49 protein-coding genes and 4 pseudogenes (1 of these 53 running past the window's edge) are annotated in these 56647 nt (G+C 59.4%); 31 read left to right on the top strand and 22 right to left on the bottom strand.

Annotation, left to right across the window (positions count from 1 at the left end):
- The 5 genes from ACDZ94_RS23540 to ACDZ94_RS23520 form a co-directional block, all read right to left on the bottom strand.
- A protein-coding gene (locus ACDZ94_RS23540; protein WP_432751593.1) for a fimbria/pilus outer membrane usher protein crosses the window boundary here: on the bottom strand, positions 1-1952 show its 5' portion. It extends 505 nt beyond the left edge of the window; only the first 1952 of its 2457 coding nucleotides appear in the window; the start codon lies at positions 1950-1952; the stop codon falls past the left edge of the window.
- Between the two features lie 56 nt (positions 1953-2008).
- Positions 2009-2758: a fimbria/pilus chaperone family protein gene (locus ACDZ94_RS23535; RefSeq protein ID WP_432751592.1), complete on the bottom strand. Its 750-nt coding sequence runs from the start codon at positions 2756-2758 to the stop codon at positions 2009-2011.
- A 2-nt stretch (positions 2759-2760) separates the two neighbouring features.
- The gene (locus tag ACDZ94_RS23530) at positions 2761-3390 is read right to left on the bottom strand and encodes a DUF1120 domain-containing protein (protein WP_221293997.1); all 630 of its coding nucleotides are present in this window, start codon (positions 3388-3390) and stop codon (positions 2761-2763) included.
- Positions 3391-3477: 87 nt separating this feature from the next.
- Entirely contained in the window at positions 3478-4101 is a 624-nt protein-coding gene (locus ACDZ94_RS23525; RefSeq protein WP_407017810.1) for a DUF1120 domain-containing protein, read from the bottom strand.
- A 37-nt stretch (positions 4102-4138) separates the two neighbouring features.
- Positions 4139-4762, bottom strand: coding sequence for a DUF1120 domain-containing protein (locus ACDZ94_RS23520; RefSeq protein ID WP_407017809.1), 624 nt, complete (start codon positions 4760-4762; stop codon positions 4139-4141).
- A gap of 554 nt (positions 4763-5316) precedes the next feature.
- On the opposite strand from ACDZ94_RS23520, the gene ACDZ94_RS23515 reads away from it, so the two are divergent.
- The 10 genes from ACDZ94_RS23515 (at position 5317) to dacB (ending at position 15197) form a co-directional block, all read left to right on the top strand.
- Positions 5317-6051: a response regulator gene (locus tag ACDZ94_RS23515; RefSeq protein ID WP_082895827.1), complete on the top strand. Its 735-nt coding sequence runs from the start codon at positions 5317-5319 to the stop codon at positions 6049-6051.
- A gap of 208 nt (positions 6052-6259) precedes the next feature.
- Entirely contained in the window at positions 6260-6895 is a 636-nt protein-coding gene (locus ACDZ94_RS23510) for a response regulator transcription factor (RefSeq protein ID WP_064450822.1), read from the top strand.
- Between the two features lie 231 nt (positions 6896-7126).
- The gene (locus ACDZ94_RS23505; RefSeq protein WP_432751591.1) at positions 7127-7750 is read left to right on the top strand and encodes a DUF1120 domain-containing protein; all 624 of its coding nucleotides are present in this window, start codon (positions 7127-7129) and stop codon (positions 7748-7750) included.
- Positions 7751-7845: 95 nt separating this feature from the next.
- Positions 7846-8475: a DUF1120 domain-containing protein gene (locus ACDZ94_RS23500; protein ID WP_262667075.1), complete on the top strand. Its 630-nt coding sequence runs from the start codon at positions 7846-7848 to the stop codon at positions 8473-8475.
- 95 nt (positions 8476-8570) lie between these two features.
- Complete coding sequence (locus ACDZ94_RS23495; RefSeq protein ID WP_432751590.1) at positions 8571-9200, top strand: DUF1120 domain-containing protein; 630 nt, start codon at positions 8571-8573, stop codon at positions 9198-9200.
- 100 nt (positions 9201-9300) lie between these two features.
- The gene (locus tag ACDZ94_RS23490) at positions 9301-9771 is read left to right on the top strand and encodes a nuclear transport factor 2 family protein (RefSeq protein ID WP_064454859.1); all 471 of its coding nucleotides are present in this window, start codon (positions 9301-9303) and stop codon (positions 9769-9771) included.
- A gap of 36 nt (positions 9772-9807) precedes the next feature.
- Entirely contained in the window at positions 9808-10083 is a 276-nt protein-coding gene (locus tag ACDZ94_RS23485) for a GIY-YIG nuclease family protein (RefSeq protein ID WP_025855645.1), read from the top strand.
- A 75-nt stretch (positions 10084-10158) separates the two neighbouring features.
- The gene (locus ACDZ94_RS23480; protein WP_432751589.1) at positions 10159-11094 is read left to right on the top strand and encodes a glutathione S-transferase family protein; all 936 of its coding nucleotides are present in this window, start codon (positions 10159-10161) and stop codon (positions 11092-11094) included.
- A gap of 109 nt (positions 11095-11203) precedes the next feature.
- Positions 11204-13624 carry a TonB-dependent siderophore receptor gene (locus ACDZ94_RS23475; protein WP_432751588.1) on the top strand — a complete coding sequence of 807 codons (2421 nt, stop codon included), beginning with the start codon at positions 11204-11206 and terminating at the stop codon, positions 13622-13624.
- Between the two features lie 115 nt (positions 13625-13739).
- The gene (gene dacB, locus ACDZ94_RS23470; protein WP_432751587.1) at positions 13740-15197 is read left to right on the top strand and encodes a D-alanyl-D-alanine carboxypeptidase/D-alanyl-D-alanine endopeptidase; all 1458 of its coding nucleotides are present in this window, start codon (positions 13740-13742) and stop codon (positions 15195-15197) included.
- A 1-nt stretch (position 15198) separates the two neighbouring features.
- On the opposite strand, the gene ACDZ94_RS23465 is transcribed toward dacB, so the two are convergent.
- Positions 15199-15978, bottom strand: coding sequence for an IclR family transcriptional regulator (locus tag ACDZ94_RS23465; protein WP_432751586.1), 780 nt, complete (start codon positions 15976-15978; stop codon positions 15199-15201).
- Positions 15979-16098: 120 nt separating this feature from the next.
- Between ACDZ94_RS23465 and hmgA the strand changes: the two genes are divergently transcribed.
- The 4 genes from hmgA (at position 16099) to ACDZ94_RS23445 (ending at position 20833) form a co-directional block, all read left to right on the top strand.
- The gene (gene hmgA / locus ACDZ94_RS23460) at positions 16099-17382 is read left to right on the top strand and encodes a homogentisate 1,2-dioxygenase (RefSeq protein ID WP_432751585.1); all 1284 of its coding nucleotides are present in this window, start codon (positions 16099-16101) and stop codon (positions 17380-17382) included.
- 3 nt (positions 17383-17385) lie between these two features.
- On the top strand, positions 17386-18672 hold the full coding sequence (gene fahA, locus ACDZ94_RS23455; protein WP_064450831.1) for a fumarylacetoacetase: 1287 nt from the start codon (positions 17386-17388) through the stop codon (positions 18670-18672).
- 12 nt (positions 18673-18684) lie between these two features.
- Positions 18685-19329, top strand: coding sequence for a maleylacetoacetate isomerase (gene maiA / locus ACDZ94_RS23450; RefSeq protein WP_221294004.1), 645 nt, complete (start codon positions 18685-18687; stop codon positions 19327-19329).
- Between the two features lie 133 nt (positions 19330-19462).
- Complete coding sequence (locus tag ACDZ94_RS23445) at positions 19463-20833, top strand: MFS transporter (RefSeq protein WP_262667081.1); 1371 nt, start codon at positions 19463-19465, stop codon at positions 20831-20833.
- A 54-nt stretch (positions 20834-20887) separates the two neighbouring features.
- Here ACDZ94_RS23445 and ACDZ94_RS23440 read toward each other — a convergent pair whose 3' ends face one another.
- On the bottom strand, positions 20888-21691 hold the full coding sequence (locus tag ACDZ94_RS23440) for a SirB1 family protein (RefSeq protein ID WP_221294005.1): 804 nt from the start codon (positions 21689-21691) through the stop codon (positions 20888-20890).
- A gap of 187 nt (positions 21692-21878) precedes the next feature.
- Between ACDZ94_RS23440 and ACDZ94_RS23435 the strand changes: the two genes are divergently transcribed.
- On the top strand, positions 21879-22898 hold the full coding sequence (locus ACDZ94_RS23435; protein ID WP_064450835.1) for a Glu/Leu/Phe/Val dehydrogenase family protein: 1020 nt from the start codon (positions 21879-21881) through the stop codon (positions 22896-22898).
- Positions 22899-22953: 55 nt separating this feature from the next.
- Here ACDZ94_RS23435 and ACDZ94_RS23430 read toward each other — a convergent pair whose 3' ends face one another.
- Complete coding sequence (locus ACDZ94_RS23430; RefSeq protein ID WP_016974596.1) at positions 22954-23214, bottom strand: YebG family protein; 261 nt, start codon at positions 23212-23214, stop codon at positions 22954-22956.
- Positions 23215-23487: 273 nt separating this feature from the next.
- Between ACDZ94_RS23430 and ACDZ94_RS23425 the strand changes: the two genes are divergently transcribed.
- From ACDZ94_RS23425 to ACDZ94_RS23410, 4 genes are all read left to right on the top strand, one after another.
- Complete coding sequence (locus ACDZ94_RS23425; protein ID WP_432751584.1) at positions 23488-23748, top strand: DUF6124 family protein; 261 nt, start codon at positions 23488-23490, stop codon at positions 23746-23748.
- Between the two features lie 152 nt (positions 23749-23900).
- Positions 23901-24089, top strand: coding sequence for a type II toxin-antitoxin system RelB family antitoxin (relB, locus tag ACDZ94_RS23420; RefSeq protein WP_064450837.1), 189 nt, complete (start codon positions 23901-23903; stop codon positions 24087-24089).
- On the top strand, positions 24079-24351 hold the full coding sequence (locus tag ACDZ94_RS23415) for a type II toxin-antitoxin system RelE/ParE family toxin (RefSeq protein ID WP_082895828.1): 273 nt from the start codon (positions 24079-24081) through the stop codon (positions 24349-24351). Before relB ends, ACDZ94_RS23415 begins: the two co-directional genes overlap by 11 nt.
- A gap of 165 nt (positions 24352-24516) precedes the next feature.
- The gene (locus tag ACDZ94_RS23410) at positions 24517-25005 is read left to right on the top strand and encodes a phosphate-starvation-inducible protein PsiE (RefSeq protein WP_064450838.1); all 489 of its coding nucleotides are present in this window, start codon (positions 24517-24519) and stop codon (positions 25003-25005) included.
- Here the strand turns inward: ACDZ94_RS23410 and ACDZ94_RS23405 are convergent.
- The 3 genes from ACDZ94_RS23405 to ACDZ94_RS23395 all read right to left on the bottom strand — a co-directional run bounded on the left by ACDZ94_RS23405 (position 25002) and on the right by ACDZ94_RS23395 (position 28344).
- Positions 25002-25319: a DUF3509 domain-containing protein gene (locus ACDZ94_RS23405; protein ID WP_064450839.1), complete on the bottom strand. Its 318-nt coding sequence runs from the start codon at positions 25317-25319 to the stop codon at positions 25002-25004. The genes ACDZ94_RS23410 and ACDZ94_RS23405 overlap by 4 nt on opposite strands.
- A 299-nt stretch (positions 25320-25618) precedes the next feature.
- Entirely contained in the window at positions 25619-26905 is a 1287-nt protein-coding gene (locus ACDZ94_RS23400; protein WP_432751583.1) for a serine/threonine transporter, read from the bottom strand.
- Positions 26906-26967: 62 nt separating this feature from the next.
- Positions 26968-28344, bottom strand: coding sequence for an L-serine ammonia-lyase (locus tag ACDZ94_RS23395; protein WP_407017801.1), 1377 nt, complete (start codon positions 28342-28344; stop codon positions 26968-26970).
- A gap of 137 nt (positions 28345-28481) precedes the next feature.
- On the opposite strand from ACDZ94_RS23395, the gene ACDZ94_RS23390 reads away from it, so the two are divergent.
- Complete coding sequence (locus tag ACDZ94_RS23390; RefSeq protein WP_053254551.1) at positions 28482-29429, top strand: LysR substrate-binding domain-containing protein; 948 nt, start codon at positions 28482-28484, stop codon at positions 29427-29429.
- 213 nt (positions 29430-29642) lie between these two features.
- Positions 29643-30053 (top strand): HPF/RaiA family ribosome-associated protein, encoded by a 411-nt coding sequence (locus tag ACDZ94_RS23385; RefSeq protein WP_064450842.1) that lies wholly within the window; start codon positions 29643-29645, stop codon positions 30051-30053.
- Between the two features lie 58 nt (positions 30054-30111).
- On the opposite strand, the gene ACDZ94_RS23380 is transcribed toward ACDZ94_RS23385, so the two are convergent.
- The gene (locus ACDZ94_RS23380) at positions 30112-31623 is read right to left on the bottom strand and encodes an MFS transporter (RefSeq protein WP_432751582.1); all 1512 of its coding nucleotides are present in this window, start codon (positions 31621-31623) and stop codon (positions 30112-30114) included.
- 106 nt (positions 31624-31729) lie between these two features.
- Between ACDZ94_RS23380 and ACDZ94_RS23375 the strand changes: the two genes are divergently transcribed.
- Positions 31730-32602, top strand: coding sequence for a LysR family transcriptional regulator (locus ACDZ94_RS23375; RefSeq protein WP_432751581.1), 873 nt, complete (start codon positions 31730-31732; stop codon positions 32600-32602).
- A 191-nt stretch (positions 32603-32793) separates the two neighbouring features.
- Here the strand turns inward: ACDZ94_RS23375 and fecA are convergent, their stop codons facing one another.
- The 3 genes and pseudogenes from fecA to ACDZ94_RS23360 all read right to left on the bottom strand — a co-directional run bounded on the left by fecA (position 32794) and on the right by ACDZ94_RS23360 (position 36663).
- The gene (fecA, locus tag ACDZ94_RS23370; protein WP_432751580.1) at positions 32794-35130 is read right to left on the bottom strand and encodes a TonB-dependent Fe(3+) dicitrate receptor FecA; all 2337 of its coding nucleotides are present in this window, start codon (positions 35128-35130) and stop codon (positions 32794-32796) included.
- A gap of 102 nt (positions 35131-35232) precedes the next feature.
- A pseudogene (locus ACDZ94_RS23365) lies at positions 35233-36178 on the bottom strand (FecR domain-containing protein).
- Positions 36175-36663 (bottom strand): sigma-70 family RNA polymerase sigma factor, encoded by a 489-nt coding sequence (locus ACDZ94_RS23360; RefSeq protein WP_064454860.1) that lies wholly within the window; start codon positions 36661-36663, stop codon positions 36175-36177. The pseudogene ACDZ94_RS23365 and the gene ACDZ94_RS23360 overlap by 4 nt, the downstream one beginning before the upstream one ends.
- Before the next feature lie 170 nt (positions 36664-36833).
- Here ACDZ94_RS23360 and ACDZ94_RS23355 point away from each other — a divergent pair, with 170 nt between their 5' ends.
- From ACDZ94_RS23355 to ACDZ94_RS23330, 6 genes and pseudogenes are all read left to right on the top strand, one after another.
- Positions 36834-37136, top strand: a complete 303-nt coding sequence (locus ACDZ94_RS23355; RefSeq protein WP_064450846.1) for a DUF3649 domain-containing protein — start codon at positions 36834-36836, stop codon at positions 37134-37136.
- Entirely contained in the window at positions 37133-38707 is a 1575-nt protein-coding gene (locus ACDZ94_RS23350) for a PepSY-associated TM helix domain-containing protein (protein WP_432751579.1), read from the top strand. The genes ACDZ94_RS23355 and ACDZ94_RS23350 overlap by 4 nt, the downstream gene beginning before the upstream one ends.
- Positions 38708-39034 (top strand): DUF3325 domain-containing protein, encoded by a 327-nt coding sequence (locus tag ACDZ94_RS23345; RefSeq protein WP_064450848.1) that lies wholly within the window; start codon positions 38708-38710, stop codon positions 39032-39034.
- A 7-nt stretch (positions 39035-39041) separates the two neighbouring features.
- Positions 39042-39620 carry an RNA polymerase sigma factor gene (locus tag ACDZ94_RS23340; protein ID WP_064450849.1) on the top strand — a complete coding sequence of 193 codons (579 nt, stop codon included), beginning with the start codon at positions 39042-39044 and terminating at the stop codon, positions 39618-39620.
- Positions 39617-40594, top strand: coding sequence for a FecR family protein (locus tag ACDZ94_RS23335; RefSeq protein ID WP_221294014.1), 978 nt, complete (start codon positions 39617-39619; stop codon positions 40592-40594). The genes ACDZ94_RS23340 and ACDZ94_RS23335 overlap by 4 nt, the downstream gene beginning before the upstream one ends.
- A gap of 286 nt (positions 40595-40880) precedes the next feature.
- Positions 40881-43131, top strand: a pseudogene (locus ACDZ94_RS23330) (TonB-dependent receptor).
- 139 nt (positions 43132-43270) lie between these two features.
- Here ACDZ94_RS23330 and ACDZ94_RS23325 read toward each other — a convergent pair.
- A complete protein-coding gene (locus tag ACDZ94_RS23325) occupies positions 43271-43621 on the bottom strand; it encodes a glutaredoxin family protein (protein WP_221294016.1) in 351 nt (116 codons plus the stop codon).
- Positions 43621-44625, bottom strand: a complete 1005-nt coding sequence (gene yejK, locus ACDZ94_RS23320; RefSeq protein WP_064450853.1) for a nucleoid-associated protein YejK — start codon at positions 44623-44625, stop codon at positions 43621-43623. The genes ACDZ94_RS23325 and yejK overlap by 1 nt, the downstream gene beginning before the upstream one ends.
- Before the next feature lie 395 nt (positions 44626-45020).
- Here yejK and ACDZ94_RS23315 point away from each other — a divergent pair, with 395 nt between their 5' ends.
- On the top strand, positions 45021-45302 hold the full coding sequence (locus ACDZ94_RS23315) for an HU family DNA-binding protein (protein ID WP_003188840.1): 282 nt from the start codon (positions 45021-45023) through the stop codon (positions 45300-45302).
- A gap of 78 nt (positions 45303-45380) precedes the next feature.
- Here ACDZ94_RS23315 and rlmF read toward each other — a convergent pair whose 3' ends face one another.
- Entirely contained in the window at positions 45381-46400 is a 1020-nt protein-coding gene (gene rlmF, locus ACDZ94_RS23310) for a 23S rRNA (adenine(1618)-N(6))-methyltransferase RlmF (RefSeq protein ID WP_432751578.1), read from the bottom strand.
- A 240-nt stretch (positions 46401-46640) separates the two neighbouring features.
- On the opposite strand from rlmF, the gene ACDZ94_RS23305 reads away from it, so the two are divergent.
- Positions 46641-47066, top strand: a complete 426-nt coding sequence (locus ACDZ94_RS23305; protein ID WP_221294017.1) for a hypothetical protein — start codon at positions 46641-46643, stop codon at positions 47064-47066.
- A gap of 112 nt (positions 47067-47178) precedes the next feature.
- Here the strand turns inward: ACDZ94_RS23305 and ACDZ94_RS23300 are convergent.
- Positions 47179-47327 (bottom strand): annotated as a pseudogene (locus ACDZ94_RS23300) (hypothetical protein); the annotation flags it as partial.
- On the opposite strand from ACDZ94_RS23300, the pseudogene ACDZ94_RS23295 reads away from it, so the two are divergent.
- Positions 47318-47581: pseudogene (locus ACDZ94_RS23295) on the top strand (transposase); the annotation flags it as partial. The pseudogenes ACDZ94_RS23300 and ACDZ94_RS23295 overlap by 10 nt on opposite strands.
- Before the next feature lie 261 nt (positions 47582-47842).
- Here the strand turns inward: ACDZ94_RS23295 and ACDZ94_RS23290 are convergent.
- From ACDZ94_RS23290 to ACDZ94_RS23280, 3 genes are all read right to left on the bottom strand, one after another.
- Positions 47843-52999, bottom strand: coding sequence for an RHS repeat domain-containing protein (locus ACDZ94_RS23290; protein WP_432751577.1), 5157 nt, complete (start codon positions 52997-52999; stop codon positions 47843-47845).
- Positions 53000-53215: 216 nt separating this feature from the next.
- Positions 53216-56062, bottom strand: a complete 2847-nt coding sequence (locus tag ACDZ94_RS23285; RefSeq protein WP_073637252.1) for a valine--tRNA ligase — start codon at positions 56060-56062, stop codon at positions 53216-53218.
- Between the two features lie 302 nt (positions 56063-56364).
- The coding region (locus ACDZ94_RS23280; protein WP_432751576.1) for a hypothetical protein at positions 56365-56647 on the bottom strand (283 nt) is incomplete at its 5' end.

The raw sequence follows: 56647 nt of genomic DNA, 5'->3' as shown, positions 1-56647 counted from the left end.
ACCGGATACGGCGAGAAGGTCACGCCGTCGCCATGTACCACCACCCCACCGCGAGCGCCCCCTTGATAACTGGTACGCTCGTCGTCGCTGCGGGTGTAGTTGAAATCCAGCTGGCTGTACCACGGCAGCGCCGACACGCCGAACGACGACTCCACTTCACGGTCACGGCTGTCGCGTTCCACGCCTACCCGGTAGCTCAGTTGGTCGTTGATTTGCTCACTCACGCCTGCACCGAGGCGATGTTCACCGCCGGTGTTACGTGCCCAGGCACGACCGCGTCGGCTTTCACCCAGCGGCACACTGATGTTCAGGTAAAGGCTGTCGTCATGTTGCTGGCGACCGCCCACTTGCCATTCGGCACTGGCTGATACCGAGACACGGCCAAAGCTGGTGCCCCAGGACGCCAGCGCGCGGCTGCTGCTTTCACCGTTATACGAGGCCGTGCGCGAGACGCCGGCGCTGAACGCACCCAACGCCGGATGTGTCCAGGATGCGGTCAGGCTTTGCTGGTCGCGGTAGCGCGTACGTTGTTGATCCTGGCTATTGCCGACGTAGGTTGAGTCCTCAAGGTCGCGGTAACCCTGGGAGCGCCACGACCCTGCGGTGCCAACCGACCAGCTGTCATTCAAACGCTGGGACCAGGACAGGTCGGTCTGCACCCCGCGCTCTGTGCCCTCGCGCTTGGGGCTGGCTTGTGCCGCCTGCGCCGAGAACTGCAATTGGCTGTCTTGCCAGGGCAACCACCCCAGGCTCGCACCCGCCGAGCGATAGGCATCCGCCACCAGCCCGCCGGCGCTGACGCTGAGTTGCGGGTGCAGCGGGCCGCTCCAACCCGCACTGATTACCCAGGGTTCGCGGCCGTCGCTGTCACCGATCTGGCGCACGCGCCCGGCGGCCACCGAATAGCCCGGCGCCGGCAAGCCCAGGCCGAGCATGGCAGCGGGCACGGTAAAGCGGCGCTCTTCGCCGGTGGTTTCCTTGACCGTGACTTCCACGTCGGAGCGGCTGTTCAAACGTCGTACATCGGTGAGGGCAAACGGCCCGGCCGGCACCACGGTGGAGTGGATCAACGCGCCGTTCTGACGGATCTCCACTTGGGCCGGGCTGTTGGCGATACCGGTGATGGTCGCGCCCTGGTTCTGGTCTTGCAGCGCGGTTTCGGTCAGCACTTGGGCGCCGGTGATCTGCGTACCGGCCAGTACCGGGTTGTAGAGGCTGATTTGCCCTGCCTGCAACACCGCCTGTTGCTCGGCAAACGTGCGCTGGGCGTAGGCGTCCAGGTGGGTGGTGCGCGAACTGCTGTCCTGCCAGGTCTTCACCTGCCGACTGCGCACGATCCAGTCGCCGGCGTTGAAGCCGACCTCGGTGTTGGCCGAACCGAAGCGACTGCTGTTATCGCCAAACTCGTTGTAGAGGCCGGTCAGGTCGTAATTGAGCAGGAAGGCGTTGCCGCCGGTCTGGTAGCCAGAGATGTCCTGCTGGGCGGGGCGCAGTGCATCGGTCGGCACCACCAGGGCCAGGCCCAGGCCTGCCGGGTCTTGCTCGATCACGGTTTGCGGGTAGCGTTCGATAAAACGCTGGCAGGTGGGCGCGCCATCGTCATCGGGCACGGTGAGGTTGCCCGCATCCAGCAGGGCACGGTTGAAGCAAAGGCCGCCCTGGCGGTCGAACTCCACATCCACTCGCCCACGGCGCTGGCCGTTGATACTCAGGTTGACGGCATGCCGTCCTGCTGCAAAACGCGGGGCTTGCAGCAACAGGTTGGCCAGCTCCGGGTCGATGCCGCGCCGGGACAGCGTCTGGGGGTCGAAGGAACCGGCGATCAGCATCTCATCCGCCAGCACCGCCTCGCACGGCAGTGCGCCACCCAGGGTCAGCGCCAGCCCCGTCAGTAGTTTGCGTGCGCGGTGGGGTGAAACGCCAGGCGCGGCGCTGCCGTCGCGATCAGTCATTGCTGTGCTCACAAGGTCGTACTCAAGTGTTGGTGGCTTTGGCAAGCCACTCTTTTTTATAGGGTGATCGGTGCTTCGTAAGGCGCCACGGCAAAGCCGTACACCGTGGCCGGTTGCATCTGCACGCGGTTGGCGTCGGTGCCCGTGCCGGTAACCGTCACGTTCAGGGTTTCACCCGGCAGCACATAGGTGCGCGGCAACAAGGCCGAACCGCTGCCGGGCAGCAGCCGCAGTTCCTGGGCCATGCGAACCACATAAGGGGTCGGGTTGTGCACGCTCAATTGGTGGCTGTTCAGGCGCCACTCCAATCCGGTCCAGGGTGTGCGGTTGGGCGCCAGGCCCTTGGGGTGCAGGATCACTGGCAGGTTCTGGCGCACCGTCACGCCCACCTGTGCGTGCCCGGCCTGGGCCGTCGAGCGGCCTTGGGGCATGCCTTCGAATATCGCCCGTTTCAAGCGTTGGGTGGTCAACGGCTCGGGCGATTGCAGGATGAAGCGGATGAGCTGGCTCTTGCCCGGTTCGACCCTGGCCAAAGGCGGGGTGACAAACAGCAGCGTCGCCGTGTCTTCGGGAATGTCTTCCAGCGTTACGTGCAGCAGGGCCAGCTTGTCGTCGGTGTTGGTCACGGTAACCGAGGCTTCGCCATCGGCCTCGTTGACGATGACCACCGAGGTGTCGGGCACCATGCCGTCGGCGAGTACCCACTCAGGGGCGCTGATCGCCAGCGCCAGCGCCAGCGCAGCGAAGTACAAACCTGCAAGGCGAGCGAAGGTGAAGGCTCGGGTGAAAAAGGGCAGGGCAGTCATGGTCACAAATACCTCAGGTCAAGCACGATGGAACCGTCCAGCGGCACTTCCTGATCGAGGGTCAAATAGGCGGCGGCATTGATGGACGTATTGATTTGCAGGGTGGCGTTCACCAGGCGATGGGGCTCCGGCACCAGCGTGCCTGGGCGGGCGAACCCCATATAGTTGTTCGGGAAGGCATTGGACTCGGGGAACCAGGTCTCGCCTTTGTTGCTGGAAGCCAGTACGAGTACGCGCTCGCCGTCACCCATGGCCTCGCGAAAGGCCAGGGCAATAGTGCCCAGCCGTTCGGTGGGCGCATGCATATTGGTGCCCAGGCCGTAATAAAACCCCGGCCCCAGGGAAGAGTCGGCGCGATTGTCCACGCCGACCAACACGAACAGCACGGCTTCGTTGCAGCTCACATTCAGGTCGAGTTCTTGAGTGGGCAGGACGCTGAACTCGTACTGGTTGAGGCTTCGCGCCGGCACCCTGCCGTGGTCGACGATACCGTCGGCCGACAAGGTCGTGTTGCAGGCACTGGGGGTAATCAGGCCGCTGACGTTCAGCTCGGTGCTGGACGATGCCAATACCAGCGAGCTGGCGCCGAGCAGGTAAAACAGGGCAAGAAGGCGTGAAGAGAAGTGCTTCATGGGGGAGGTTCACCGGTTGCCTGGTTCAGTGTTGAGTACACGACAAGGGCAGGCGTGAAGGCCTGCCGTTGTGCGATCTGGAGGCCGTTACAAGTAGCGCACGGTGATAGTCACCGAGCCGTCGATGGCGACTTCGTTGGTGAGGGTCAGGCCGCTAGAGGGGGCAATTCTCGACTGCACGACCAACTCTGCGGTGAGGTTCTGTACCGGGATGGGAGCCGAACTGCCGGTGAGCGCGACTGAGTTAATGACGTCGCGGCCCATGTTTTCCCAGCCGATCCAGTTGTTACCCTCGTCTTGGGAACCGATGACGTCGACCGATACACCGTCGGCCAGCGCCGACACCAGCCATAGCTCCATGGCTCCGAGCTTTTCGGTACCGTTGATCAGGCCCAGGCCGAAAAACATCTTGTCGTTCGTGTAGTCCGAACCTTCGCGGTTGTCCTTGGCCTCCAGGGCTATCTGAGTGGTGGCGTCACAGGTGACGACGAGTTGCACGGATTGGCGGGGCAGATAGAACGGCGTGTCGATGTTCAGGTCCTGGGCCGAAATCTTGCCGTAGTCCACGGCCCCGCCGTTGGACAGCGCCGGGGTGCAGGCACTTGGGGTAATCAGGCCCTTGACCGTCAGGTCGACACTGGATGCGGCCAATGCGTTGGCACTGCCGAGCAGCAACAGGGCGGTAATTGCGGATTTGAATGCGGTGTTCATGGTGTGGGTTCCTGAATAGGGAGACGAGAAAAAGGGCTTACCAATACTTGAGTTGCATCACGGCCAGGCCGTCGATGGGCACCTCGTCGAGCAAGGTCAGGCCGGAGGCGGGCGCGATCGTGGTGAACGCCCGCAGCCGTGCGCTCAGGGTTTGCAGGGCCATCGGTGCGTAGGGGCCGCTCGCGGGGGCGAACGAGCTCAAGGCGGTGTGGCCCAGGTACGAAGAGGGGTACCAGCTCGCGCCGCCGTCGCGCGACAAAATGGCCTGCACCGGCACGCTGTCGGCCACCGGGTCGAACAGCCCGAACGCCACATTGCCGAGTTTCTGGTCATCGTTGACCATGCCCAGCCCTTGGTGCGCGGGGTTGAGCGCTGCGCTGCCGGCGCGGCTGTCCACGGTGGTCAGGGTAAAAAATGTCGGCCCTTCGCACTGCACCTGCAGGCTCATTTCCGCGACTGGCAGGCTGGTGGGCGTGTCCGCGTTCAGGTCCCTGGCCGTCAGCTTGCCGTGGTCGACGATGCCGCCGTCGGACAAGGTCGGCGTGCAGGACGCGGGGGTGATGATCCCGCTGACGCTCAAGTCCGTATTACTGGCGGCCAATACCGGGCCGGCGCCGATAATCAGCAGTGTCGCGGCGAGAGTAGAGAGGGGTCGAACCATAGCTTCACATCCTGTGGGTTAGAGGGGGTTTACCCGTCGTTCAAGTACGCGCCGGCCTGTTGAGTCACGCCGTGGTGGCACCCGCTTAAGGTGTCGACGCAGGCAAGGCGGCTTTCATATGTTTCAGGACTGCTCGCGGGCGGCGAACCGTCCCTGGCAAGAGTGGGCAGTAATCTAGCGACGGGCTGGCGCCGGTGACATGCAACTATTACGACAATGGTGTCGGGGAGGGAAAAAGGACTGATTTATGTCAGATAAATGAACAGACAAATGTAGGTAAACAGTCAGTTTCGTAGTTGTTGTATCGCCAAGCACACATTTGAAGAGATAGGTTCTCTTTGCGATGGCGGTCATTTGTGCGTCAGAAGGGCGCTGCAAAAGTGCTCTGCCTTTGATTGTCGCGTCAGCGCTCCTCACCCCGTCCCATGCGATGTTCCTGGACCACGGGCGCTGCACCACCGACAACCACAACGAGGTGAGCGAGAGTGCTTTCGAGCGATGTCTCTTCGCAGCACGTTCCTTTGCATTTGTGCCCCCCGGATCACTGGAAACACATGGCGGTACTGGTGGCGGAAGATCACCCGGCCTATCGGGCGCTGTTGGGCTGGTTTCTGGAAAAGCTCGGGCTGGGCCACGAGGTGGTCGGGGATGGCTGTGAAGGTTTGGCCGCCATCACGCGCACACGCTTTGACCTGGTGATTACCGACTGCCATATGCCGCTCATGGACGGCTATGCCCTGGCCCGCGCGATACGCCTTCATGAGCAGGCGAACGGCCACCGACGGGTTCCGATCATCGCGCTTACCGCCAGCCTGCGGCTCGATGATCCCCGGCGTTGCCGCGATGCCGGAATGGACGCCTGGCTGCTCAAACCTCTGACATTTGCACACCTGTACGAGGTGCTTGGGTGTTGGCTGCCCGGGCCGCCTTGCAACATGTCGCCGCCCGAGTCCGGCAGCTCAAGGGGCTGGCCAACTCGAGCGGACATGATCCAGACCTTCGGCAGCGAACACGTGGTGAACCTGATGCTCGGCAGCCTGCTGCGCGAAGCTCGCAAGGACTGTGCGGCCCTGGCCCAAGCGCGCATTGCATCTGACACCCAGGTCGCGGCTGAGCGGCTGCACCGTCTGTTGGGAAGCCTGGCGTTTTTAGGCTGCGACGATCTGGAGGCGCGGGGGGGTGTGCTGATTGAGCGGGTCCGCACACAGGGCGTGGGGGCGAACCTGTCCAGGCTGGAGGCGTTTGAACATGACCTCAAACGTTACTTCGCTTATGTGAGCACGCTATGACGCTTCACTGGGTGGGCTGCGCTGTAGGAATTAATACCGTTGAACTGTAGTTTTTGGATGTGGGTAGTTTCCTTTTATTTTGTAAGTTTAAAGTCGTCCGCTATCTGGCATTGGGCGCGGCTGAAAAGTGCCTCCGCCGGGCGGTTGTTGATGAGCGCCGGTGGGGGTATTTTGCGCGAATTCAATTTGCCATCATCCGTGGGTAGCTATGCTTCGTGTAATTATTGCTGACGATCATCCCCTCGTGCGTATCGGGCAAAGGGTGGTGATTGAGGCGGGCGGTAAATGCAAAGTGGTCGGTGAGGCCGGCGGTCCCGATGAGCTGCTCAGCTTGTTGGCTGAGATCCCTTGCGACGTACTCGTGACTGACTTCGCCATGCCCGGCGGTCAGCAGCCCGACGGTTACTCGTTGCTGAGCCTGTTGCATCGCCAGTACCCGGAGTTGCCGGTGATTCTGGTGACGATGTTTGCCAATATCGCCACCTTGCGCGCTTCTTTTGCTCATGGCGCCCGAGCCATCGTGGCTAAAAAAGCCTCGGCCAAGGAGTTACCCCTCGCCATCAAGGCGGTGTGTGCGGGCCAGTCCTTTGCCAGTGAGTGCCTGCGCGAGCAACTGGTGGAAGCGGGTGCAGGCGATCAGTCGCAACAGCCGCAGTTGTCCGGTAAGGAGCGCGAGGTGGTGCGCATGCTGGCCAGCGGCATGACCGTCAGCCAGATCGCGGCACGGGTCAATCGCAGTATTTCCACAATCAGCAAGCAGAAAAGCACGGCCATGCAACGGCTGTGCATCTCGACGGATGTGGACTTGTTCGCGTATGCGCGTGCGGCGGGGATGGTGCCGTAGAAAGTTGCAGTTTTATGACGACTCATCACGTAAAAGCGCAGCGACCAGGATTCGTATTACTTGTATGTAGTTTGAACTAACAATTCTTTAACTTGTCACGGTCGCCCTGCCATGAGTGTGGTGGGGGGTATAACATTCCTGGTTTATTAGTTGAGTCGAACTTACAGGTTGGCGGCGTGCCTCTGTGCGTGTGTTTAACCTGCTAATAATCGACCGAAAGTGAGCATTGATATGCAACCCTCTCGTGTACTTATAACGGCTGCGCTTTTGTTGGCGGGTGTTTCCAATGTGATGGCCGCGTCCAGTGTGGACCTCGGTGTAGTGGGAGTGATAACGCCGTCGGCGTGTACGCCAACCTTGTCCAATAATGGGGTGGTGGACCATGGGAAAGTCTCGGTTCTGGACTTTCCCGAGTCGGGCAACAAGGCGTTGCCAAAGGTGACGCTGCAGTTGGTGGTGACCTGTGATGCGCCGATATTGATGGCCGTCAAACCTACGGATAACCGCGCCGGTACAGCACCTTATAGTTGGCCGGAATATTTTGGTTTGGGCCTGGCAAGCGGCGGTGAAAAGATCGGTTGGTACCAACTGGTAACATACAATGCTAGCGCTGACGACACACCGGGTGCCTTTATCGACTCCGATGATGGTAAGTACTGGTGGGAGGCCGATAATACGTATTGGGCGGCTGGCATGATGCGCACAGTCAAAGGCGCGGGCTGGGCTCCCTTGCCGTTGACCACCTTCAAGGCAGATCTGGAGGTGCAGACCACCCTCGTGGACAAGAACAATCTGCCAATTTCCGAGGAAATCCAGATAGACGGCAGCGCCACGCTGGACGTCGTCTACCTCTAACCCCGCCGGTATCCAATTAGTTGCGTCGAACTGACAGGCCGGCAGCGCGCTCCTGTGCGCCTGTTTAACCTGTAAATAATCGACCGAAAGTGAGCATGACTATGCAACCCTCTCGTGTATTTATAACTGCTGCGTTGTTATTGGCGGGTATTTCCAATGTGGTGGCCGCGTCCAGCGTGGACCTCGGTGTTGTCGGGGTGATAACACCGTCGGCGTGTACGCCAACCTTGTCCAATAACGGTGTGGTGGATCACGGCAAAATCTCCGTTCAGGACTTTCCAGATTCAGGTAACAAGCAACTGCCCACGGTCACGCTGCAGTTGGTGGTGACCTGCAATGCGCCGATGTTGATGGCTGTCAAGCCTACGGATAACCGTGCCGGCTCAGTGCATGTGAATCCTTATGGGGACTTTTTTGGTTTGGGCCAGGCGAGCGGTAATAAAAATATCGGTTGGTACCACCTGCTAGTGGCCAATGCTACCGCTGACGATACGCCTGCTGCCTTGATCGACTTCGTTCAAGGCCAGTGGATGGATGCAGAGAATACGTGGTGGGGGGTAGGTGTGATGCGTACGGTCAAAGGCGCGAGCTGGGCGCCGTTGCCGTTGACGACCTTCAAGGCAGATGTGTCTGTAGAGACAACCCTCTTGGACAAAAACACTCTGCCAATTAGCGAAGAAATCCAGATAGACGGCAGCGCCACGCTGGACGTCGTCTACCTCTAACCCCGCCGGCATCCAATTAGTTGCGTCGAACTGACAGGCCGGCAGCGCGCTTCTGCGCGTCTGTTTGGCCAGTTAATTATCGACCGAAAGTGAGCATGACTATGCAACCCTCTCGTGTACTTATAACGGCTGCTTTTTTGCTGGCAGGTATTTCCAATGTGATGGCCGCGTCCAGCGTGGACCTCGGTGTTGTCGGGGTGATAACGCCGTCGGCGTGTACGCCAACCTTGTCCAATAACGGTATGGTGGATCACGGCAAAATCTCGGCTCAGGACTTTCCTGATGCAGGTAACAAGCACCTGCCAAAGGTGACGCTGCAGTTGGTGGTTAGCTGTAATGCGGCGATGTTGATGGCTGTCAAACCGACGGATAACCGGGCGGGCTCTACCTTTTATGATTATCCGGAATATTTTGGTTTGGGCCTGGCGAGTGGCGGTGAAAAGATCGGTTGGTACATGCTGGTAACGCGCAATGCTATCGCTGACGATATAACGCGCTCCGTTATCGAATCCGATGATGGTGAGTCCTGGAGGTTTGCGGATAATACGTACTGGGGAGTGGGCCGGATGCGCACTGCCCAGGGCACGGGTTGGAACCCCATGCCGTTGACGACCCTCAAGGTCGATCTGGAGGTTTACACCACCCTCATGGACAAGAACACTCTGCCGATTACCGAAGAAATCCAGATAGACGGCAGCGCCACAATCGACGTCGTCTACCTCTAACCCCACCGGGCATCACTCATTCCCAAGGCGAATAGCCATGGCTTTCCACCGCCGCGCGGACTATCGTTCAGCACCCCTGACCACCGTGCGAAACCTGCCCATGAGTGATGCCCACAACGCCCTGATCACCGAGTTCTACAGTGCCTTCCAACGCCTGGACGCCGACGCCATGGCCGCCTGTTACACCGACGACGTGGTGTTCAGCGACCCGGCCTTCGGCGAGCTGCGTGGCCGTGATGCCGGGGACATGTGGCGCATGCTCACTACGCGGGCCAAGGACTTTTCCCTGACGTTCGACCATGTACGCAGTGACGAAACCACCGGCAGCGCGCATTGGGTGGCGACGTACCTGTTCAGCGCCACCGGCAATACGGTGGTCAACGATATCGGCGCACGCTTTGTATTCCGTGATGGCAAGATCTGCGAGCACCATGACCATTTCGATCTGTGGCGTTGGTCGCGCCAGGCGTTGGGCCTCAAGGGGCTGTTGCTGGGCTGGTCGCCTGCGCTGAAAAACGCCGTGCGTGCCCAGGCGCTTAAAGGCTTGAAGGCATTCCAGGCTGGTCGTTGATAAGATTGGCGCTCTTCTGGTTTGCCGAATAGACCCGTGACTGATCTTCCTGAACCCAAACCCTGGTTCGTCTACCTGGTGCGCGCCGCCAACGGCTCGCTGTATTGCGGCATCAGCAACGACCCGGTGCGCCGTTTTGCTTCTCATCAGAGCGGCAAGGGCGCGCGGTTCTTTTTGTCCAGCCCGGCGGTTGCGCTGGTGTACACCGAGCAATGTGCGAGCAAGGGCGAGGCGTTGCGCCAGGAACGGCTGATCAAAAAATTGAAGAAAAGCGCCAAGGAGTGCCTGGCGGCGAGCGGCTCATTGATTTGACTGATGGGTTCCCATCGCCCCCGCGCGTGTTTTTGCAGGCTAAGCTAGTGGCTCACTTATTGGGCGGAGCCTGGCATGTCTGAGTTGATCCTTCACCACTACCCGCAATCACCCTTCGCTGAAAAAGCCCGGCTGATGCTTGGGTTAAAGGGCTTGTCCTGGCACTCCGTACGCATCTCGCCAGTGATGCCAAAACCCGACTTGACGGCCCTGACCGGCGGCTATCGCAAGACGCCCGTGCTGCAAGTCGGCGCCGATATCTACTGTGACACTGCCTTGATCGCCCGCCGCCTGGAACAGGAAAAAGCCGCCCCGGCGCTGTTTCCCCAAGGCCTGGAACTGGTCACCCAAGGGTTTGCCGCCTGGGCGGACTCCGTGGTGTTTTCCCATGCCGTGGCGCTGGTGTTCCAGCCGGAATCCCTGGCCGTGAAATTTGCCAACGTGCCCGCGCAAATGCTCCAGGTGCTGGTGGCCGACCGCAGCAAGTTGTTCAGCGGCGGCACCGCAGCCCGCTTGCAGTTGGACCAGGCCAGGCATCAATGGCCGGCGATCATCAGCCGCATCGATCAGCAATTGCAGCACCAGGCTGGGGATTTCCTGTTCGGTGAACCGTCGATTGCCGACTTTGCCCTGGCCCATCCGCTGTGGTTCCTCAAAGGCTCTTCGGTGACGGCGCCGTTGGTGGATGCGTATCCGACCGTTGCCGCCTGGCTGGACCGGGTGCTGGGCTTTGGCCATGGCACCGCCAGTGAGATGACTGCCGAACACGCGCTGGAAGTGGCGCGCAACGCCACGCCTGCCGTCTTGCCTGACGAACGGTTCGAGGACTTGAACGGCTTCAAGCCCGGGCAACAGGTGACTATTTCGGCCACCGACTACGGCACCGATCCGGTGGCCGGAGAGCTGCTGTTTGCCGGGCGTGAAGAGCTGATCCTGCGTCGTACCGACGAGCGCGCGGGCACCGTGCACGTGCATTTCCCGCGCCTGGGTTTTCGCATCCAAGCGCAATAAGTAAAAATATTTGCAAACAAAGGTGAGGTAAATCCACCGCTCAACCGTGTAGTGCTTGAAACTGCGATTAATTCGCATTAACAGCGTTTTCTACACGGGTTCTCACAGCATGAAGTCGACGGCGGGCGGTTGGGTAAAACAGTGGCTGGGAGCCTCGGTATTGACGGTGTCGGGGCTGGCGTTGCTGCCCCTGGCCGTGGCGCAGGCGCAGGAACAGCAAAGCGCCCAATTCAACTTTGCGCTGGCAGCCAAACCGCTGCCCCAGGCCCTGAGCGAGTTCAGCCGGGTGACCGGCATCAGCGTGATCTACACCGACGAAGCGCCCTACGGCCTCAGCGCCCCGGCGGTCAGCGGGCAGATGAGCGCGACCCAGGCCCTGCAACGCCTGCTCGGTCATTCAGGCTTTACCTTCCGCCAGATCGACGCCCGCACGCTGGTCCTCGAGCCCGCGCCCACTGACGGCGCGGTTAACCTCGGCGCCACCACCATCAGCGGCGCCAGCCCGGCCCAGGACAGCACCAGCTACCAGCCACCGCCCACCAGCTCAGTGATGCGTTCCCATGGCCTGCTGTTGGAAACCCCGCAAACCGTCAACGTGGTGCCTGCCCAAGTGCTGCGCGACCAGACCCCGCGCAACCTCGATGACGCCCTCGCCAATATCAGCGGCATCACCCAGGCCAACACCTTGGCCAGCACCCAGGACGCGGTGATGCTGCGCGGTTTCGGCGACAACCGTAACGGCTCAATCATGCAGGACGGCATGCCGGTGGTGCAGGGCCGTGCGTTGAACGCCACCGCCGAGCGTGTTGAAGTGCTCAAGGGCCCGTCATCGCTGCTGTACGGCATCCAGGACCCGGGCGGCGTGGTGAATATCGTCAGCAAAAAGCCCGAGTTGGTGCAATCCACCTCCCTGACCGCGCGTGGCTCGACGTTCGGCAACGGCAAAAACGGCAGCGGCGGCAGCCTCGACACCACCGGGCCCATCGGTGACAGCGGCCTGGCCTATCGCTTGATCGTCGACCATGAAGACGAAGATTACTGGCGCAATTTCGGTACCCACCGCGAGACGTTGGTGGCGCCGTCCCTGGCCTGGTACGGCGACACAACGAAGGTGGTCTTCGCCTATGAACACCGCGAATTCCTCTCGCCGTTCGACCGTGGCACCGCCATCGACCCCAAGACCAACCATCCGCTGAACATCCCCACGACGCGTCGCCTGGACGAGCCGTTCAACAATATGGAAGGCCGCTCCGACCTGTACCGCCTGGAAGTCGACCACGATTTGAACGACGACTGGAAAGCGCACTTCGGCTACAGCTGGAACCGCGAAACCTACGACGCCAGCCAAGTGCGCATTGTGTCGGTTAACCCTAACGGCACGCTGACCCGCAGCATGGACGGCACGCGGGGCGCGTTGACCACCGATCGTTTCGCCACGATGAGCCTGGAAGGCAAGGTGAACGTCGGTGGCATGCAGCATGATCTGGTGTTCGGCCTGGACGATGAGTACCGCAAGATCTATCGCGCCGACCTGATTCGCCAGGCGCAACGCAGCGCATTCAGCTACCTCAATCCGGTCTACGGCAAAGATGTGGAAGGCACCACCGTCAGCGCCAAGGACAGCGCCCAGACTGACCTGCTGCGCAGCGACTCGCTGTTCTTCCAGGACGCTATTCACCTGACCGACCAATGGATTCTGGTGGGCGGTGTGCGCTATCAGATGTACGACCAGTACGCCGGCAAGGGCGTGCCGTTTACGGCCAATACCAACGGCAATGGCCAGGCCTGGGTGCCGCGTGCCGGCCTGGTGTACCGCTACACGGATGAGTTGTCGTTCTACGGCAGCTACACCGAGTCGTTCAAGCCCAACTCCACCATCGCCGCCTTGGCCGATGGCAGCACCTTGACCGGCGACCTCACGCCTGAGGAGTCCAAGTCCTGGGAGCTGGGGGCCAAGCTCGACATCCCCGGGCGTATTACCGCCAGCGCAGCGTTGTTCAATATCGACAAACGCAACGTGCTGGTGTCGGTGGGTTCCGGCGCGAACACGGTCTACAGCATTGCCGGCCAAGTGCGTTCGCGTGGCCTGGAGTTGGACGCCAGCGGCCAGTTGACCGACCAGTGGAGCATGATCGGCAGCTATGCCTACACCGACGCCTTGGACACCAAGGACAAAGACCCGACCCTTGAGGGCAACCGCCTGCAAAACGTGGCCAAGCACACAGGCTCACTCTCGGCGGTCTACGACTTCGGCAATATTTTCGGTGGCGATCAACTGCGGGTGGGCGCAGGTGCGCGTTATGTCGGTGAGCGCGCTGGCGATGCCGCCAACGATTTCAACCTGCCTGGCTACACCGTCGCGGATGCGTTTGCCACCTACGACACCAAAATCGAAGGGCAGAAGGTCAAGTTCCAGCTCAATGTGAAGAACCTGTTCGACCGCACGTACTACGCGTCGGCCGCGAGCCGGGTGTTTGTCTCGCTTGGCGATGCGCGGCAGGTGTCGGTGTCCAGTACCCTCCAGTTTTAATCGGTCAAGCGGGCTTTATGGCGCGAGCGGGGCGTTTGTGGCAAGCCCGCTCGCCACAAAGTTAAGGAGCTGGTAGCGTTGCCGCCACTGAAGACTTTGCGGGAAAACGGTACTGATGCAGTTGGGCAGATGGATACACACCAGCGCGATGCTGGTCGGCTTGAGTTTTTTGCTGGGCGGCTGTGCGAGTGTCTCGCCGACGTCCACCCCGGCGACCCTGAATCAACTGCTGGCCGACCCGGCGCTGCACGGCGCCACGGTGTCGCTGCTGGTGCGTGACGCCCGCAGCGGCACCACGCTCTACGAGCACAACCCACGCACACGGCTGGTGCCGGCCTCCAACCTCAAGCTGTTGACCACCGCTGCGGCCATGGACGTGCTGGGGCCGCAATACCGCTTCGCGACGCAACTGCTGAGCAATGGCATCCGCCAGGGCGACCGCCTGACCGGCAACTTGTACCTGCGTGGCCTGGGCGACCCGACCATTCAGTTCGCCGACTACCAGGCTCTTGCGGCGCAATTGGCCAGCCAGGGCGTGCGCCAGGTGCAGGGCGACCTGGTGTTCGACGACACCTGGTTTGACGCCGAGCGGCTGGGTGTCGATTGGTCCCATGATGACGAAACCACCTACTACGGCGCGCAGATTTCGGCGCTGACCGTGTCACCTAACGCGGATTTTGATGCGGGCAGCGTACTGGTCACGGCCAAAGCGCCGGCGCGCGTGGGCCAGCCGGTGAATGTCGATATCTTCCCGCCGACCGACTACCTGCAATTGAGCAACCGCGCCGTCAGCGGGCCAGGCAATACCTATGGCATCAACCGCCGCCATGGCACCAATCTGCTGCAGCTCAGTGGCGCCGTAGCACCGGGGCGGCAAAGCGAACAATTGGTCAGTGTGTGGGAGCCGACGCAACTGGTGGCCAATCTGTTTGAACAGGCGTTGGCGCAGCAGGGCATTACGGTGCTGGGGCGTCGAGTGATGGGCGGCGCCAGCCCGGCCACGGCGACGGTGTTGGCCGAGCACCAGTCGGCGCCGTTGCAGGAACTGATCACGCCGCTGCTCAAACTCTCGAACAACAACATGTCCGAAGCCCTGCTCAAGGCCATGGGCCGCAAGACCGCCAATAGCGGCACGGCGGCGGCGGGTGTGGTGGCGGTGGCCGGGTTTCTCAAGCGCCAGGGGCTGGACACGGCAACGCTGAGCCAGGTCGACGGTTCCGGCCTGTCACGGCGTAACCTGGTGTCGTCGCAAAACCTCACCGACCTGCTGCTGGCTGCGAGCAAACAGCCGTGGTTCAACGCCTGGTACAACGCGCTGCCGATTGCCGGCAACACCGACCGCATGACCGGCGGCAGCCTGAGTTATCGCTTGCGCGGCACAACGGCTGAAAACAACCTGCACGCCAAGACCGGCTCCATGGGCGGCGTGTCGTCATTGAGCGGTTACATCACCGATGCTCACGGGCGCCAGTTGGTGTTCTCGATGCTGACCAATAACTACGTGGTGGCCGGCGCGCAGGTGAAGGGCCTGGAGAACCGCGTGGCGCTGGCCCTGTCACGTTGGGACGATTGATTCAGGGTTGATAGCCCATCCGCCAACTCACGGCCCGGGTCGCGGCCAGCAAGCGCTGCGCCGCCGGGCCATCTTCATCGGCGTGGAACAGCGAGGTGGGGCCGACCACGGTCATCACCGCCGCCACGTGCCCGATTGCGTTGAACACCGGCGCCGACAATGCATCGACGCCGGGCATCAGCAAGCCATGCACAAAGTGCAGGCCACGGCTGCGGATCTGTTCACACGCGCTGGCGTAGGCCTGATCATCCGCCAGGGCATGGGCGATACCGGCCTGGATCTCACGCTCGCGCAATTCGACGGTCTCCCGCGAGGGTAAATAAGCGCTGAACACCAACCCGGTGGACGAGCTGAGCAGCGGCAAGACCGAACCCAACTGCGTCACCACCGTGATAGCGCGCACCGCCGGCTCGATGTGCACCACGGTCGCGCCCTGGTTTCCCCATACCGCCAAAAAGCAGGTCTCATTCAGATCATCGCGCAGCTCCGCCAGGGGCAGGGCGCCGACTTTCAACACATCCATGCTGCCCAGCGCCGCCAGGCCCACGCGCAAGGCTTCACGGCCCAGGCCATAGTGGTTGGTGGCGGTGTTCTGTTCGGCAAACCCCGAGGCGATCAGTGCCTGCAAATAGCGGTGGACCTTGCTCGCCGGCATCTGCACGTGCTCGGCCAGGCGCGACAGCGAGGTGGCCGGGGACAGTTCGGCGAGGGCCTTGAGGATATCGGTGCCCACTTCGGCCGAGCGGACTTTCTGTTTACCGGTGTCGCGGGGCTTTTCCATGGGGGAGCGAGAATCCGAGAGATGAATGGGCGTCTTTATAGCTTGACGGTCGATAGTGATCAAATTACGTTATGCGTAACTGGATTACGATAAAAACAACTTCCGTACTGAGGATGATCCATGAACCTCGATTACCTGTCGGGCTTCGGCAATGAATTCGCCAGCGAAGCCCTGCCCGGCGCGCTGCCCGTCGGCCAGAATTCCCCGCAAAAAGCGCCCTATGGCCTGTACACCGAACTGTTTTCCGGTACCGCCTTCACCATGGTGCGCAGCGAAGCCCGGCGCACGTGGCTGTACCGCATTCAGCCATCGGCCAATCACCCGGCTTTCGTGAAGCTCGAACGGCAACTGGCTGGTGGGCCGTTGGGCGCTGTGACGCCGAATCGCCTGCGTTGGAACCCGTTGGATATGCCCGCCGAGCCGACGGACTTTATCGACGGGCTCGTAGGCATGGTGGCCAACTCAGGGTCTGCAAACCCCTCAGGCATCAGCATCTATAACTACCGCGCCAACCGTTCCATGGAGCGGGTGTTCTTCAACGCCGACGGCGAACTGTTGATCGTCCCCGAGCAGGGCCGGCTGCGCATCGCCACCGAGTTGGGCGTACTGGACCTCGAGCCGCTGGAAATCGTCGTGCTGCCGCGCGGCCTTAAATTCCGTGTCGAACTGCTGGACGCCCAAGCGCGCGGCTACGTCGCCGAAAACCACGGCGCGCCGCTGCGCCTGCCGGACCTGGGGCCTATCGGCAGCAACGGCCTGGCCAACCCGCGTGATTTCCTGACGCCGGTCGCGCACTACGAAGGCCTCAAAAAACCGACCACGCTGGTACAGAAGTTCCTCGGCGAGTTGTGGGCCTGTGAGCTGGACCATTCGCCCCTGAACGTGGTCGCCTGGCACGGCAATAACGTGCCGTACAAATACGACCTGCGCCGCTTCAATACCATTGGCACCGTCAGTTTCGATCACCCGGACCCGTCGATCTTCACCGTGTTGACCTCGCCCACCAGCGTGCATGGCCTGGCCAACCTCGACTTCGTGATTTTCCCGCCGCGCTGGATGGTGGCCGAGAACACCTTCCGGCCGCCGTGGTTCCACCGCAACCTGATGAACGAATACATGGGCCTGATCCAGGGCGCCTACGACGCCAAGGCCGAAGGTTTCCTGCCCGGTGGTGCGTCGCTGCACAGTTGCATGAGCGCCCATGGCCCGGACGGCGAGACGTGCACCAAGGCCATCAATGTGGAACTGGCGCCGCACAAGATTGATAACACCATGGCCTTCATGTTCGAGACCAGCCAAGTGCTGCGCCCCACACAGTTCGCCCTGGAATGCCCGCAACTGCAAAACACTTACGACGCGTGCTGGGCCTCGCTGCCCGCCACCTTCAACCCGAACCGGAGATAACCCATGACTCAACCAACGCTAACCCGCAGCTGGGTGGACTCCGCCAACGGTCACCGTGATTTCCCGTTGCAGAACCTGCCGTTGGGTGTGTTCAGCATCAACGGCTCGGCACCGCGCAGCGGCGTGGCCATTGGCGACGCGATCCTCGACCTGCATGCCGCGCTGGACGAATTTGACGGTGAAGCCCGTCGCGCAGTTGAAGCGACGGTGGGTGGCCAGCTGAACGCCTTTTTCGAGCTGGGCCGTGGCCCGCGCGTGGCCTTGCGCGAGCGGCTGCTGGAGCTGCTCGCCGAAGGCAGCAAGCTGCAAACCCGTGAAGCGCAGGTGCTGCACCGCGCCGCCGATTGCCAGATGCACCTGCCGGCGAAAATCAGCGATTACACCGACTTCTATGTCGGCATTGAACACGCGCAAAACGTCGGCAAACTGTTCCGTCCCGACAACCCATTGCTGCCGAACTACAAGTACGTGCCGATCGGTTATCACGGCCGCGCCTCGACCATTCGCCCGTCGGGCACGGATGTACGCCGGCCCAAAGGCCAGACGCTGCCCGCCGGCCAGACCGAGCCAACCTTCGGCCCCTGCGCACGCCTGGATTACGAATTGGAGCTGGGCATCTGGATCGGCCAGGGCAATGCCATGGGCGACTCGATTGCGATTGGTGACGCCGCAGAGCATATCGCCGGTTTCTGCCTGCTCAACGACTGGTCGGCGCGGGATATCCAGGCTTGGGAATACCAGCCACTGGGCCCGTTCCTGTCCAAAAGCTTTATCACCAGCATCTCGCCGTGGGTGGTGACGGCCGAAGCGCTGGCGCCGTTCCGCAAAGCCCAACCGGCACGCCCCGAAGGCGATCCGCAACCGCTGCCGTACCTGCTGGACACGCGTGACCAGGCCGCGGGCGGCTTTGACATCGAACTGGAAGTGCTGCTGACCACCGCCTCGATGCGCGAGCAAAACCTGCCGGCCCATCGCCTGACGTTGAGTAACACCCAGCACATGTACTGGACCGTGGCACAAATGGTTGCACACCACAGCGTCAACGGCTGCCAGTTGCAGGCCGGTGATCTGTTCGGTTCGGGCACCTTGTCCGGCCCGCAGCCGGGGCAATTCGGCAGCCTGCTGGAAATTACCGAAGGCGGCAAAAAGCCGATTGAACTGGCCTCCGGCGAGGTGCGCAAGTTCCTCGAAGACGGCGACGAAATCATCCTGCGCGCCCGGTGCAGCCGCGAAGGGTTTGCCTCCATCGGCTTCGGCGAGTGCCGTGGCACTGTGGTCGCGGCGCGCTAAGAGGGCAGGGCGATGGAACTCTATACCTACTACCGTTCTACGTCGTCGTACCGGGTGCGTATCGCCCTGGCGCTCAAGGGGTTGGACTTCAGCGCCGTGCCGGTCAACCTGCTGGTGCCGCCCGGCGGGGCCAATCGCCAACCGGCGTACCTGGCGATCAACCCGCAAGGCCGGGTGCCGGCGCTGCGTACCGACGAGGGCGAGTTGTTGATTCAGTCGCCAGCGATCATCGAGTACCTGGACGAACGTTATCCACAGGCGCCGCTGCTTTCCAAAGACCTCGCAACCCGTGCCCATGAGCGCGCGGTGGCGTCGATCATCGGCTGCGATATTCACCCGTTGCACAACTCCAGCACCCAGAACCTGCTGCGCCAGTGGGGGCATGACGAGGCGCAATTGCTGGAGTGGATCGGGCACTGGATCAGCCAGGGCCTGGGTGCAGTCGAGCAATTGATTGGCGATAAAGGCTTTTGCTTTGGCGAGCAGCCGGGGATGGCGGATGCGTTTCTGATTCCGCAGCTGTATGCGGCCGAACGCTTCAAGGTGCCGTTGGCGGCGTACCCGCGCATTGGGCGCGTGGCGGCGTTGGCGGCGCAGCATCCGGCGTTTGTGCAGGCGCATCCGGCTAATCAACCGGATACCCCAGAAGCACCCTGAATCAATGTAGGAGCTTGCTCGCGAATGCGTCGGATCAGTCGAAACATTTGTCGCTGACACATCGCTTTCGCGAGCAAGCCCGCTCCCACATTTTGATCGGCGACATCCTCATAAAAATAACAGGTACCTTGCGATGCACAATCAGATTGCCAGCTTTCGCGCGGCACTCGACGCCCGTCCGGTGTCGCGCTATCAGTGGTTGATTCTCCTGTTGCTGGCGTTGCTGCTGGTAACCGATGGCTACGACGCGCAGGTGCTGGGCTATGTGGTTCCAGCATTGGCGAAGGATTGGGGCCTGGAAAAAGCGGCATTCGGCCCGGTATTCAGTGCCAACCTGCTGGGCCTGACGCTGGGCTCGTTGCTGGTGACGCCACTGGCTGACCGCTTTGGCGTGCGGCGCATCCTGCTCGGCTGCGTACTGATCTACGCCAGCCTCACGGTGTTGATGGTGTTTGCCAATTCGCTGACCACGCTGATGGCCGCACGGTTTATCTGCGGTATTGGCATGGGCGGCGCAATGCCGAGTGCCATGGCGTTGATGTCGGACTATTCGCCGCCCCGGATGCGCACCTTGATGGTGACCCTGGCCGCGTGCGGTTTCTCGTTCGGCGGCGCGGCGGGTGGTTTCGTGGCCGCAGGGTTTATCGATGGTTTCGGTTGGCAGGCGGTATTCCTCGCCGGCGGCGTGACGCCGTTGCTGCTGTTTCCTTTTCTGATGTGGCTGTTGCCGGAATCCCTGCCGCGCCTGCTGCGGGATGCGCCGCCGTATGCGCGCTTGCGCAAAGTCACTGGTCGCATGCTGCCCGACTGGCAACCGCCGTTGGCGAGCGAAGCCGAAAACCTTCAGGAGCGGGGCAGCAAACTCACGGTGGTCGAGCTGTTCCGAAATGGTTACGCGCGCCCGACCGTGTTGATCTGGGCGACCTTTTTCGTCAGCCTGATCCTGCTGTATTTCATGATCAGTTGGCTGCCGTCGTTGTTGCTGGAAAGTGGCCTGGCGCTGAACGAAGCCAACCTGGTGACCTCGATGTTCCTGTTCGCCGGCACGTTGGGCGCCATCGGCATGGCCTGGTTCGCCGACCGCCTGAAAAGCAAGGTACGGCTGCTGTCCGGCGTGTTGGCAGCGGCGGCGGTATGCACCATTTTGCTGGGCCTGAACCACGATAATCCGCGCTATCTGGTGGCCTGTGTATTCGCCGCCGGATTTTGCATCATCGGTGGGCAACTGACCCTCAATGCCTTCGCCAGTAACTTCTACCCGGCGCATGTGCGCGCCACCGGCACTGGCTGGGCGTTGGGCGTGGGGCGATTCGGGTCAATCCTGGGGCCGCTCTTTGGCAGCATGTTGCTGGCGATGCATATTCCGGTGGAGCAGATTTTCTTCTTCTGTGCGATTCCGGCGGTGATTGCGGCGCTGTTGATCATCCAGGTGCGCTCGCCTGTACCGACTGCGCCGAAGAGCCCGCTGTATAGCGATATTCTCAAGGCGCCGGCCAATCACTGATTGACCGGTTGACGCGGTTTATGTGGCGAGCCGGCTCGCCACACAGCACGTATTTCAGTGCACCACTGAGTTGGGCGGCAGGTGCCCCAGCCGCTCCGTCAGGCGCAGGCGCTGGATCGGGTCCTCGCTGAGCAACAAGGCGTGCTCGAGGTCAAAACGTTCGGCGCTCGGGCAATCCAGGCGCTGGTACAAACTGGCCCGCGCCAGGTAGTCGGCGGCGCTGGCGTTGCCCAGTTCCAGCACGCGTTCGGCGTCGACCAGCGCGGCCAGCGGGTTGTCGTTGGAGAGGTGCAGTTGGCGCAGGTTGCGTGACAACCGTTGCAGGATCGAGCGCGGGTCGGCGGTCAGCAGGTGGTCGGCGTGTAACTTGAGATTCGGCCCGTACTGGCGATGCAGCAATTCTCGGCAGTCATTGGGGTACAGGCGCCGCCCGCCGCAGGGGTCCAGCAGGTGATCGGCGCCGGGCACCCGCAGCAGGAAATGGCCCGGGAAGTTCACGCCCACCATGGGGATATCCAGGCGCCGCGCCAACTCAAGCGCGATCAGGCCCATGGCCAGGGGTTGCCCGCGTTTGCGTTGCAATACCTTGTCGAGCAAGGCCGCCGCCGGGCGCAGCGGGGTGAAGTCATCCTGGGCGAACCCCAAGTCATTCATGCGCCGCAGCAGCGGCTGGCCGAGTTCATCCGCCGGCAACATGGGCATGCCAACGCTGACCTGTTGCTGCAGCACAATGAGCTCTTGCAGGATCAGCAAGGGCTGCACGGCGGGGTCGTGTTCGGCAGCAATCCACAGCGCAGCTTCAAACAGCGCAGGGGGTGAACGGTCCAGGCAGGCGAAAAAGGCTTTGCGGGGATTCATTGCGTTCTCCGGCGGATGCCCCCGTTTTAGCCTTGCTGTGAATTTTCGTCCAGTGACTTAAGCAATAACCGACGTGCTTATGTCGCAGACCCCACGAAATCCGGCGGCTTATTCCAGCGCACTTCGGCAGTTTTCTACCGCAAGCCTATACTTGGGCCTCTACCAGAAGTGATTCGGGAGCTCGACGATGTTTGCGCTTATGCACAGCACCCGCCTTGAGTCGCTGCACCTGAGCGTCGACGCGGTCACCGGGCTGAAGGCGGTCATCGCCATTCATAACAGCCGCTTGGGGCCTGCCTTGGGCGGTTGCCGTTATCTCGCTTACCCCGACGATGAAAGTGCCGTGGCCGATGCCGCGCGCCTGGCCCAAGGCATGAGCTACAAAGCCGCCCTGGCCGGCCTGCAGGTGGGCGGCGGGACGGCGGTGATCATCCGTCCCGTGCACGTGGAAAGTCGCGCCGCCTTATTTGAAGCGTTTGGCCGTTGCATTGAAAAACTCGATGGCCGCTTCGTTACCTCGATCGACAGCGGCACTTCAGTGGCCGACATGGACTGCATCGCCCAGCACACGCGCTTCGTCACCAGCACCACCGCCGCCGGCGACCCCGCGCCCCATGCTGCCATGGGCGTTTTCACCGGCATCCGTGCCGCCGCCATGGCCCGCCTGGGCAGTGACAACCTCGAAGGCTTGCGCGTTGCGGTGCAGGGCCTGGGCAATGTGGGTTACGCCCTCGCCGAACAACTGCATGCCGCGGGCGCTGAATTGCTGGTAAGCGACATCGACCACGGCAAGGTACAGCTCGCCATGGAGCAACTCGGCGCACACCCTATCGCCAACGACGCCTTGCTCAGCACGCCTTGCGACATTCTCGCGCCTTGTGGCCTCGGTGCGGTGTTCAATCGGCACAGCGTCGGCCAACTGCGTTGCGCCGCCGTGGCCGGTTCTGCCAGCGCGCAACTGACCACCCTGGACATCGCCGACCAGTTGGAAGGGCGCGGCATCCTCTACGCCCCGGACTACGTGATCAACTCAGGCGGCCTGATCTACGTTGCCCTCAAACACGCCGGCGCCGAGCTGGCGGACATCACCGCGCACCTTTCCAACATCGGTACGCGCCTCACCGAAATCTTCGCCCACGCCCAGGCCGAAAAACGCTCCCCCGCACGGGTGGCGGATGAGCTGGCCGAGCGCCTGCTGTACAAATAGGCCAGGCATTAAAAAGGCCCTGAATCATTGATTCAGGGCCTGTTCAATTCGGGCTTTATTCCGCCGTTGGGTTCAGCAACTCGGACAAAGCGTCCGGTTGGCTCTTGAACGCCTTGGCAAATACATCGCGGTTCTTCGCCATGTAGATCCCGGCTTCTTCCACCTGCTGCTCGCTCAGGGACGGCACGGCTTTTTGCAACACTTCTGCCAGCAACTCAGCGAGTTCAAGCATTTTGTCATGACGGTCAGCTTCGGCTTTATCCATGAACAAACGCTCCAGATCTCGGCTGCTGCGGTATACCACTTCGACGGCCATTTACCACCTCACATGCCTTCACGATAGTTGTCTTTTTCGACTACTGTATTTATATACAGCTAAAAGAGTAAGCCAAACCCTGGGGTTTGGGTAGCAGTTTTTTAATGTAGCCGGGAAATAGGGGTTTGCTACAACGGAAGTTTCTGACAACACGCTGAGGTTGCCGAGTAATCCTACGGTGGCTTACCTTCTCCGGGCCTTGCATCGCAGGGCCGAGCTTGGCGGCTCGAACACGAAAAGGAGAACTTTCTTGATTAGTACCGGAGCCGCACCATGGAAAACAATACTCACCGTACCGCCGATGCTTTGAATTCCGAGCCGCCCGTCACGCTATTTGGCGTCACACCTACAGTGGACACAGAAACCCTTCTGGCAAACGCCAGCGAAACCCTAAGCAGCGCCCGTGAAATGGCCAATACGCTGGCATTCGACCTTGAAGGCCCGCAGCGAAGCCTGGTCTTGGCGATTCACCAACTAGTGGAAATGGGCGGCTTATTGGTCGACCGAGCCCTGGAGCACGTCGCACCGGCCTGAGATTTAGACCCGGTCGTTCCTGCGTGAGTGGGAACGATCCAAAAAGTCTTTGCGTAATCTTGGATTTTTTCTGTTACTCACTTCATCGCTTGGAACACGACAGTAAAAACGTCAGCGACTAGACTTCCTCTTCATCGACAACGGAGGCATTTATGGACACTTCCTTTTCCTCAGGCATCCCAACAGATACCGAAGCGCAGGCCGACAGCTACGACCGCTGGTTTCGCGCCAAAGTGCAAGCTGCTCTCGATGACCCAAGCCCAGGTATTCCTCATGATGAGGTGATGGCCGAGATGCGTGAGCTAATCGAATCCAAACGCAAGAAAGGCGATGCTGGTTGAGTGGGCCCCCGCAGCGCGGGCACAACTCCGGCAAATTACTGATTACATCAGCGACCGCAATCCAGTGGCAGCGCTTGAGCTGAACCAGGCAATAGAAGCCTGTGTGCTGGCGCTATCTCGTAGACCCCACCTTTACCGCCCTGGACGTGTCGTCGGCACGCGAGAAATGGTGGTGCATCCGAATTATCTGGTCGTCTATCAGGTGACCGACAGCATTCGGGTTCTCTCGGTTTTACACGCACGCCAGCGATATCCTTCATAGATCCGCTTCTCGGATGAGTAAAGTATCTACTCTGCTCATCTTCGTAAGTGTCTCATGTCACCCCGCCATCATCTTATACGTGCCTCTGGCCTTTTTTCTGCATGCAAAACAACCGTCACGTCCAACCCGCATTATCCGGTCGAGCCGACCTAAGGAAGCATCATCGTGAAAATCAACTGGGCCGAAAAGCTGCGCCGGCAAGTCCATGGGCTGGCCGAGTCGCTGGGCAATCTGTTCGTCGAGACGTTCCATTACCTGGCGCTGTTCGCCATTGGTGCGGTGACCGCCTGGGCAGCGGTGATGGAGTTTCTGGGGATGCTGGAGACCGGGCACATCAAGATTGATGACATCTTGCTGCTGTTCATCTACCTGGAACTGGGCGCGATGGTCGGGATTTACTTCAAGACCAACCACATGCCGGTGCGCTTCCTGATCTACGTGGCGATCACTGCGCTGACGCGCCTGCTGATTTCCAACGTGTCGCACCACAATCCGCCTGACATCGGCATCATCTACCTGTGTGGCGGCATTCTGCTGTTGGCGTTCTCGATTCTGGTGGTGCGCTACGCCTCGTCGGCGTTCCCGTCGGTGAAGGTTGAAGGCCCGCGCCGCAAGGGCGAAGCGAGCCTGGAAACCGAGAAGGGCGAGCTTTAAAGTCCAACGCTGAAGGGCAGGGTGCGGGCGGGCGGTGGCTGCAGGAGTTTGTGGCTGTCGCCGTCCGTCATCACCGTGAGTATTTCCATGGCGCTGTGGCCCTGCTCGATGGCGATGCCGAATTGAATACTTTGCACCAGCCGTTTGAGCCGCTGCGGGTCGTTGCGTTGTTCGGCGCTGATCATGCGTTTGGCCACCACGCCGTCCTCATTCGAGAGGGTGAGCATGATGCTGCCATCCAGCCGTTGGATGCTCAGGTTGACGCGGTAGTTGGGGGTGAAGGTGTCGGTGATGATCTGAAAAGGATTGTCCATGGTGCGTTACCGCCTGATAGGAACATGCAGTCATTGACGACCGGTGTCAGGATTAGTTCGCGTTGCCTGACCATCGGCCACTCCGTCGCTGAGGTTTCACAAAGTCCGTTTGCCTCATGAGCTGTACAGCAAGGGCCGTGCCGTAAAGCAATCCATCACCCAGTGATAGTCCAATGTGGGAGGGGGCTTGCTCCCGATAGCGGTGTATCAGTCAATAAATGCTCGGCTGAAGGACCGCCATCGGGAGCAAGCCCACTCCCGCATTTGTTTTGTGTTGTTCTTGAGGGCGGTGGGCTATTTCAGGGCAATACCGAGAAAACGATCGCAGACAGCGCAATCAGCCCGATCACCACCACAAACACATTCGACAGTTGGCCCGAGTACTGGCGCAGAGACGGCACGCGGCGAATCGCGTACATCGGCATCAGGAACAGCAGGCACGCGATGATCGGCCCGCCCAGGGTTTCGATCATGCCCAGGATGCTTGGGTTGAAAGTGGCCACGGCCCAGCAGGTCAGCACCATGAACAGTGCGGTGCAGCGTTCCAGCCCTTTGGACGACATCGAGCGGTTACGCCCGCGCAGGGATTTGACGATCAGCCCCTGGAAGCCTTCGCTGGCGCCGATGTAGTGGCCGAGGAAGGATTTGGTAATGGCCACCAGCGCGATCAACGGCGCGGCGTAGGCGATCACCGGGGTCTGGAAGTGGTTGGCCAGGTACGACAGGATCGAAATGTTCTGCGCCTTGGCGGCGGCCAAGTCAGCTGGCGACAGGGCCAGCACGCAACTGAAGCAGAAGAACATCACCGTCAGCACCATCACGCCGTGGGCAGTGGCGAGGATGCCGCTGCTTTTGCGCTCGGCCTGGGCGCCATACACGCGCTTCTGGTCAACCGCGAACGCTGAAATGATCGGTGAGTGGTTGAAGGAAAACACCATCACCGGGATCGCCAGCCACAGGGTCTTGAAGAACAGCGGTAACGGCATGCCTTCGCTGGCCGAGGCGAAAAATGCGCCGTTCCAGTTGGGGATCAGGCTCACGGCCAGCAATAGCAGGGCGGCGACGAACGGGTACACCAGCACACTCATGGCCTTGACGATCACACCCTGGCCGCAGCGCACGATGGCCATCAGACCGAGGATCAACACCAGCGACAGGATCGCCCGCGGCGGCGTGGCCATGTGCAGTTGGTGTTCCATGAAGCTGCTCAGCGTGTTGGTCAGCGCCACGCTGTACACCAGCAGGATCGGGAAGATGGCGAAGAAGTAGAGCAGGGTGATCAGCTTGCCGGCACCGACGCCGAAGTGTTCTTCGACCACGTCGGTGATGTCGCCGGATTTGCCTGACAATACAAAACGCGTCAGCCCACGATGAGCAAAGAAGGTCATCGGAAAGGCCAGCAACGCCAGCACGATCAGCGGCCAGAAGCCGCCGACGCCAGCATTGATTGGCAGGAACAAGGTGCCTGCGCCGATGGCGGTGCCGTAGAGGCCCAGCATCCAGGTGGTGTCGTGTTTGGTCCAGCCAGTTGTTACGGTGGTCTCTGAAGCAGGATTTTCGGCAGCAGGTGTACGTACATCGGTCATCGGTATTGCCTCGTTATTATTTTTGCGCGGGCTCACGTATGGGGCGGGTAAAAGTGCTCCGATCAGCACTCCACCCAGCTGACCGCCAGGCCGCCCCGTGAAGTTTCTTTGTATTTGTCATGCATATCGGCGCCGGTATCGCGCATGGTGCGGATTACCCGGTCGAGGGAAATGAAGTGTTTGCCGTCACCGCGCAGGGCCATTTGTGTGGCATTGATGGCTTTGACGGCAGCGATGGCGTTGCGCTCGATGCACGGCACTTGCACCAGGCCACCGACCGGGTCGCAGGTCAGGCCGAGGTTGTGTTCCAGGCCGATTTCGGCGGCGTTTTCCAGTTGTTCCGGGGTGGCGCCGAGGATGTCAGCCAGGCCGGCGGCGGCCATGGCGCAGGCGGAACCCACCTCGCCCTGGCAACCGACTTCGGCGCCGGAGATCGAGGCGTTCTTTTTGCACAGGATGCCGACGGCCGCTGCAGCGAGGAAGAAATTGACCACATCATCGTCGGACGCGTCCGCGTTGAACTTCATGTAGTAATGCAGCACCGCTGGAATGATGCCTGCCGCGCCGTTGGTTGGCGCAGTGACCATACGCCCGCCGGCAGCATTTTCTTCGTTGACGGCGAGGGCGAACAGGTTGACCCATTCCATGGCCGACAAGGTCGAAGTGATGACATTGGGTTTGCCGATTTCCAACAGGCTGCGGTGCAATTTCGCCGCACGGCGTGGCACATCAAGGCCACCTGGCAAGATGCCTTCATGGCGCAGGCCTTGCTCTACGCATTCGCGCATCACTGACCAGATATGCAGCAGCCCGCTGCGGATGTCTTCATCGCTGCGCCATGCGCGTTCGTTGGCCATCATCAATTCCGAAACCCGCAGGCCGTGCGTGTTGCACAGGGCCAGCAGTTCGACGGCGCTGGAAAAGTCGTAGGGCAATTCCACATCGCTGGCAGGCGCAATGCCTGAGGCAGCTTCAGCCGCTTCGATGATGAAACCACCACCTACCGAGTAATAGGTTTGTTCGCTGAGCAGGCCGCTGTCGCCGTAGGCGTGCAGGGACATGGCGTTGGGGTGATAGGGCAGGCTTTCGTCCAGCAGGAGCAGGTCTGTGTGCCAGTTGAAGGCAATGTCCTGCTTGCCCGCGAGCAATAAACGGCCGGACTCGCGCAATTGCTGGATACGCGCGTTGATCGAGGTGGGATCGACCTTGTCCGGCCATTCGCCCATCAGGCCCATCACGCAGGCGCGGTCGGTGGCATGGCCGACGCCGGTGGCGGACAACGAGCCGTACAGACGCACTTCGACACGGCGTATGTCGTTCAGCAAATGTTGGTCGGTGAGGGCTTGGGCAAAGGTCGCCGCCGCCCGCATCGGGCCGACGGTATGCGAGCTGGAAGGGCCGATGCCCACCTTGAATAGATCGAAAACACTGATAGCCATGCTAAAGCCTTACAAGCAATGGAGTAGAAATCGCTGCCATGTTTTGTAGGACGAGCGGAATTGGCGCGATACTGAGCCTCTGGATCGGCACTGACCAACGAATTATCCTAAGACACCCTTTAGCAGGACTAAACCCTATGGCCCGCCCCCTTCATGGTCAGACGTATGTCTGGCTGCACGTTTTTTCCTGTGCTGCGCGGCATCTGTCGTTCACCCGCTGCGCCGAAGAACTGCACATCACACCGGGGGCGGTGAGCCAGCAAATCCGCCAGTTGGAAGAGCGTTTGGGCTTTCGCCTGTTTCATCGACGTGCGCGCGGGGTGGAACTGAGTGCCGAAGGGCAGCGATTGGCGGCGACGGTGGGGGAGGCCTACGGCAGCATCGATGCCGAATTGCAGCGGTTGGACGCGGGGATGATCAGCGGCACCTTGCGGTTGCGTTCTATCCCCTCGTTTCTCGGCAAGTGGCTGACCCCGCGCTTGCCACGCCTGCAGCAACGTTTTCCGGATATCCAGCTGCGCATGGTCGCCGAAGACAGCAGCATCGCGCTGCACGAGGGTGACTTCGACCTGGCCATCGACTTGAACGACGGCAGCTACCCCGGCCTGTTATCCACAGCCCTGCTCGATGAACAAATTTTCCCGGTGTGCGCCCCCAGCCTGCTGCGCGGCCGCCCGCCCTTGCATGGCCCGGCTGACCTGGTGCATTTCCCGCTGTTGCATGACATTACTGCCTGGCGTGGGAGTTATGAATACGCCGAGTGGGAGTTTTACCTGAACGCCATTGGCTATCACCAAGCCGATGTGCGGCGCGGGCACACCTTCAACCGCAATCACCTGACCATCGAGGCTGCCATCGCCGGCATGGGCGTGGCCATCGCGCGGCGCACGTTGCTCAATGATGAACTGGAGCGCGGCACCTTGATCGTGCCGTTTGGGCTGGCCGTGCCCAACCATAAACGCTACGTGCTGCTTTACGCGCCGGGCGCGCTCAGCCATCCGGGCGTACGTGCGGTGCATGACTGGCTGGTGGAAGAAGCGGGGATTTTTCGCGGATTGCACCCGTTGGGGGAGGGGCAATTGTAAGGTTCGCTGGGCGTAAGAAGATGTAACTAACTCCCCACCCTAACAGCGTTTTTGCTCGTAGTCAGACTTAATTTGTAATGTGGGATTTATCTTTGCAAAGGACTTGAAATGTTCTTCTGACTGCTCAATTGTGTAATCAAGAGGTCATGGTTTCACCACCCCGGTGTTGCAGTTTGTGACCTCTCGCGAGCTAGCTGAAATAAGGGAAGAACTATGCAAATCCAAGTCAATAGCGATAACCATATTGAAAGCAGCATCCGACTGGAGGAGTGGGTACGTACTACCATTGAGAGCACGCTCGAACATTATGAAGAGCACCTGACCCGTGTCGAGGTCTACCTGAAGGACGAAAATGGCGACAAGCCTGGTCCCCACGATTTAAGTTGCCGTCTGGAAGCACGGCCAAAGGGCCATCAACCGCTGTCGGTATTGCATAAAGCCGATACCCTGGAACAGGCGATCGACGGTGCAGCCGTCAAGCTGGAGCATGCGCTGGAACATCTGTTCGGCAAACTGCAAGGCAAGCCACGCGCTGCCGGGAAAAGCCAGCCGACCACCAAAGTCAATGAAGATGAGCTTGAACAGGAGTTTCTGGAAAAAGAACGTGCGGTCTTTAACAGCTGATAGCTGACGGTCTTTCATCCCTACTAAAACGGGCCTGCATTTGCAGGCCCGTTTTCGTTTATTTGGCGCGTCGGAAAAAATACCCGCTCAACACCGCCAACCCGCAAGCGCCCAGGCCCGCAAAGAGCATCGCCCAACCGACGCCGTGGCGCAGCGCGGCCTGGGCATCGGTGGGGGCCAGCGCCAACACGTCCAGCTTGCCCGCCGCAATATGCTGGCTGATTTCTGGCCAATTCATGGCCGTGGTTTCGGGGAGCAGGCTCGCGAGGTGATGGTTGATTCCCAGCAACAGCACCAGCCCCATCAGCGCGATATTGAGGGCCAGGGTTATCAGCCGTGCACTGAGGTCGATGCCCGAGGCCATGCCCGCGCGGTCGGCTGACACCGAGCCGGTGGTGGTGTTGGTGGTGGGCGAATTGGTCAGCGCCAGGCCCACGCCGGCCATCGCGCAGCTGAAAAGCACCCAGGCAATGCTCGGATGCTCGGCACCATTGGCCGCTGCCATGGTGATAAATCCTGCGCCCATCAAGCCCAGTCCCAAGGGAATGATGCGTTCTGCGCCATAGCTCAGGGCCAGGCGTTCGGCCAACGGTGGCACCAGCAACGTGGGCAGGGTGTAGGCGAGCAGGGCGCCGCCGGTGGTCATCGTGTCGTAGCCCAGGCCGGCCTGGAAGTAGAGCGGCAGGTAGATCATGAATGGCCAGAAGCTGAAATTCATGCCGATCGAGCCCATCAGCGCGCCGTTGAAGCGCTGGATGCGGAACACCGAGAAATCGAACATCGGCTGGGCGCTGCGCCTTTCAATCAGGATAAATAGCAGCAGCCCGGCCAGCGACAAGCCTGCCCAACCGAGCATGGCCGGTGCGCCGAAGCCGTTCTCGCTGCCCTGGGTGATGAAGTACACCAGCGCAAATACCGACAGCGTCAGGGTCAGCATGCCGGCAATGTCGAGTCGATGGCCGGCCGGGTCGCGGGATTCCTCGACGCTGATGCGCAGCAACACCAAGGTCAACAGGGTGAGCGGCGCATGCACGAGGAACACCCAGCGCCAGTCCGCTACCGCCAAAATCAACGCGCCCACCATCGGTCCGAAGCCCAGGCCCACGCCCGCGATCACGCCCCATATTGCGAAAGCGCGCGCCCGTGCCGCGGGTTCACGAAACCGGTGCGAAAGAATTGCGAACTGACAGATCATCATGGCACCGGCGCCCAAGCCCTGGACAAAACGTGCAGCGATCAGCGTGGACGCGTCGTTCGCCAACCCACACGCCAGCGAGGCCAGCCCAAACAGCCACAAGCACAGCACCAGCATGCGCCGACGCCCAAAGCGATCGGCCAGTGTGCCCGCTGCCATCAAGACGCTGGTGCAGGCCAGGGTGTAGGCATTCATGATCCATTGCGCGTCCTGAAAGCCCGTGCCCAACTGCTGTTCCAGGGTTGGCAGGATGACCGGCACGCTGGAGATTTCCAGGCCGAACATCAGGGCTACGAGGCAGACGGCGGTGAGGGCAACGCCATCTCTGGCAGTACGCGGGGCGCTGACGACCGATACAGCGGCGGCGGGCGGCATGGGTGGTTCCTTTCGATTGGGTGAGAGCAGTATTCTCGCGGGAACAGGGTTCTTTATTTGTGATAAGTTTTCCGTCAATAAGGGAATTAAAGGCGACAATAGACTCATGGCCACCCCGCGTTTTGATGGCGTCGAACTCTTCCTGCAAATCGTCGAGAGCGGCAACCTGACCGAAGCCGCCGAACGCCTGAACCTCACGCGTTCGGCGGTGGGCAAGGGGTTGGCGCGGTTGGAGGCCCGTTTGGGCACCTGCCTGTTGCAGCGTTCTACCCGCCGCCAGCGTCTGACCGAGGACGGGCAGGCTTATTACGAGCATTGCCTGCGTGCACTGGCAGAGTTGGAGGCCGCCGAATCGGTATTGGAGAGTGGCCGCCAGCAGCCGCGTGGGCGGTTAAGGGCAAGCTTGCCGCTGGCCTTCGGTCACCACTATGCGGCACCTGCTTTGTGGGGCTTGATGGATCGGTACCCGCAATTGGAAATCGAGATTTCCTTCTCTGACCGGCTGACGGATCTGGCGCAGGAAGGCTTCGACGTTGCCGTGCGTATCGGCCCGCTCCCGGATACAGACCGCCTGAGTGCACGCCGCCTGGGCGAACAGTCCGTGGGCCTGGCCGCTTCACCGGCCTATTTGCAACGTGTCGGGCGGATTGAATGTATCGAGGACCTCGCCGGTCATCGAGGCATTGCCTACCGTTGCGCTACTTCGCATAGCTCGGGGGTGATATCACCTTTGGTGCTGGACGACCTCCAGGCCGTGGCCGATGCCGCCATTGCTGGCGTGGGCCTGGCCTGGTTGCCGAGCTGGTTGATTGCGCACTATGTGCTGCGTGGCCAACTGGAAGCGGTACTGCCGAGCTACCGCGACCAGCCTGCGCCGATCCATGTGATTTGGCCCACGGCCGCGCACATGCCGGCCAAGACGCGCTGCGCCATCGACGCTTTGGTCGCCAGCACGCCGAGTTGCTTGGCGGGCAGCTAGCGCCCAATCGAAAAGGCCGAACTCCTGTGGGAGCTGTCGAGCCCCTGCGAGGCTGCGAAGGCGATGGCACAGGCAAAATTAGTTGCCTGACCCACCGCTTTCGCAGCCTCGCTAAAGCTCGACAGCTCCCACAGGGTCTTGCATCGTTTGTAAGGTCCCACGCCTTAATTGAAGCGCTATGACTCAGGCAGTTAAAACGCGATGGAGGTTTGCACGTAGACGGTGCGCGGCTCGCCCACGTATTTGCCCTTGTTGTTGTCGTCGAACGAGCGGGTGAAATACTGCTTGTTGAAGATATTTTTCACACCGACTGCTACGTTCAAGTCCGACAGTTGTGGGCCGAAGTCATACGCCGCGCGGCTGCTGAACAGCATGTAGCCGGGGATGCGTCCGTTCGCGCCGTCGGCGGTTTCAGCCTGGGTGTTGGCGTTGTCGGCGAACTGGCTGCTCTGGTAGCTGCTGTCGAGGTTGAGCTTCCAGCGGCCTTCGGTGTAACCCACGCCGAGGGTGCCTTTGTGCTTGGACGAAAAGGGTACGCGGTGGCCTTTGTTCGGGCCGTTTTCACGGATGGTCGCGTCCACATAGGCATAAGTGGCGTACACATCAAACCCCGCGAGCGCCGGGCTCAAACCGTCGAGCGCGTAGTTGATGCTCGACTCGATACCCTGATGGCGCGTTTCACCGCGCGCGATCACCGAATCGTTGGTCTGGTTGCTGTCGTACTGGTTGTCGAAGTTGATCAGGAACGCGCCGATTTCCGCACGCAAGGTGCCGTTGTCATAGCGTGTGCCGAGTTCCCAGGTGCGGGCTTTTTCCGGTTTCACTTCGCCGCTGGTCACGCGGTTCGGCATTTGGCTGTACTGCACGCTGCCGAATGAGCCTTCGGTGTTGGCGTAGAGGTTCCAGTCTTCGGTGAGGTGGTAAAGCACGTTCAACGCCGGCAGTGCGGTGTTGTAGTCGCCTTTGTACTTCACGTTGGTCAGGTTGTTGGTCTGCTGGGATTCGATCATCTCGTAGCGCACGCCCGGGGTGATGGTCCACTTGCCGATATCAATGCGGTCATCGACGAAAAACGCATTGGCCTCGGTGGCGCCGCGGGTGTCGCGGTCATTGCGGCTGTTGGTGGTCGGCAACTGCTGGTTGGCGCTGATCGGCGTGCGGTAGCGCAATTCGTGGCCAGCTTCGTTGATGTAGCGGTAGCCGACGCCCACTTCATGGCTGCTCGGGCCTATGTCGAAGCCTTGGGCGAAACGGGTTTCCAGGCCACGTACCCAGTACTCGCGCGGTGACAGCGAGAGGAAGCTGCCCTGGTCCAGGTAGCCATTACGCAACGTTGTGGTGAAGAAGGTGTTGGCGGTGAATTCGCGGCGGTCTTCCTGGTAGCGGTAACCGGCGTTGAACATCGTACGGCGGCCCCAGAATTTGTCGTAGGGGCGCGTGGACTGGTACGGATCAGCCTTGTAGTCCTTGACGTTCAAGCCGCCGGGCATATCGGCCTGGCCTTCGTAGTACTGCGCCATGGCATTGAAGCTGTTGGCGTCGTCCAACTGGTATTTGCCCTTGAGGATCAGGTCGTCGATGCGCGTGTTGCTGTTTTCGCGCCAGTCGCCGCCACGCGTGCCGGAGTACAGGATCGCGCCGCCCAGGCCATTGTCCGCGGTGCCGCCGGCCAGCAGGTTGCCAGTGGTCTTGAAGCCGTCGTGGCTGGAGGATGGGCTGGTCTCGGTCTGCAAGCCGCCTTTGACCGTCGGCGCATCCGGGATCGCGCGGGTCACGAAGTTGACGATGCCGCCGACGTTTTGCGGGCCGTAGCGCACTGCGCCGCCGCCGCGTACCACGTCTACCGCGTCCATATTGCCCATGCTGATCGGCGCGAATGACAGCTGCGGCTGGCCATACGGTGCGAAGGGCACCGGGATGCCGTCCATCAGCACGGTGGAGCGCGATGCCAGGCGCGGGTTGAGGCCGCGAATGCCGAAGTTCAGCGCCATATCGTGGCTGCCGGTGCCGTTGTTTTCCGGGGCGTTGACGCCGGGAATGCGGTTGAGCACGTCACGGGCCTGGGTCGCGCCCTGGCGCTCGAACTCTTCACGGCGGATCACATCACGCGCACCAGGGTGTTCGAACACGTTGGTTTGCGCCGCGTCGCCGAGCCAGTCCCCGACCACGCTTGAGGTTTGCAGTTCGACGGTAGCGGGGCCGTTGGCCGGTTGCAGGCTGTAGGCGTTATCACCTTCGGCGCGGGCTTGCAGGCCCGTGCCCTCCAGCAGTTTTTGCAGGCCTTCGGCAGCGCCGTAATTGCCCGACAACCCACCGCTCTGCATGCCGGCCGTGACCGCGGAACCGAAAGAAATCAACACGCCAGCCTCACGTCCAAATTGATTCAGCGCTGCTTCCAGGGTCGCCGGGGCGATGTGATACGGCTTGGCATCGGCGGCCATCACCTGCGGCAGCACGGTAAGACTGAGGCTGGCGCCCAGTAGGAGTTGGCGCAAGGTGCGGGCGAGAAGCGTCGGTTGCTGGGGCATGAAGAGCGGTCCTGAGAAGGAAAGATCAAGGTGGCTTTCCTTCTCTGTCACGCGAGGTGTGGAAATCGGCTCACTTACGGGTAAAAAAGTGCTGAAATAATTTTAGGCGCGAGCCTGGACCGTCACCCAGTAGCGGGTAAACCGCCGCACTTTGACCGGCAGGCTGACTTCCAGCAGGTCGAGGATGCGCTCGCTGTCGTCCAGCGGGTAGCTGCCGGACAGCAGCAGGTTGGCCACTTGCGGGTCGCAATTAAGCTGGCCACGGCGATAGCGGCCCAGCTCGGCGAGAAAATCCTCCAGACGCATGTGCGCGGCCACCAGCATGCCGTCGGACCAAGCGCCGCTGTTGGCGTCGGTGGGCAGTGGGGTGTCCCAGCCTTTACGGGTGAAATTGACCTGGCGCGTGGCCTCGACGCTCAGCGGCAGGCCGCGGTAGCCGTTGGGCATTATGTCGACAGTGCCGTCAAAAACGGCCAGTTGGGTATGGTCGTTGAACTGGCGCACATTCAGCCGTGCGGCCTGGCTGCTGAGCAAACCCTGGCCGGTGAGTACATGCAGCGGCGTATTGCCGGCGCGGGCAGTCAGCAGCATTTCGCCCTCAAGCAGGCGGATCAAGCGTTGGCTGCCATCAAAATGCACATCCACCGCGCTGCCGGTGTTGAGCTGCAACCGGCTGCCGTCGGCCAATTGCACATTGCGCCGTTGGCCGTTGGCCGACGGGGCTGCGGTAGTCGGCGGTCAATGGCGGCAAAATATGCTGCTGGCGCAGGCCCCAGGCGGCCGAGCCCGCACCGAGGATCAGCAACAGCTTCAGGGCCTGGCGCCGGCTGCTGGATTTGGGCGCACTCAACGCGGCATGCGCCAGCGGCGAGGGCATGCCGCGCAGGCGCTGGTTCACGCGCTGCATATGGTCCCACGCGCGCTGATGTTCGCTGTGGGCGTTCAGCCATTGTTGCCAGGCCGCTTGCTGGCGCGGGTTGAGCGCGCCTTGCTGCATTTCCATCAGCCAATGCACCGCCTGCTCGGCAACCTGGGTTGAAAAGTTCACAGGGCGAAGTAGCAGCGCATCGCCGCTTTATTCAGGTGGCGTTTGACCGTGGCGATGGAAATGCCCAGCTCGGCGCCGATTTGTGCGTAGGTCAGACCGTCAAGCTGGGCCAGCAGGAATGCACGTTTGACCAGGGTGGGCAGGCCGTCGAGCAGTTGGTCCAGCTCCAGCAGGGTTTGCAGGATGATGGCGCGTTCTTCTTCAGAGGGCGCCACGTGTTCAGGGCTCTGCGCCAGTGCCTCGAGGTAGGCGCGTTCCAGGTCCTGGCGGCGGTAGAAGTTGAACAGTACGCGCTTGGCGACGGTGGTGAGGAAGGCGCGGGGTTCGATCAGCGTTGGGGTTTCCCGTGCGGTGAGCACGCGGATGAACGTGTCCTGCGCCAGGTCGGCCGCGCTTTCCGGGCAGCCGAGTTTGCGTCGCAACCAGCCGGTGAGCCAGTGGTGATGGTCGTTGTACAAAACTTCGACGGTATTGGACGGCTGCAACGCAATCACTCCACAAGCATTGGCATGCTCTAGAGAACAAGAATTGTTCGCATTGTAGGGGGCTTGACAAGGTTCGGCAATCCGCCCGAGCAGATGAATCATCCGTTCTCTTTTGCTTATGAGAATATTTATCATTAATATTGCGCGCTGATGAACCTGGCGCCTCCCGCATGAAAAGCAAACGCTCACTGCCTGTTACCTACCGTCTAGCCGTCACCTCGCGCGTGCTGGCAGCCGTGGTGGGTGGCTATTTGATGGCGTCCCTGGCCAGCATTTGCCTGGCGCTGTGGATGCCGACTTCCCGCGCCGACGCGGTGGTCACCGGGATGATGAGTTCATTTGTGTTTTACCTGCTGGCGGTGCTCTGGTGTTTCGCCTGCCGCACGGCATGGCGCGCATGGGCGGGTGTAATGGTGCCGAGTGCACTGTTTGCCACCTTGGCGGGCGTGGGTTTGTGGATGGCGCGCACATGAAAGAGGGCTTTCGCCAGGCCATGGCCTGGTTGCACACATGGGCGGGATTGATATTTGGCTGGCTGCTGTTTGCGATTTTCCTGACCGGCACCTTGTCCTATTTCAAGGACGAAATGACCCACTGGATGCAGCCCGAAGTGCGGGCCTATCCACTGGACGACGCGCGCAGTCTCGCTGCCGCGCAAACCTATTTGCAGCAACAGGCGCCCAACGCCGCGCGCTGGTTTATCACCTTGCCGGACAGCCGCGACCCGGGCCTGTCGGTGATGTGGCAAGACAAACTCGACCCCGGCAAGCGGGGCAACTTCATCCACAAGGTCCTCGACCCTGTCACCGGCCAACCCGTCCAGGCCCGCGAAAGCACGGGCGGCGAATTCTTCTACCGATTCCACTTCCAGCTGCAAATGCCTTACCCGTGGGGCCGTTGGCTGTCGACCATTGCCGCGATGGTGATGTTCGTCGCGTTAATCACCGGCATCATCACCCACAAGAAAATCTTCAAGGACTTCTTCACCTTTCGCCCACGCAAAGGCCAGCGTTCCTGGCTTGACGGGCATAACGCGGTAGGTGTGCTGGTGTTGCCGTTTCACCTGATGATCACCTACAGCAGCCTGGTGATATTTATGAACATGGTGATGCCTGCGCCGATCGCTGCCTCCTACGGCAGCGACAGCCGCGCGTTTTTCAACGAAGTGTTCCCCGCGATCAACAATGCGCCGGCGCTCGGCCAGCCCGGCAAATTGCTGCCGTTGTTGCCAATGTTTGAGCAGGCCCGCACGCAATGGGCGGGCGGCCATGTCGGTCGTTTGGTGGTGAATAACCCGAGTGATGTGAATGCGTCGGTCAATGTGGTCCGCGCGGGCTCCGACAGTGTGGTGCAGGATTTCGGCAGCACCCTGTCATTCAATGGCACCACTGGCGAGCTGTTGCGGGTGAGTGGCGAGCAGTCACTGCCGGCGGCAATCAGCGGCAGCTTCTATGGCCTGCACATGGGCCATTTCGCTGGCCCGGTGCTGCGCTGGCTGTACTTTATCTGTGGCCTGGCGGGCACGGCGATGATCGGCACCGGCTTGGTGATATGGCTCGGCAAGCGTCAGTTCAAGCACGCTAAAACCTCGGTGATGCCGTTTGAACTGCGGCTGGTGGAAGTGCTGAATATCGCCAGCATGTCCGGGCTGATGCTCGCCATCGCAGGGTTTTTCTGGGCCAACCGCTTGTTGCCGGTGAGCTTCGCCGAGCGCTCCGACTGGGAAATAAATACCTTTTTTATTGCCTGGGGCCTGAGCCTGTTGCACGCCGTGCTGCGTCGAGGCCGCCAGGCTTGGGTTGAGCAGTTGAGTCTCGGCGCGCTGTTGTTTGTGGCGGTCCCACTGCTTAACGCGCTGACCACCTCGCAGCATTTGGGCGTATCACTGGCCAGCGGCGACTGGGCCATGGCCGGCTTCGACCTGACCTGCCTGGCCAGCGGTCTGTTCCTGGCGTGGGCCGCCTGGAAGATGCAGCACCGCACGGCGCCGCAGCCCAAGGTCGAACGTGCACCCGCATTGACGCTCAAGCAGGAGGCGAACTGAATGCTGCTCGCATTGCTGATGTGTTACGCCGGGTTTGCCGCGCTGTGCCTGTCCACCGATCGTCATCATGGCGAACTGCTGCACAGCAAGCCTTCGCCACCTCGACGCCTGACGTTACGTACGGCCGGTGGGTTGCTGCTGGTGCTGTCGACGTGGCCAGCGGTGGCAGCCTCGGGTTGGGCTCAAGGTTTGGTGGAGTGGTGCGCTGTGTTGATGCTCAGCGCACTCTTGCTGGTGTTGTTGTTGCCGTATCGGCCAAGGCTGGCCTTGAGCCTGGCGGGTGTCGGCCTGCTGGCCAGCCCGGTTGCTGCCTTCGCCCTGTTTTGAGCCTGCCATGATGATCAGCACGCCACCCGAATCCCAGGACAGCCCGCATACCGATGCGGCCGGTGGGCGTGCGCATTTCCTGCAGGTGTTTTTATCCCAGCGCTCGCAAATGGAGGCGCTGGTCAGCCGGCGCGTGGGTTGCCGCGCTACGGCGGCCGACCTGGTGCAAGACCTGTTCCTGCGCTTTTGGCGTCGACCGTTGGTGCAGGTCGAAGAGCTCAGCACCTACCTGTTGCGCTGCGCTGGCAACATCGCCATCGACCATTTGCGCAGTGAAGGCGCGCGCGTGCGCAGCAGCGAAGGTTGGTTGCCGGAACAACAGGACAACCAGGGCTCCGAACCCCAGGCAGCCCTCGAAGCGGGCAATGACCTGCGCCACGTCGAAGCCGCCTTGCGCAGCTTGCCGGAGCGTACCCGGCAGATTTTCCTGCTCAACCGCATCCACGGCCGCAAATACACGGAAATTGCCAAGGCCATGGGGCTGTCCCAAAGTGCCGTGGAAAAACATATGATGCGTGCCCTCGAAGCCTGCAAGGCCAGCCTTCGCGAACCCTCTTGCCCACGCACGCCAGGGAAAGCACCGTGAACGTTACCCCCACGCCCGCCCAGGAACAGGCCGCACTCGACTGGTTGAGCCTGCTGCACGATCAGCCCAGCAGTGGTGACCAAGCCACGTTCAGCCGCTGGTTACGGGCTGACCCCGCGCACGTCGAAGCCTATTCACGGGCCCAGGTGCTGTGGGAGTTGAGCGAAGTGCCGGCACGCACACTGGCGGACGAAGATGCAGTGGCGTTGCAGGGCTATCTCAACTCAATGAGCGGCTCAAAACGCGCGCGTGTTGTGCGCGGGGCCGGTGCCTTGGCCATGGCCGCGTGTTTGCTGGTGATGGTGTCCCTGGGCGCGGGTTGGCAGCCATCGCGCTGGGTTGATGACTTCGGCGCCGATTACGTGACAGCGCCAGGCGAGGTGAGGACCGTAACCCTGGCGGATCAAACCCAAGTGACCCTGGATGCCGACAGCGCCATTGCCGTGGATTTCAGCCATGGCGAGCGGCACATCCAGTTGCGCCGTGGTGCGGGTTTTTTCCGCGTGACCCACACCGGCCAGCCCTTTGTAGTCGAGGCCGGCAGCGGTGAGGCGCGGGTCTTGGGCACGCAGTTCGAAGTGCGCCTGCAACCGGCCGGGGCCCAGGTGACGGTGCTGTCCGGCCGGGTTGGCGTAACGCCGTCCAGGCAAGGGCAGCAGCAGGTGCTGACGGCAGGCCAGCAAGTGGCCTACGCCGACGGTGTGGCCGATGCCCTGCACGCGGTCGACAGCGAATCGCGCCTGGCCTGGCGCGACGGCTGGCTCAATTACTACAAAGCGCCGTTGGCCGAGGTGGTTCAGGACCTTAGCCGTTACTACCCTGGGCGAATCCTTCTGCTCAACGACGAGATGGCCGCCAAGCGTGTCAGCGGGAGTTTTCCGAGCAAGGACCCAGTGGCAGTTTTGAGTGCCTTGCAGGCGGTCCTGGGCTTTGAACAGCACACCGTGCTGGGCCGCATGATTGTATTGCGCTAGACATTAATCCCCTCCGTCGCCACCTCCTGCGTGGCGATTGTATGAAATATTTTCCTCTGTTTATTTTCTCCATATCGCTGTAGGCCAGGTATTGCGCTGCCTGCAGGTCTTTCATTTAACCTTCATCCCAATTGCCAAAACCTGTCACCAAACCGTTACACGCGCCAAGGATGATCCCCGGATTCCTGAACAGGTGGTCAGGAAGATTGGCGTCGCCGTTCACCCGGTTCTGACAGCCAGCACCTCCCTCCATAACAACAGATAGATGCACGTAAGGGATCTACTCGTGAAGATCAACACACTCTCTGCCCTGCTGTTAGCCTCGGGCCTAGGAAGCTTTGCGCCACTGGTTTTGGCAGACACCACGCAGGATGTCGGTTCGGTGGACGTCGCCGGCAAACAGAGCCTGGGCAACGGCCACATGATTCGCGAAGAAAGTGCCAAGGCGCGATCGACGGTGACCAAGGAAGCCATGGACGAAATGTCAGGGACCGCCAACGCCATCGACAAACTCAAATACACGCCGGGCATCAACGTTTCCAGTGATGACGCCAGCGGCACCAGCGGCACCAACTTCACCATGCGTGGCATGAACTCCGACCAGATCGGGGTTTCCGTCGATGGCGTGCCGATCAACGACTCGGGCAACTACAGCGTTTATTCAAACCAGTTGGGCGACCCGGAAAACCTCGCCGAAGTATTCGCCACCCAAGGCTCTTCGGAAGCGGACGGCCCGCACATCGGCTCCAGCGGCGGTAACATCGGCATGATCACCCTGCGGCCGACTAAAGAGTCCGGGGTGTTCGCCAAACAGATCGTCGGTGCCAACGACCTGCGCAAAACGTTCGTGCGGGTGAATACCGGCGATTTCGGTGGCCTCAAGACCTGGGTCTCGGCGTCTCACCTGGAAGGTGACAAGTGGCGCGGCAAGGGCACATTGCGCAGCGACAAAGTCGAGTGGAGCAGCCTGTTCGAAGACGGCAATGGCAACTCGACCCTGGCCACAGTGAAATATAACAACCAGGAAAACTACAACTACAACACCCTGAGCAAGTCGCAGTTCGAGACAGAAGGGCGACGCAAGGACTTCTCGGAAACCCCGGTTTACAAGTCGGGTTTGCTGTCGTCGTCCTACAAGCTCAACCGCAACCCGTTCGAAAGCGTCAACGCCACGCTCACTCAGCGCTGGCAGCTGCAAGACAACCTGTCGCTGACGGTCACACCTTATTACTACTGGGCCAACGGTGGCAGTTTCAGCGGCCAGACCGCTTCGAACCTGGGGCCCAAGTCCGACAAGGCCGGCAACTACGACCTGAGCAACCTGAAATCGCTCAACTACTATCGCCCTTCGTGGACCGAAACCTGGCGCCCTGGCGTCACCGCCAAAATGAAATGGGACATCAACGAAGAACACAGCCTGGACTACGGCTATTGGTATGAACGTGCTCGCCAGCGCCAGACCCAGCCCTTTATCGGTATCAACGGCGAAGGCGCACCCGATGATGTGTGGGGTGACTACAACAGCGGCGGCCAGGTGGTCGACAAGAACGGCGCGACCGTACAGGGTCGTCATTACTACACCATCACCCCGGCTCAGAAGCTCTGGGTTCAGGACAGCTGGCAAGCTACGCCGGACCTGAGTTTTGTCGGTGGCGTTGCGTACCAGTACGTCGAGCGCGACGGCAACAATCTGGGCAGCCTGTACGACACGCCGGAAAAACGTAACACCCGTTACCACCCGTTACCACCAGTTCCTGCCGAACTTCAGCGCCAAGTACCAGGTCGACGAGAGCAACCAGGCGTTCTACAACGTCACCCGCAACATGCGTACGCCGCCGAACTACGTGCTGTACAACAAGGGCGACTCCGTCAGCCTGAAGCCTGAGTTGAGCTGGAACCAGGAACTGGGCTGGCGCTACACCGAAGACACCCTGGCGCTGAGCGCGACCTTGTTCTACATCAGCTTCAAGGATCGCCAGTTGTCGACCACCGACTTGAACGGTGACTACGCAGTGATCAACGTCGGCAAGGTCGACAACAAAGGCCTGGAGCTGGAATGGAGTGGCCTGTTGCCGCACAACTTCAACTACTACGCCTCCTACACCTACACCCAGTCTGAGCAGAAAGACAATGTGCTCAGCAAGAATGTGTTGCTGCCCACAGCGGGCAAGCAACTGGCCAACGTGCCGGAAAACATGTTCAACCTGGTGTTCGGCTATGACGACTCGCGTTTCTACGGCAACGTTGCGGGCAAATACGTCGGCAGTTTCTACGGCGATTTGACCAACGACGAAAAAATCTCCGGCCGTACCGTGTTTGACCTCAACGCCGGTATCTACTTGCCGGTGGACAAGAAAGTCATCAAGTCCGCGGCCCTGCGGTTCTCGATGCTTAACGTGTTCGACAAGGAATACTTGAGCTCGGCGCGCACCGTGTCGTTCAACTCGGCACCGGTAAACGGCCTGGCGCCGAGCACGGCGTATTACAACGTGGGTGAGGAACGCACGGCGATGGTGTCGCTGGAAGCCAACTTCTAATTAAAGGTGCCGCTGAGCTAAATGTGGGAGCGGGCTTGCTCGCGAAAGCGGTGGGTCAGTGCCAGATGCATTGACTGACAGTCCGCCTTCGCGAGCAAGCCCGCTCCCACATTTGATCTGCAGTGTTTTACAAATTGGGTTACTTCAGCGCGGCCATAATCGCATCCGGGTTGAACTCGCGAATCAGCGTGCCATTCACGTCCACAAACGGAATCCCGCCGCCGCCCAAGGCCTCATAGGCCTTGCGCGCCTGGGCGTCCTTCTCGATATCCAGCGCCTGGTATGGAATGCCTTTCTGATCCAGAAAGCGCCGGATCTGCTTGCAGTAGCCACACCACTCGGTGGAATAGAGCACCACGCGCGCTGAGGCGCGTACCTGCTCCGACACCACCTGCGAGGGGTTGAACAGCCGCTCGATCTTGCCCCAGTTCTGAATGACCACCACGACCAGCAATACCAGCAGGACCTTCTTGAGAACCCCGCCAAGCATCAGTTACGGCGCTTGAGCTGGTCAGTCAATTGGGTTGGCAGACCCTTGATGATCAAGGTGCCGGCGGCCTCGTCGTACTCGATCTTGTCGCCCAGCAGGTGCGCTTCAAAGCTGATCGACAGCCCCTCGGCACGCCCGGTAAAACGACGGAACTGGTTGAGAGTGCGTTTGTCGGCCGGGATCTCCGGCGACAGGCCGTAATCCTTGTTGCGGATATGGTCATAGAACGCCTTAGGCCGATCTTCATCGATCAAACCCGACAGTTCTTCCAGGCCCATCGGCTCGCCGAGCTTGGCCTGGCTGCTGGCGTAGTCCACCAGGGTCTTGGTTTTCTCGCGGGCCGATTCATCCGGCAGGTCTTCGCTTTCGACGAAGTCGCTGAATGCCTTGAGCAGGGTACGGGTCTCGCCCGGGCCATCGATGCCTTCCTGGCAGCCGATAAAGTCGCGGAAGTACTCCGAGACCTTCTTGCCGTTCTTGCCCTTGATAAAGGAGATGTATTGCTTGGACTGCTTGTTGTTCTGCCACTCGGAGACGTTTATCCGCGCTGCCAGGTGCAATTGGCCCAGGTCCAGGTGGCGTGAGGGGGTCACGTCCAGCTGATCGGTCACGGCCACGCCTTCGCTGTGGTGGAGCAGGGCGATGGCCAGGTAGTCGGTCATGCCTTGTTGGTAGTGGGCAAACAGCACGTGGCCGCCGGTGGAGAGGTTGGACTCCTCCATGAGCTTTTGCAGATGTTCGACTGCCGTGCGGCTGAAGGTGGTGAAATCCTGGCCGCCGTCAAAATACTCCTTCAACCAGCCGCTGAACGGGTGCGCGCCGGACTCGGCATGGAAGAAACCCCAGGCCTTGCCTTGTTTAGCGTTGTAGCTCTCGTTGAGGTCGGCAAGCATGTTCTCGATGGCGGCCGACTCGGCAAGCTCGGAGTCGCGGGCATGGAGAATTGCGGGGGTGCCGTCGGGTTTTTTGTCGATCAGGTGGACGATGCAATGACGGATCGGCATAGGCTTCTCGGCTGGTTGAGGGGAGCGGTTGGCCTCCCCGAAAAGTTGCCCAGTGTACCGCACCCATTGGCCAAGACACGTGTCCAAGGGTGCTTTGGCCGCTCTCCGACGGCCTATATGCCTTTTTTTCACGGTTTAGAGCGATAAAGCTGACCAAATGGGTATGTTGAGGCGGATATTTCCCCGTCTCTGTGCTAGTTTTGCCCCGTCTTACGCCAAGTCTCGGCGTTAAGCGTGCATTCAGCATCTGTCAGGTCGAACCAATCCCCGTTTCAAGCATCTATAACCCCGATCTCCGTGGTTATGGCCGGGGGTGCCAGGCCATGACGGTCGGGCTCGACGGCTGACACTGCACTCTGCAATCCATATGAATTTGATAGGGAAGGAACACCACAATGGCTATTACTAAAGACCAACTGATCGCTGACCTGGCTGAAGCAGTAGACGCACCGAAAACTACCGTGCGCGCTCTGCTGGACCAACTGAGCCAAGTTGTTGCTGATCAGCTGGAAAACGGCGGCGAAATCACTCTGCCAGGCGTTGGCAAACTGAAAGTGACCGAGCGTCCAGCCCGTACTGGCCGTAACCCTTCGACTGGCGCCGCCATCGAAATCGCTGCCAAGAAAGTTATCAAGCTGGTTGTGGCCAAAGGCCTGACCGACGCTGTTAACAAGTAAGACGCAGCAAAAAAAACCGTGCTTCGGAGCGATCCGGGCACGGTTTTTTGTTGCCTGCGTTTTGACTGTGATGAAGGGCTAGTCGCGAACCCAGCGCTGGCGCCAGATCTGCTGCTCGTTCTTGGTCTGGAAAGTCCAGGCCACGAAACGGCTTTGCTTTTGGCCCTGGGACATTTCCACCACCTGGCTTTCCAGCACGCCGGCTTTTTTGAGCGCTGTCTCAATCGCGGGCAAATTCGACGCTTTTGACACCAGTGTGCTGAACCACAACACCTTGTGGGCAAAATGCGCGCTCTCAGCGATCAGTTGCGTGACAAAACGCGCTTCGCCGCCTTCACACCACAACTCCGCCGATTGCCCGCCGAAGTTCAGCACCGGCAGCTTGCGCTTGGGATCAGCTTTACCCAGGGCGCGCCATTTACGCTCGCTGCCCTTGGTGGCTTCGTCCATGGACGCGTGGAACGGCGGGTTGCACATGGTCAGGTCAAAGCGCTCGCCCGGCTCCAGCAGGCCCAACAGGATTTGCTTGGGGTTGGTTTGCTGGCGCAGCTGGATGACCTTGCTCAGGTCATTGGACTGCACGATGGCCCTGGCCGCGGCCACGGCGATAGGGTCGACCTCGGAGCCGAGGAAGTTCCAGCGGTACTCCATGTAGCCAATCAACGGATAGACACAGTTGGCGCCCATGCCGATGTCCAGCACCTTGACGATTGAACCGCGCGGAATCTTGCCGTCGTTGACGCTGGCCAGCAGGTCGGCGAGGAAATGCACATAGTCGGCACGCCCCGGCACTGGCGGGCACAGGTAGTCGGCTGGGATATCCCAATGCTGGATGCCATAGAAGGCTTTCAGCAGCGCCCGGTTGAAGACCCGCACCGCGTCAGGGCTGGCAAAGTCGATACTTTCCTTGCCATAGGGGTTGATGATCACGAATTTCGCCAGTTCCGGCGTCGTTTTGATCAGCGCCGGGAAGTCGTAACGGCCTGTGTGGCGGTTACGCGGATGCAAGGTGGCCTCTTTACGCGGCGCGACGGGTTTGGCCGTGGCGGCGGTTTTAGGCTTCTTGCGCGGTGGTTTGGGTGTGCTGGGGGCGGTCATGTTGATTCTGGTGTTGGCTCAAAGTGGTGGGCATTGTCACACATTCCTGACTGAAAACAGGAATATCTAGCTTTGGGAGAATAACCAGAATGCGCGTAAAATCGGAATTATAACGTGAAGGGTTATTCTTTAATGGTTAGCTGACCTGTTATTTCTGACAGTAGATTATTGATTTTTCAGTGTGTTAATTTTTTATTGAAATACACAGGTTGGTCTCAATCTACTTAAGGTAATAACACAATGAAAAAGCACTTTTCTGTCATTTTAGTTGGGTCTATCTTGCTGGCGATGAATGCGTGGGCGGCGGGGGAGTCTCCTTTGGAGAATACGCAGAGTGGTCAAACTGCCGGGACCATTATTGTAGAGTCAGCAGGTGCATCTGCGTTTCGGGTCAGTGATGGCGACTTTGCCGATCCGCTCACTATTGGAGTGGCTGGGGCTTCACTCAGAGAAGGTAAAAACCTCTTTATTGAAAATAATGGTTCAAAGGCGACTAATATTAGCGTCCAGAATACGACCCTTTCTTCTCCGCTGAATCTTCCAGCGGGATCAAATGTCCAGTTTACTGTTACTTCGGGGAAATGGGTTTCTAAAGGGGTCAGGGTGAATGGGAAAGTGGGCGATCCGGGTACGGGCCAGGTAAATGTTCCGCCTGTATCGCAATAAGCCCGCCCTCAACCTGCTGCTCGCTCGTGGCAAGTTGATAGTTGCCATATTGATCAAAAAGCGCCCATAAAAAAGAGACCTGAGAAGGTCTCTTTTTTACATGGTTTCCAGCTTACAGACTGGAGATCCACACATGTGCTCGGCCAGCTTACCCAACGCCCGCTCAGCCTCGGCCAACTTGGCGGGTTCCTTCTCGATCACTTCAGCCGGCGCATTGTCCAAAAACGCCGAGTTGGACAGCTTGCCGTCCACTTGCTGCACGGCCAAGCTCGTACAAAGAGCATGGCAAAGACATAGTGATCGGCAGTGTGCTACGCGGGTTTGAGTATGCGAAAGCGCAAGTCAGAGCCAAGGTTGAGCATCCGTTTCGGGTGATCAAGCGCCAGTTTGGCTATACGAAAGTGCGCTTTCGTGGTCTGACGAAAAGCAGTGCTCAGCAGACGACGTTGTTCGCCTTGTCGAACTTGTGGATGGTGCGAAAACGATTGTTGAATACTGGAGAGGTGCGCCTGTAATGCGGGCTAATCGCCCTGAAACAGCGCGACTTAGAGGAAAATCATGAATTAAGAAGTGGAAAGGTCTAATGATTCGACCGAATCAGCGCTTTTTGAACCTCACGCAAAGAGGGGATCAAAAAACGGTGGGTACTTCAGACCTTCCTTAGGGGGTGCACTTTCAACTTGGTGGCGGCGTGTATCAGGCCGATGCCGGCTCCCGAGTGCATCGGGAGCGCGGTGTTAGCGAGGTCTCCATCGTGAGTAGGAGATGTTGCTTGGTTAAACTCGATTAGCCAATGAGGCGTCCATGTCCAGTACGAACATGCGCCATTTTGAATGTCTTATTCTTTTGATTTCTGCGACGCCAACGAAATCCCGAATAGGACCCCGGCAAAACGAGCCGTATATTTTTTTGTAGTTCTGCGCTTGAAGTGACGTGATCAATTCGCTGAGCGGTATCTGACCCTTTGGGCGAATAATATCGATACTATGGGCCGCTGCTAATTGTTTCAATACTTTGTCCAGGTCTTGCGGCGTTTTGAGAATATTGTTGGTTACCATGTCTTTAGGCTTGAACTCGGTCAAGATATAGTCGGGTGCTAATTTGGGGTTAAGTGAATTGTGTGCTTTGCTTATATAGTTTCCATTCAGCCTTCCCGAAAGATGCTGTAGCAATCGGCTATCATCTGTCGCAATTGACGCGCCTTTAGGTGCGAAAAAATGAAGGTCCACTCCTGATGGAAGAGCGAATCGGAACTTCTCGGCACGCGACGCTCCGTGGCTGTAAATATACGCTTTAGTAGCGTTCGGACCTCCGCTGTAAAGCTCATATGAAGCGGGTCCATTGTGAAAACCAAGACTCCGTGTCTTAACGGTCAGCGTTTCAACGCCCATCTGGCCTTTGGCTATGCTGCTGTGTTGATACGCGAGACTGGTTTCCCTGGCTGCCCCCTTTGCCCCTGCTCTTGCAGCGCGCAAAGCTAGCCCGGCGCCTGCGCCTGCTTCGAGCAGACCGGTCCCGAGTGCAGCCCAACCTAATGCTTCTGAGAGGTCAGGGTCACTTTCTCGTAGTGCCGTAGAGGCGATACCAAAGCCCGCGGACACAGTAGCTAAACCTACCGCTGCTACCGTCCACCCTATTGAAGCACCGCCGGTAAAGGGTGCCAGTGCGATACCGATTACGCCGATCCCCACAGCGGCTACAACCGGGTTTTCGATCGCTGGCGCGTGGGTAATGACAGAGTATTGGTTCAAGACCTCCGCGAACCCAGAGGGGTCACTTTTATTGACCGGGTCGTTGCTGCAATACCGATATCGATTTGATCCACCTGCACCAAACGGACTGATAGGGTCAGGAGCGTCAAAGCTTTGTTTCGCGGGATTGTAGACTCTCGCTCCGTTCCCCAGAGGATAATTACCGGTAACGCTGTCCATGGGGTGGCCGTTAAACCCAACCCACGAGCGCTGATCGATGGTATGAGGGCGATAGCCGTATGGCGTGTAAACAAAGTATGAAATTGAATTGGTAGACAGGTCGTAACTGGCAATCACCGAGCCTTTGATGTCTTTTACCTCGAAACTGCGGCTTGTTGTTGGCATGTTGCTGTCTTGGTTGATACTCTGCTGCAGCAATAAGCAGGAAGTGCTCTGGTTCATCAAAATAGAAGTGCGGTAGCTAAAAACTCCATTGCTGCTAAATACACCTTTCCGAGCGTATTGGAAGTCATCTTTATAATAGTACTGGTCGTAGTGGCCCGTACCTGAGCACCCAGCGAGTCGGCCAATGTTGTCGTAATGGTAGTCGAAACGTTGTTGTGCGTCACTGTGAACGGTTAATTGACCCTGGATATTGTAAGTGAGTGGGAAGCCGTCTTTGTTTATACAATAACCAAGGCTGTCATATTTATAAGAATGAGTTTGTTGAGTCGTACCTCTCTGAAGTGTAGTGGATTGAGGTTGGCAGGGGTCTGCAGCCCCAAATGTGTATTTATCGATAAACGTACTGCCATTGCTTGTCACGGTACATTGAATCAGGTTGCCGGCCATGTCGTATATAAAATCCTGTCGGTCAATCACATAGCGGTCAGGCGTGGAGGGTTTATGGGGGCCGCTGCACAGATAGGTTTCGAGTTGCCCTCTGAAATCGTAACGGTACTCTTCCTTGCGCAACAGTGATGCACCTTGCAGTATTTCCATTTCAGCGATTAAAGAGGTGGTATACGTTGTTTTTAATGTAAGGGGTGGAAAACCTGTGGCATTGAATTGACGTTGAATTTCTTGACCGGATGCGTTGTAAGTGTACGCAGTCGTCATGGTCTTACCATGGGTTAGATCATTCAATGTTTCGGATTCCAGTCTACCTAGCGGGCCATATATAAAATCTACGGTCAGCGTTGCGCTGGCGCTGTTCAGTAGACGGCCTTGGGTGTCGTAAGTGTATTGAGTGCTGTTACCGAACGCATCAGTTGATCGCAGTAAGAGGCCTTGAATGGAGTATTCGTATCTTGCTTGAGAGGTAGTTGAATCACTACCTCGGTTAATGCCTCCGGTAATGGTTTCAGTAAGGGTACGGGTTTGCGCGTCCCAAGCATTGCTCAGCTTAATGCGAGTAGATGAGGTGTTCGTTGCGCTGGGTTGAGTATCTGCTTTGCCCCAATTCCCGCTGCCGATATAGGCATAGTTCACTTTAGTGCCGCCGAGTACGGTAGCCGTCACGCGGCTCAGGCCATCTACTGTCTGGGTGCCCAGTGAAACTGTTTGGCCGCTGGATTCCAGCTTGGCAGCTGTCGCTACGGGTGCTTGGATATGGGCAGGAAAGTCATTAATCGTTGTGATACCGGCGGTTTCCACACGGCTTACGCGACCAAAAGCGTCGTAATTACGGTGAATCGCATATGCCTCGCTTGAAGTCTCGGTGGTCAGATGACCTAGGGCGTTGTAGCGATACGTCTGTGAGCTCACGAACTTACCATTGGCATGAAGATACGACTCGTGGCGTTGTTCTCCACCGGGTTCGTCGAATACCTGTATGGTGCGCCCGCCCGTTTCACTGCCTTGTGCTACCCAGGTTGAGGTCTTGCGGTTGACCGGGTCGTACGAAAAATTCTCGGTCTCACCACTCGCGGCCCACTTGATTTCTGAGAGCTGCCCCCAGCGGTCATAGCTGAAGTTACGTGTTTGCGGGGGCAATTGCGTTTTATTGGCGGTGTAGTCGAATTGTGTCGTGGACGCCTCTCGACCTTGGGCGTCGTAAGTTATTTCGTATAACTTCAGCCATGAACCATCAGTGTGTAGCCACTCGTTTCGGATGGGGCGGCCCAACGTATCAAATACGTCTCTGCTTTGTTCTCCGAACGGGCTGGTACGCGTTACTTGAGTTTCGGTGCCAGCGTCTACGTAGGTGAAAGTGGTCGTGCCTTTGAGCTCGGGCTCGCCGGCATATACGGTTTGTTGGATTATACGGCGCTGCGCGTCGTATTCATAAAGGGTCGTATTGTCTTGGGCATCAATGTGGGCCTTAAGCAAGCCGGTGAGCGTTTGAATGACTTGAGTTCCGGTGACTGCAGGTGCAGTGCCCGCGGTCACATAAGTGGTTGTAGTGAGTTGATTGTTGGAAAGCCCGTAGTCGATCGCAGTACTGACTACAGAGCCCGGAACGACCTTGCCGGCGGCGTCAAGGATAGATTGCGTGCTGTTCAATAACCGCCCATGGTGAGGTGAATTAATGTCGGTATCATAAGTATTCTCTTCAAGCACCATGTTGCCGTTCGCCCATGATGAGAGCCTGCCATTGGCATCCCCAACCGGGTTATAGATTGTCAATTTTTTCGAAGGTTTGAGGGTTGGACCTTTTACCAGGGCGTCTTTGACCGGCAGCCCATCGTAACTGTAGAAGGTCCACTGCAAGTCAGTCCGTTGGCCGTTGTTCAGGGTATAGACCTTTTCGGATTCGACGTGAACCTTGAAGTAATTTGGGTCGCCAGGGCAACGAATGGCCACCGGGAGGTTGAAGGTCTGTTGACCGTTACTGGTGACGTAAGGCGAAATAACCTTTTGGCGCAGCTCACGTGTACCCCAGGTCAACCCGGCTTTACCGAACAGCAGGAATCCCCAGCCGATAGGGTTTGCGTAATCACCTGTGGCCGCAATAACACTCAAAGGCGTTATGGGAGTTTTAACTCTTTCTGTTTTGACGAGTATGTCTTCTTCCAACATTCCCCGATAATAAGTCCACTCCGTTGTTACGCCGTTTTCTGTCTTTGAAATGATGTTGCCTAAGGTGTCCATTGTGATAACGACGACTTCCTTGCGAGCGGTCAGGTCGGGGTTGGTGTAGGTCGTGCTAGTGGTGCTTTCAATACGGTCTGGGAGGGGGTCATTAGCGGCACCCGTGAGGACAGTCCCTCCGTTTTTCACGGTTCTACTTAACTCAACGGTTTTCAATAATAAGCCATCTACCCAAGTTGTTTCTTTTGTCGGTAGGCGGTTGGTCGAAAACTGATATTCAGTTTTTTTATTGCCTATCTCCGTTACTGAGGTGATTTGGTTGCCTTTTGAGGTGGTGTAAATATATTGATTGTTTTGTATGATGGTCGCGTTGTTGTCGGTAATAAGGTGGTTGGAAACTTTGCCGTTCTGATAACTAATTGCCTCCGTGAGTCCGCTGCTGTGTTTTATTTTGCTGATAGAGCCGGTGTACTCGAACGCTGTCGTGTCTATCTGGTTGCTCTGCCGTACTGTACTCAACAAGCCCTCGGTAAATTGAAAATCCATCGTGTAATTGTCGTTGGTTCCTGGCCATACATCGAAAGTGACCTGCATTATGCTGCCGAGCATGGTGTAACCAACGGTCAATAGGGTTCCTGACTCGTCGGATACTGACTGTAGGCGTGGGAGCCACAGGTTTATGAGTGAGTTGGTTTCTTTAATCAAATCCCATTGGAGGTAAATTTTATGCCCAGAGGGTGAACTTATTGTAGTTGGAAGATAATAGCCTTCATCTATTTGCGGGTTGGATGAGGGGGCTTGGAATTTGGTAAGACGTTCTTGTTTTCCACTTTTATGTGTGAATTTAAGTTGCTTGCTATCCCGGCTGATAACGACGTGGGGTAAGGCAATATCGCTTTTTCCGTCCCATGTCCAACTGGCTCCGTTCTCTAAGTAAATTTCGCCGAAATTGTTGCTCTGAAGTGTTGGTAGACGGTCTTCGTAAAAATAAGCATGGTTAAATCGGATACTACAATTTTCGAGGTAGTGGGTGCCGCGGCCCGACGTGTGGTAAACCTTCAGATCCAAAGTCGGGCCCAACCCATTATTTCCAACTAATTCAGCTATCGGGATAAATGTGCAAAATGCGCCCGAAAAGGGGTCGACCCCATGAATATTCGGGCTACCTTCGTTAACGACACGTTGTTTAACAGCTGTCGAATTAGCCATCTGGAAACTCCTTAAAAAGTAGGCTGCCTCCGTGCTGCAAAATGATGCACGGCAGAGAGCTTTGTTTCAGAGTAATGCCGCTTTCCAGTGGGTTGATACTGTCAATGTTGACAGTTTTTTATAACTTTTTGCGCTTAAGTGTCTCCATAGTTAGATCAGTTAATTTTGCGCAAAAAAAAGAGACCCGAAGGTCTCTCTTTTTATTCCAGCATTGACTTACAAGCTGGCAATCCGACTGCGTTGCTCCGCCAACTTGCCCTGAGCCTGTTCAGCTTCAGCCAACTTGGCGCGCTCCTTATCGATCACCTCCGCCGGCGCCTTGTCGACGAACGCCGCGTTGGACAGCTTGCCGCCCACTCGCTGCACTTCGCCTTGCAGGCGCAGGATTTCCTTATCGAGACGGGCCAATTCCGCGCCTTTGTCGATCAGGCCGGCCATCGGCACCAGCACTTCCATCTCGCCGACCAGCGCGGTCGCGGACAGCGGTGCTTCGGCGCCGTCAGCCAATACCGTGATCGACTCCAGCTTCGCCAGCTTCTTGAGCAGTGCGTCGTTCTCGCTGAGGCGACGCTGATCTTCGCTGCTGGCGTTCTTCACAAACACTGCCAACGGCTTGCCCGGCCCGATGTTCATCTCGGCACGGATGTTACGCGTGCCCATCATCAGGGTCTTGAGCCATTCGATATCGCTTTCGGCCGCCTCATCGATGCGCGCTTCATTGGCCACCGGCCAAGGTTGCAGCATGATGGTTTTGCCTTCGATACCGGCCAGCGGCGCGATGCGCTGCCAGATCTCTTCGGTGATGAACGGCATGAACGGGTGCGCCAGGCGCAGTGCCACTTCCAGTACGCGTACCAAGGTGCGACGGGTGCCGCGCTGGCGTTCGATCGGCGAGTTTTCGTCCCACAGCACGGGCTTGGACAGTTCCAGGTACCAGTCGCAATACTGGTTCCAAATGAACTCGTACAAGGCCTGTGCGGCCAGGTCGAAACGGAACTGGTCAAGTTGGCGGGTTACTTCGGCTTCGGTGCGCTGCAACTGCGAGATGATCCAGCGATCCGCCAGGCTCAGCTCAACTGCTTCGCCGTTCTGGCCGCAGTCTTCGCCTTTGTCCAGCACGTAGCGCGCGGCGTTCCAGATCTTGTTGCAGAAGTTGCGGTAGCCTTCGACGCGGCCCATGTCGAACTTGATGTCGCGACCGGTGGACGCCAGCGAGCAGAAGGTGAAACGCAGGGCGTCGGTACCGTAGCTGGCAATGCCATCGGCGAACTCGTCGCGGGTCTGCTTCTCGATCTTCTTGGCCAACTTTGGCTGCATCAGGCCCGAGGTGCGTTTCTGCACCAGGGTTTCCAGGTCGATGCCGTCGATGATGTCCAGCGGGTCCAGGACGTTGCCTTTGGACTTGGACATCTTCTGGCCCTGGCCATCCCGCACCAGGCCGTGCACGTACACGGTCTTGAACGGTACTTGCGGGGTGCCGTCCTCGTTCTTCACCAGGTGCATGGTCAGCATGATCATCCGGGCAACCCAGAAGAAAATGATGTCGAAGCCGGTCACCAGTACATCGGTGGAGTGGAATTTCTTCAGGAACTCGGTCTGCTGCGGCCAGCCCAGGGTGGAGAAGGTCCACAGGCCGGAGCTGAACCAGGTGTCCAGTACGTCGTTGTCCTGTTGCAGCGCAACGTCCGGGCCGAGGTTGTGCTTGGCGCGCACTTCGGCTTCGTCGCGGCCTACATAGACTTTGCCCGACTCGTCGTACCAGGCCGGAATGCGGTGGCCCCACCACAGCTGACGGCTGATGCACCAGTCCTGGATGTCGCGCATCCACGAGAAGTACATGTTTTCGTACTGTTTGGGCACGAACTGAATGCGGCCGTCTTCCACGGCAGCAATCGCAGGCTCGGCCAATGGTTTGGTGGACACGTACCACTGGTCGGTCAGCCATGGCTCGATTACGGTGCCGGAACGGTCGCCCTTCGGCACTTTGAGGCCGTGGTCGTCAACGCTCACCAGCAAGCCGGCAGCGTCAAAGGCGGCCACGATCTGCTTGCGCGCTTCGAAACGGTCGAGGCCGGCGTATTCGGCCGGGATCTTGCCGTCGATGCTGTCGTTCAGCGTGCCGTCCAGATTGAACACCTGACAGGCCGGCAATACGGCGGCGTTTTTGTCGAAGATGTTCAACAGCGGCAGGTTGTGGCGCTTGCCGACTTCGTAGTCGTTGAAATCGTGGGCCGGGGTGATTTTCACGCAGCCGGTGCCGAATTCAGGGTCACAGTAGTCGTCTGCGATGATCGGGATACGGCGACCCACCAACGGCAGCTCGACGAACTTGCCGATCAGCGCCTGGTAGCGCTCGTCGTTCGGGTTAACTGCGACGGCGGCGTCGCCGAGCATGGTTTCCGGACGGGTGGTGGCGACGATCAGGTAGTCGTTGCCTTCAGCGGTCTTGGCGCCATCGGCCAGCGGGTACTTGAGGTTCCACAGGAAACCTTTCTCGTCGTGGTTTTCCACTTCAAGGTCGGAAATCGCCGTGTGCAACTTGGTGTCCCAGTTGACCAGGCGCTTGCCACGGTAGATCAGGCCGTCTTCGTGCAGGCGTACGAAGGCTTCTTTCACGGATTCCGACAGGCCGTCGTCCATGGTGAAGCGCTCGCGGCTCCAGTCGACGGACGAACCCAGGCGACGGATCTGACGGCTGATATTGCCGCCGGACTGGTCTTTCCATTCCCAGATCTTTTCCAGGAATTTCTCGCGACCCAGGTCGTGACGGTTCTGGCCGGTGGCCTCGAGTTGGCGTTCCACCAGCATCTGCGTGGCGATACCGGCGTGGTCGGTGCCCGGTTGCCACAGGGTGTTGCGGCCCTGCATGCGGCGGAAACGGATCAACGCATCCATGATCGCATTGTTGAAGCCATGGCCCATGTGCAGGCTGCCAGTGACGTTCGGTGGCGGAATCATGATGGTGTAGGACTCGCCCGCGCCTTGCGGGGCGAAATAGTTCTCGGACTCCCAGGTGTTGTACCAGGAAGTTTCAATGGCGTGCGGCTGGTAGGTCTTATCCATGCGCGGCGGGACCCTATTGGCATTTATTCAGGAAAAGCCGGGAAGTATAGCGGGGATGAGCCAGCGCGCGTAGGGCGAGGTGATGGGCGATGTAAAAAACTGCATCACCCGGTTGAACTCGATGTGGTTTACACAGGCTGGCACTCTCTTTTTGAGCGAGGGTAATTGTTACGTAAGCCCATTCTGGCAATACGCTGCTGTTCAGACCGATTTAGCCCCGTGAAATGGGCGCTTGGTCGCTGGTATCGCACGCTGAGTCATTGTGCTTCGCGCGTCACCAGCTACCGTGCGACCAGACTGGTTTATGTCTTGCTCATGGTCAGGATAACTGCTGTCCAGCCAGACACCTGACCACCGTTGGCATTGAATTCCGCCAGGGCCAGTGGCGTCGAGCTGGAGTAGATGTCCTGACTCAGTTGCAGTTGCCAATCACCGTTGCTGTCAGCTTGAGGTTTGCCAAACAAAACGCTGCCGCCTTCAAGATAAACATAGACGATGGCATTGGGCGCCGCTTTGCCGGTAAGCAAGGGGCGAAGTGAGTTGACGGTGGTGGGGCTTGTGAGTTGAGGAGCGCTGCCGGAAGGC

The sequence above is a fragment of the Pseudomonas sp. UBT genome, from assembly GCF_050915955.1.
In the GTDB taxonomy this organism is placed as follows: Bacteria; Pseudomonadota; Gammaproteobacteria; order Pseudomonadales; family Pseudomonadaceae; genus Aquipseudomonas; species Aquipseudomonas antarctica_A.
The sequence above is the reverse complement of the archived record's forward strand: the minus strand, read 5'-3'. Positions and strand labels throughout refer to the sequence as shown.

Coding starts and splice junctions, on each gene's coding strand:
- ACDZ94_RS23390 (WP_053254551.1), top strand. CDS start 28,482: ATGGCCCGCCCCCTTCATGGTCAGACGTATGTCTGGCTGCACGTTTTT.
- ACDZ94_RS23375 (WP_432751581.1), top strand. CDS start 31,730: ATGGCCACCCCGCGTTTTGATGGCGTCGAACTCTTCCTGCAAATCGTC.
- maiA (WP_221294004.1), top strand. CDS start 18,685: ATGGAACTCTATACCTACTACCGTTCTACGTCGTCGTACCGGGTGCGT.
- ACDZ94_RS23520 (WP_407017809.1), bottom strand. CDS start 4,762: ATGGTTCGACCCCTCTCTACTCTCGCCGCGACACTGCTGATTATCGGC.
- ACDZ94_RS23490 (WP_064454859.1), top strand. CDS start 9,301: ATGAGTGATGCCCACAACGCCCTGATCACCGAGTTCTACAGTGCCTTC.
- hmgA (WP_432751585.1), top strand. CDS start 16,099: ATGAACCTCGATTACCTGTCGGGCTTCGGCAATGAATTCGCCAGCGAA.
- ACDZ94_RS23505 (WP_432751591.1), top strand. CDS start 7,127: ATGCAACCCTCTCGTGTACTTATAACGGCTGCGCTTTTGTTGGCGGGT.
- ACDZ94_RS23480 (WP_432751589.1), top strand. CDS start 10,159: ATGTCTGAGTTGATCCTTCACCACTACCCGCAATCACCCTTCGCTGAA.
- ACDZ94_RS23425 (WP_432751584.1), top strand. CDS start 23,488: ATGGAAAACAATACTCACCGTACCGCCGATGCTTTGAATTCCGAGCCG.
- ACDZ94_RS23355 (WP_064450846.1), top strand. CDS start 36,834: ATGAAAAGCAAACGCTCACTGCCTGTTACCTACCGTCTAGCCGTCACC.
- ACDZ94_RS23535 (WP_432751592.1), bottom strand. CDS start 2,758: ATGACTGCCCTGCCCTTTTTCACCCGAGCCTTCACCTTCGCTCGCCTT.
- ACDZ94_RS23405 (WP_064450839.1), bottom strand. CDS start 25,319: ATGGACAATCCTTTTCAGATCATCACCGACACCTTCACCCCCAACTAC.
- ACDZ94_RS23445 (WP_262667081.1), top strand. CDS start 19,463: ATGCACAATCAGATTGCCAGCTTTCGCGCGGCACTCGACGCCCGTCCG.
- ACDZ94_RS23510 (WP_064450822.1), top strand. CDS start 6,260: ATGCTTCGTGTAATTATTGCTGACGATCATCCCCTCGTGCGTATCGGG.
- ACDZ94_RS23350 (WP_432751579.1), top strand. CDS start 37,133: ATGAAAGAGGGCTTTCGCCAGGCCATGGCCTGGTTGCACACATGGGCG.
- dacB (WP_432751587.1), top strand. CDS start 13,740: ATGCAGTTGGGCAGATGGATACACACCAGCGCGATGCTGGTCGGCTTG.
- ACDZ94_RS23345 (WP_064450848.1), top strand. CDS start 38,708: ATGCTGCTCGCATTGCTGATGTGTTACGCCGGGTTTGCCGCGCTGTGC.
- ACDZ94_RS23385 (WP_064450842.1), top strand. CDS start 29,643: ATGCAAATCCAAGTCAATAGCGATAACCATATTGAAAGCAGCATCCGA.
- ACDZ94_RS23440 (WP_221294005.1), bottom strand. CDS start 21,691: ATGAATCCCCGCAAAGCCTTTTTCGCCTGCCTGGACCGTTCACCCCCT.
- ACDZ94_RS23415 (WP_082895828.1), top strand. CDS start 24,079: ATGCTGGTTGAGTGGGCCCCCGCAGCGCGGGCACAACTCCGGCAAATT.
- rlmF (WP_432751578.1), bottom strand. CDS start 46,400: ATGACCGCCCCCAGCACACCCAAACCACCGCGCAAGAAGCCTAAAACC.
- ACDZ94_RS23325 (WP_221294016.1), bottom strand. CDS start 43,621: ATGCTTGGCGGGGTTCTCAAGAAGGTCCTGCTGGTATTGCTGGTCGTG.
- ACDZ94_RS23435 (WP_064450835.1), top strand. CDS start 21,879: ATGTTTGCGCTTATGCACAGCACCCGCCTTGAGTCGCTGCACCTGAGC.
- ACDZ94_RS23430 (WP_016974596.1), bottom strand. CDS start 23,214: ATGGCCGTCGAAGTGGTATACCGCAGCAGCCGAGATCTGGAGCGTTTG.
- fecA (WP_432751580.1), bottom strand. CDS start 35,130: ATGCCCCAGCAACCGACGCTTCTCGCCCGCACCTTGCGCCAACTCCTA.
- ACDZ94_RS23400 (WP_432751583.1), bottom strand. CDS start 26,905: ATGACCGATGTACGTACACCTGCTGCCGAAAATCCTGCTTCAGAGACC.
- relB (WP_064450837.1), top strand. CDS start 23,901: ATGGACACTTCCTTTTCCTCAGGCATCCCAACAGATACCGAAGCGCAG.
- ACDZ94_RS23395 (WP_407017801.1), bottom strand. CDS start 28,344: ATGGCTATCAGTGTTTTCGATCTATTCAAGGTGGGCATCGGCCCTTCC.
- ACDZ94_RS23515 (WP_082895827.1), top strand. CDS start 5,317: ATGGCGGTACTGGTGGCGGAAGATCACCCGGCCTATCGGGCGCTGTTG.
- ACDZ94_RS23380 (WP_432751582.1), bottom strand. CDS start 31,623: ATGCCGCCCGCCGCCGCTGTATCGGTCGTCAGCGCCCCGCGTACTGCC.
- ACDZ94_RS23495 (WP_432751590.1), top strand. CDS start 8,571: ATGACTATGCAACCCTCTCGTGTACTTATAACGGCTGCTTTTTTGCTG.
- ACDZ94_RS23340 (WP_064450849.1), top strand. CDS start 39,042: ATGATGATCAGCACGCCACCCGAATCCCAGGACAGCCCGCATACCGAT.
- ACDZ94_RS23525 (WP_407017810.1), bottom strand. CDS start 4,101: ATGAACACCGCATTCAAATCCGCAATTACCGCCCTGTTGCTGCTCGGC.
- ACDZ94_RS23475 (WP_432751588.1), top strand. CDS start 11,204: ATGAAGTCGACGGCGGGCGGTTGGGTAAAACAGTGGCTGGGAGCCTCG.
- fahA (WP_064450831.1), top strand. CDS start 17,386: ATGACTCAACCAACGCTAACCCGCAGCTGGGTGGACTCCGCCAACGGT.
- yejK (WP_064450853.1), bottom strand. CDS start 44,625: ATGCCGATCCGTCATTGCATCGTCCACCTGATCGACAAAAAACCCGAC.
- ACDZ94_RS23500 (WP_262667075.1), top strand. CDS start 7,846: ATGACTATGCAACCCTCTCGTGTATTTATAACTGCTGCGTTGTTATTG.
- ACDZ94_RS23315 (WP_003188840.1), top strand. CDS start 45,021: ATGGCTATTACTAAAGACCAACTGATCGCTGACCTGGCTGAAGCAGTA.
- ACDZ94_RS23290 (WP_432751577.1), bottom strand. CDS start 52,999: ATGGCTAATTCGACAGCTGTTAAACAACGTGTCGTTAACGAAGGTAGC.
- ACDZ94_RS23285 (WP_073637252.1), bottom strand. CDS start 56,062: ATGGATAAGACCTACCAGCCGCACGCCATTGAAACTTCCTGGTACAAC.
- ACDZ94_RS23530 (WP_221293997.1), bottom strand. CDS start 3,390: ATGAAGCACTTCTCTTCACGCCTTCTTGCCCTGTTTTACCTGCTCGGC.
- ACDZ94_RS23465 (WP_432751586.1), bottom strand. CDS start 15,978: ATGGAAAAGCCCCGCGACACCGGTAAACAGAAAGTCCGCTCGGCCGAA.
- ACDZ94_RS23305 (WP_221294017.1), top strand. CDS start 46,641: ATGAAAAAGCACTTTTCTGTCATTTTAGTTGGGTCTATCTTGCTGGCG.